55 protein-coding genes, 2 tRNA genes and 2 pseudogenes are annotated in these 55,371 nt (G+C 61.0%); 29 read left to right on the forward strand and 30 right to left on the reverse strand.

The window, feature by feature from the left end; all coding sequences use genetic code 11:
- The first annotated feature begins 502 nt into the window (after positions 1-502).
- Positions 503-1,207, forward strand: coding sequence for a hypothetical protein (locus JQ611_RS31515; RefSeq protein ID WP_249133610.1), 705 nt, complete (start codon positions 503-505; stop codon positions 1,205-1,207).
- On the opposite strand, the gene JQ611_RS31520 is transcribed toward JQ611_RS31515, so the two are convergent.
- The 4 genes from JQ611_RS31520 to JQ611_RS31535 form a co-directional block, all read right to left on the reverse strand.
- Positions 1,208-2,044, reverse strand: a complete 837-nt coding sequence (locus JQ611_RS31520; protein WP_212467639.1) for a tetratricopeptide repeat protein — start codon at positions 2,042-2,044, stop codon at positions 1,208-1,210.
- Between the two features lie 78 nt (positions 2,045-2,122).
- The gene (locus tag JQ611_RS31525) at positions 2,123-3,211 is read right to left on the reverse strand and encodes a recombinase family protein (RefSeq protein ID WP_212467640.1); all 1,089 of its coding nucleotides are present in this window, start codon (positions 3,209-3,211) and stop codon (positions 2,123-2,125) included.
- Between the two features lie 345 nt (positions 3,212-3,556).
- A tRNA-Arg gene (locus tag JQ611_RS31530) sits at positions 3,557-3,633 on the reverse strand.
- Between the two features lie 53 nt (positions 3,634-3,686).
- Complete coding sequence (locus JQ611_RS31535) at positions 3,687-3,941, reverse strand: hypothetical protein (protein ID WP_212266138.1); 255 nt, start codon at positions 3,939-3,941, stop codon at positions 3,687-3,689.
- Between the two features lie 233 nt (positions 3,942-4,174).
- On the opposite strand from JQ611_RS31535, the gene JQ611_RS31540 reads away from it, so the two are divergent.
- Positions 4,175-4,621, forward strand: a complete 447-nt coding sequence (locus JQ611_RS31540) for a hypothetical protein (RefSeq protein WP_212266139.1) — start codon at positions 4,175-4,177, stop codon at positions 4,619-4,621.
- Between the two features lie 40 nt (positions 4,622-4,661).
- Here JQ611_RS31540 and JQ611_RS31545 read toward each other — a convergent pair.
- Positions 4,662-4,838: pseudogene (locus JQ611_RS31545) on the reverse strand (S-(hydroxymethyl)glutathione dehydrogenase); the annotation flags it as partial.
- A 63-nt stretch (positions 4,839-4,901) separates the two neighbouring features.
- Here JQ611_RS31545 and JQ611_RS31550 point away from each other — a divergent pair.
- Positions 4,902-5,777: a DMT family transporter gene (locus JQ611_RS31550; protein ID WP_212467641.1), complete on the forward strand. Its 876-nt coding sequence runs from the start codon at positions 4,902-4,904 to the stop codon at positions 5,775-5,777.
- Between the two features lie 103 nt (positions 5,778-5,880).
- Here the strand turns inward: JQ611_RS31550 and JQ611_RS31555 are convergent, their stop codons facing one another.
- Positions 5,881-7,320, reverse strand: a complete 1,440-nt coding sequence (locus tag JQ611_RS31555; protein ID WP_212467642.1) for a deoxyribodipyrimidine photo-lyase — start codon at positions 7,318-7,320, stop codon at positions 5,881-5,883.
- Positions 7,321-7,429: 109 nt separating this feature from the next.
- On the opposite strand from JQ611_RS31555, the gene JQ611_RS31560 reads away from it, so the two are divergent.
- Positions 7,430-9,166, forward strand: a complete 1,737-nt coding sequence (locus JQ611_RS31560) for a methyl-accepting chemotaxis protein (RefSeq protein WP_212467643.1) — start codon at positions 7,430-7,432, stop codon at positions 9,164-9,166.
- 100 nt (positions 9,167-9,266) lie between these two features.
- Here the strand turns inward: JQ611_RS31560 and JQ611_RS31565 are convergent, their stop codons facing one another.
- Positions 9,267-9,929: a peroxiredoxin gene (locus JQ611_RS31565; RefSeq protein WP_212266143.1), complete on the reverse strand. Its 663-nt coding sequence runs from the start codon at positions 9,927-9,929 to the stop codon at positions 9,267-9,269.
- Positions 9,930-10,323: 394 nt separating this feature from the next.
- Between JQ611_RS31565 and JQ611_RS31570 the strand changes: the two genes are divergently transcribed.
- The 4 genes from JQ611_RS31570 to JQ611_RS31585 all read left to right on the forward strand — a co-directional run bounded on the left by JQ611_RS31570 (position 10,324) and on the right by JQ611_RS31585 (position 12,051).
- The gene (locus JQ611_RS31570; RefSeq protein WP_212266144.1) at positions 10,324-10,902 is read left to right on the forward strand and encodes a hypothetical protein; all 579 of its coding nucleotides are present in this window, start codon (positions 10,324-10,326) and stop codon (positions 10,900-10,902) included.
- A gap of 406 nt (positions 10,903-11,308) precedes the next feature.
- Entirely contained in the window at positions 11,309-11,467 is a 159-nt protein-coding gene (locus tag JQ611_RS31575) for a hypothetical protein (protein WP_212467644.1), read from the forward strand.
- Between the two features lie 22 nt (positions 11,468-11,489).
- Positions 11,490-11,726 carry a hypothetical protein gene (locus JQ611_RS31580; RefSeq protein WP_212266146.1) on the forward strand — a complete coding sequence of 79 codons (237 nt, stop codon included), beginning with the start codon at positions 11,490-11,492 and terminating at the stop codon, positions 11,724-11,726.
- A gap of 145 nt (positions 11,727-11,871) precedes the next feature.
- Positions 11,872-12,051, forward strand: a complete 180-nt coding sequence (locus JQ611_RS31585) for a hypothetical protein (RefSeq protein ID WP_192733787.1) — start codon at positions 11,872-11,874, stop codon at positions 12,049-12,051.
- Between the two features lie 917 nt (positions 12,052-12,968).
- Here the strand turns inward: JQ611_RS31585 and JQ611_RS31590 are convergent.
- The 3 genes from JQ611_RS31590 to JQ611_RS31600 all read right to left on the reverse strand — a co-directional run bounded on the left by JQ611_RS31590 (position 12,969) and on the right by JQ611_RS31600 (position 15,894).
- The gene (locus JQ611_RS31590) at positions 12,969-13,346 is read right to left on the reverse strand and encodes a response regulator transcription factor (RefSeq protein ID WP_212266147.1); all 378 of its coding nucleotides are present in this window, start codon (positions 13,344-13,346) and stop codon (positions 12,969-12,971) included.
- 131 nt (positions 13,347-13,477) lie between these two features.
- Complete coding sequence (locus JQ611_RS31595; RefSeq protein ID WP_212266148.1) at positions 13,478-14,143, reverse strand: response regulator transcription factor; 666 nt, start codon at positions 14,141-14,143, stop codon at positions 13,478-13,480.
- Positions 14,140-15,894, reverse strand: a complete 1,755-nt coding sequence (locus tag JQ611_RS31600; protein WP_212266325.1) for a PAS domain S-box protein — start codon at positions 15,892-15,894, stop codon at positions 14,140-14,142. The genes JQ611_RS31595 and JQ611_RS31600 overlap by 4 nt, the downstream gene beginning before the upstream one ends.
- Positions 15,895-16,410: 516 nt before the next feature.
- Between JQ611_RS31600 and JQ611_RS31605 the strand changes: the two genes are divergently transcribed.
- The 3 genes from JQ611_RS31605 (at position 16,411) to JQ611_RS31615 (ending at position 17,830) form a co-directional block, all read left to right on the forward strand.
- Positions 16,411-16,674, forward strand: a complete 264-nt coding sequence (locus JQ611_RS31605) for a hypothetical protein (RefSeq protein WP_212467645.1) — start codon at positions 16,411-16,413, stop codon at positions 16,672-16,674.
- Between the two features lie 165 nt (positions 16,675-16,839).
- Positions 16,840-17,451 (forward strand): NYN domain-containing protein, encoded by a 612-nt coding sequence (locus JQ611_RS31610; protein WP_212266150.1) that lies wholly within the window; start codon positions 16,840-16,842, stop codon positions 17,449-17,451.
- Between the two features lie 124 nt (positions 17,452-17,575).
- Positions 17,576-17,830, forward strand: a complete 255-nt coding sequence (locus tag JQ611_RS31615; RefSeq protein ID WP_212266340.1) for a hypothetical protein — start codon at positions 17,576-17,578, stop codon at positions 17,828-17,830.
- Here the strand turns inward: JQ611_RS31615 and JQ611_RS31620 are convergent.
- Complete coding sequence (locus JQ611_RS31620; protein WP_212266151.1) at positions 17,808-18,665, reverse strand: LysR family transcriptional regulator; 858 nt, start codon at positions 18,663-18,665, stop codon at positions 17,808-17,810. The two genes, JQ611_RS31615 and JQ611_RS31620, sit on opposite strands and share 23 nt — an antisense overlap.
- A 93-nt stretch (positions 18,666-18,758) precedes the next feature.
- Here JQ611_RS31620 and JQ611_RS31625 point away from each other — a divergent pair, with 93 nt between their 5' ends.
- Positions 18,759-19,136, forward strand: coding sequence for a tautomerase family protein (locus JQ611_RS31625; RefSeq protein ID WP_212266152.1), 378 nt, complete (start codon positions 18,759-18,761; stop codon positions 19,134-19,136).
- Positions 19,137-19,162: 26 nt separating this feature from the next.
- Here the strand turns inward: JQ611_RS31625 and JQ611_RS31630 are convergent.
- Positions 19,163-21,002, reverse strand: a pseudogene (locus JQ611_RS31630) (alkaline phosphatase family protein).
- Between the two features lie 190 nt (positions 21,003-21,192).
- On the opposite strand from JQ611_RS31630, the gene JQ611_RS31635 reads away from it, so the two are divergent.
- The 5 genes from JQ611_RS31635 to JQ611_RS31655 all read left to right on the forward strand — a co-directional run bounded on the left by JQ611_RS31635 (position 21,193) and on the right by JQ611_RS31655 (position 26,003).
- Complete coding sequence (locus JQ611_RS31635) at positions 21,193-21,468, forward strand: hypothetical protein (protein ID WP_212467646.1); 276 nt, start codon at positions 21,193-21,195, stop codon at positions 21,466-21,468.
- Between the two features lie 56 nt (positions 21,469-21,524).
- Complete coding sequence (locus JQ611_RS31640; RefSeq protein ID WP_212467647.1) at positions 21,525-21,965, forward strand: PPC domain-containing DNA-binding protein; 441 nt, start codon at positions 21,525-21,527, stop codon at positions 21,963-21,965.
- Between the two features lie 201 nt (positions 21,966-22,166).
- Positions 22,167-22,418: a DUF2798 domain-containing protein gene (locus tag JQ611_RS31645; protein WP_212467648.1), complete on the forward strand. Its 252-nt coding sequence runs from the start codon at positions 22,167-22,169 to the stop codon at positions 22,416-22,418.
- Between the two features lie 267 nt (positions 22,419-22,685).
- On the forward strand, positions 22,686-23,195 hold the full coding sequence (locus JQ611_RS31650) for a hypothetical protein (RefSeq protein ID WP_212467649.1): 510 nt from the start codon (positions 22,686-22,688) through the stop codon (positions 23,193-23,195).
- Between the two features lie 165 nt (positions 23,196-23,360).
- Positions 23,361-26,003: an EAL domain-containing protein gene (locus JQ611_RS31655; protein WP_409411314.1), complete on the forward strand. Its 2,643-nt coding sequence runs from the start codon at positions 23,361-23,363 to the stop codon at positions 26,001-26,003.
- A gap of 16 nt (positions 26,004-26,019) precedes the next feature.
- On the opposite strand, the gene JQ611_RS31660 is transcribed toward JQ611_RS31655, so the two are convergent.
- The 3 genes from JQ611_RS31660 to JQ611_RS31670 all read right to left on the reverse strand — a co-directional run bounded on the left by JQ611_RS31660 (position 26,020) and on the right by JQ611_RS31670 (position 29,934).
- Positions 26,020-28,473 carry a PAS domain-containing sensor histidine kinase gene (locus JQ611_RS31660; protein ID WP_249133611.1) on the reverse strand — a complete coding sequence of 818 codons (2,454 nt, stop codon included), beginning with the start codon at positions 28,471-28,473 and terminating at the stop codon, positions 26,020-26,022.
- A 67-nt stretch (positions 28,474-28,540) separates the two neighbouring features.
- A complete protein-coding gene (locus tag JQ611_RS31665; RefSeq protein ID WP_212467652.1) occupies positions 28,541-29,308 on the reverse strand; it encodes a thermonuclease family protein in 768 nt (255 codons plus the stop codon).
- A gap of 80 nt (positions 29,309-29,388) precedes the next feature.
- Entirely contained in the window at positions 29,389-29,934 is a 546-nt protein-coding gene (locus tag JQ611_RS31670; protein WP_312012296.1) for a phosphohydrolase, read from the reverse strand.
- Positions 29,935-30,102: 168 nt separating this feature from the next.
- Between JQ611_RS31670 and JQ611_RS31675 the strand changes: the two genes are divergently transcribed.
- The 5 genes from JQ611_RS31675 (at position 30,103) to JQ611_RS31695 (ending at position 33,989) form a co-directional block, all read left to right on the forward strand.
- Positions 30,103-30,312 carry a hypothetical protein gene (locus JQ611_RS31675; protein WP_212414455.1) on the forward strand — a complete coding sequence of 70 codons (210 nt, stop codon included), beginning with the start codon at positions 30,103-30,105 and terminating at the stop codon, positions 30,310-30,312.
- A 161-nt stretch (positions 30,313-30,473) separates the two neighbouring features.
- Positions 30,474-32,489, forward strand: coding sequence for an acetyl/propionyl/methylcrotonyl-CoA carboxylase subunit alpha (locus JQ611_RS31680; protein ID WP_212467654.1), 2,016 nt, complete (start codon positions 30,474-30,476; stop codon positions 32,487-32,489).
- A gap of 115 nt (positions 32,490-32,604) precedes the next feature.
- The gene (locus JQ611_RS31685; RefSeq protein ID WP_212467655.1) at positions 32,605-33,483 is read left to right on the forward strand and encodes an oxaloacetate decarboxylase; all 879 of its coding nucleotides are present in this window, start codon (positions 32,605-32,607) and stop codon (positions 33,481-33,483) included.
- Positions 33,484-33,783: an acylphosphatase gene (locus JQ611_RS31690; RefSeq protein ID WP_212467656.1), complete on the forward strand. Its 300-nt coding sequence runs from the start codon at positions 33,484-33,486 to the stop codon at positions 33,781-33,783.
- 65 nt (positions 33,784-33,848) lie between these two features.
- Positions 33,849-33,989 carry a hypothetical protein gene (locus JQ611_RS31695; RefSeq protein ID WP_212467657.1) on the forward strand — a complete coding sequence of 47 codons (141 nt, stop codon included), beginning with the start codon at positions 33,849-33,851 and terminating at the stop codon, positions 33,987-33,989.
- Positions 33,990-34,010: 21 nt separating this feature from the next.
- On the opposite strand, the gene JQ611_RS31700 is transcribed toward JQ611_RS31695, so the two are convergent.
- From JQ611_RS31700 to JQ611_RS31715, 4 genes are all read right to left on the reverse strand, one after another.
- A complete protein-coding gene (locus JQ611_RS31700; RefSeq protein ID WP_212414460.1) occupies positions 34,011-34,832 on the reverse strand; it encodes an RMD1 family protein in 822 nt (273 codons plus the stop codon).
- A gap of 76 nt (positions 34,833-34,908) precedes the next feature.
- Complete coding sequence (locus tag JQ611_RS31705; protein ID WP_212414461.1) at positions 34,909-35,133, reverse strand: zinc-ribbon domain-containing protein; 225 nt, start codon at positions 35,131-35,133, stop codon at positions 34,909-34,911.
- A gap of 190 nt (positions 35,134-35,323) precedes the next feature.
- Positions 35,324-37,276, reverse strand: a complete 1,953-nt coding sequence (locus JQ611_RS31710; protein ID WP_212388068.1) for a diguanylate cyclase domain-containing protein — start codon at positions 37,274-37,276, stop codon at positions 35,324-35,326.
- Positions 37,277-37,448: 172 nt separating this feature from the next.
- The gene (locus JQ611_RS31715) at positions 37,449-38,972 is read right to left on the reverse strand and encodes a PAS domain-containing sensor histidine kinase (RefSeq protein ID WP_212467658.1); all 1,524 of its coding nucleotides are present in this window, start codon (positions 38,970-38,972) and stop codon (positions 37,449-37,451) included.
- A gap of 176 nt (positions 38,973-39,148) precedes the next feature.
- Between JQ611_RS31715 and JQ611_RS31720 the strand changes: the two genes are divergently transcribed.
- Genes JQ611_RS31720 through JQ611_RS31730 form a run of 3 tightly spaced genes read left to right on the forward strand, consistent with a single transcriptional unit; the run spans position 39,149 to position 41,851 of the window.
- Positions 39,149-39,706, forward strand: a complete 558-nt coding sequence (locus tag JQ611_RS31720; RefSeq protein WP_212388073.1) for a GbsR/MarR family transcriptional regulator — start codon at positions 39,149-39,151, stop codon at positions 39,704-39,706.
- 34 nt (positions 39,707-39,740) lie between these two features.
- A complete protein-coding gene (locus JQ611_RS31725) occupies positions 39,741-40,421 on the forward strand; it encodes a DUF4166 domain-containing protein (RefSeq protein ID WP_212266170.1) in 681 nt (226 codons plus the stop codon).
- Positions 40,418-41,851, forward strand: a complete 1,434-nt coding sequence (locus tag JQ611_RS31730; protein ID WP_212266171.1) for a TIGR01777 family oxidoreductase — start codon at positions 40,418-40,420, stop codon at positions 41,849-41,851. Before JQ611_RS31725 ends, JQ611_RS31730 begins: the two co-directional genes overlap by 4 nt.
- A gap of 12 nt (positions 41,852-41,863) precedes the next feature.
- Here the strand turns inward: JQ611_RS31730 and JQ611_RS31735 are convergent, their stop codons facing one another.
- Positions 41,864-42,730, reverse strand: a complete 867-nt coding sequence (locus JQ611_RS31735; RefSeq protein ID WP_212467659.1) for a LysR family transcriptional regulator — start codon at positions 42,728-42,730, stop codon at positions 41,864-41,866.
- A gap of 106 nt (positions 42,731-42,836) precedes the next feature.
- Between JQ611_RS31735 and JQ611_RS31740 the strand changes: the two genes are divergently transcribed.
- The gene (locus JQ611_RS31740; protein ID WP_212467660.1) at positions 42,837-43,265 is read left to right on the forward strand and encodes a 4-oxalocrotonate tautomerase family protein; all 429 of its coding nucleotides are present in this window, start codon (positions 42,837-42,839) and stop codon (positions 43,263-43,265) included.
- A gap of 108 nt (positions 43,266-43,373) precedes the next feature.
- Here JQ611_RS31740 and lipB read toward each other — a convergent pair whose 3' ends face one another.
- Positions 43,374-44,102, reverse strand: a complete 729-nt coding sequence (gene lipB, locus JQ611_RS31745; RefSeq protein ID WP_212266173.1) for a lipoyl(octanoyl) transferase LipB — start codon at positions 44,100-44,102, stop codon at positions 43,374-43,376.
- Positions 44,103-44,176: 74 nt separating this feature from the next.
- On the opposite strand from lipB, the gene JQ611_RS31750 reads away from it, so the two are divergent.
- Both JQ611_RS31750 and JQ611_RS31755 read left to right on the forward strand, forming a co-directional pair.
- Complete coding sequence (locus JQ611_RS31750; protein ID WP_074276133.1) at positions 44,177-44,419, forward strand: FliM/FliN family flagellar motor switch protein; 243 nt, start codon at positions 44,177-44,179, stop codon at positions 44,417-44,419.
- Positions 44,420-44,517: 98 nt separating this feature from the next.
- Positions 44,518-44,602, forward strand: a tRNA-Leu gene (locus JQ611_RS31755).
- 19 nt (positions 44,603-44,621) lie between these two features.
- On the opposite strand, the gene JQ611_RS31760 is transcribed toward JQ611_RS31755, so the two are convergent.
- From JQ611_RS31760 to JQ611_RS31780, 5 genes are all read right to left on the reverse strand, one after another.
- A complete protein-coding gene (locus JQ611_RS31760; RefSeq protein WP_212467661.1) occupies positions 44,622-45,719 on the reverse strand; it encodes a tyrosine-type recombinase/integrase in 1,098 nt (365 codons plus the stop codon).
- Positions 45,719-45,916 carry a hypothetical protein gene (locus tag JQ611_RS31765; RefSeq protein ID WP_212467662.1) on the reverse strand — a complete coding sequence of 66 codons (198 nt, stop codon included), beginning with the start codon at positions 45,914-45,916 and terminating at the stop codon, positions 45,719-45,721. Before JQ611_RS31765 ends, JQ611_RS31760 begins: the two co-directional genes overlap by 1 nt.
- Positions 45,913-47,016: a DUF1376 domain-containing protein gene (locus JQ611_RS31770; protein ID WP_212467663.1), complete on the reverse strand. Its 1,104-nt coding sequence runs from the start codon at positions 47,014-47,016 to the stop codon at positions 45,913-45,915. The genes JQ611_RS31765 and JQ611_RS31770 overlap by 4 nt, the downstream gene beginning before the upstream one ends.
- Before the next feature lie 2 nt (positions 47,017-47,018).
- Positions 47,019-47,285, reverse strand: coding sequence for an AlpA family transcriptional regulator (locus tag JQ611_RS31775; RefSeq protein WP_212467664.1), 267 nt, complete (start codon positions 47,283-47,285; stop codon positions 47,019-47,021).
- Positions 47,286-48,368: 1,083 nt separating this feature from the next.
- Complete coding sequence (locus JQ611_RS31780; RefSeq protein WP_212467665.1) at positions 48,369-48,866, reverse strand: hypothetical protein; 498 nt, start codon at positions 48,864-48,866, stop codon at positions 48,369-48,371.
- A gap of 214 nt (positions 48,867-49,080) precedes the next feature.
- Here JQ611_RS31780 and JQ611_RS31785 point away from each other — a divergent pair, with 214 nt between their 5' ends.
- The gene (locus JQ611_RS31785; RefSeq protein ID WP_212467666.1) at positions 49,081-49,266 is read left to right on the forward strand and encodes a helix-turn-helix domain-containing protein; all 186 of its coding nucleotides are present in this window, start codon (positions 49,081-49,083) and stop codon (positions 49,264-49,266) included.
- 2,104 nt (positions 49,267-51,370) lie between these two features.
- Here JQ611_RS31785 and JQ611_RS31790 read toward each other — a convergent pair.
- From JQ611_RS31790 to JQ611_RS31805, 4 genes are all read right to left on the reverse strand, one after another.
- Entirely contained in the window at positions 51,371-51,838 is a 468-nt protein-coding gene (locus JQ611_RS31790; RefSeq protein WP_212467667.1) for a DMT family transporter, read from the reverse strand.
- A 1,109-nt stretch (positions 51,839-52,947) separates the two neighbouring features.
- Positions 52,948-53,238, reverse strand: coding sequence for a hypothetical protein (locus JQ611_RS31795; RefSeq protein ID WP_212467668.1), 291 nt, complete (start codon positions 53,236-53,238; stop codon positions 52,948-52,950).
- 503 nt (positions 53,239-53,741) lie between these two features.
- Complete coding sequence (locus JQ611_RS31800; protein ID WP_212467669.1) at positions 53,742-53,990, reverse strand: hypothetical protein; 249 nt, start codon at positions 53,988-53,990, stop codon at positions 53,742-53,744.
- 648 nt (positions 53,991-54,638) lie between these two features.
- Complete coding sequence (locus JQ611_RS31805) at positions 54,639-54,872, reverse strand: hypothetical protein (protein ID WP_212467670.1); 234 nt, start codon at positions 54,870-54,872, stop codon at positions 54,639-54,641.
- Positions 54,873-55,371 lie beyond the last annotated feature (499 nt).

Below are 55,371 nucleotides of genomic sequence, written 5' to 3' on the forward strand. Positions count from 1 at the left end.
AGTTTGTTGGCTTGATTGCTCCCGCAGCCCAGGCTGGTATCGCGAAGCCGGCAGCTGTGTACGAGCTGAAGGACCAGGACACCCTCAGCTTGCTGATCCGCGCTCAGCGCAACTGGTAATCCAGTCGTTTGATCAAGTACTAACAGAGCCCCCGGCGGGAAACTGCCGGGGGTTTTGCTTTGGGCCGAGTTCACTGACCTCGTTCGTTGCATGCGGGTCACCCGCGCTTCTTCAGTCGCAGGAACGAGGATCGTTAGCGAAAGGCCGCACGCGGGCTCCCGAGGGAAGCCTTGTGTGCGGCCTTTGTTGTCATTCCCTTGGTCGCCCGGTTTCACCCGGCTGTGCTCGACCATGTTGGCTTATGGTGAGAGCGTTTTCCTCCTCGCCAGTTCGTGAGTTCCACCGATGCTCTTGACAGACAGCGTTTTTCTGGGCCCTTGCTTGACTCCATTTCCGGCGCATAGTGATTTGGCGCGACGAAGCCGGCGACATCGATATTGAAATGAAAAACGAACTCCATCTCAAATTTCGCTGTCCTCGAGAGCTCGAGGGCCATTTGCCCTTGCCAGTGCCGGCGACCCAAGGCGTTCCCGACTGGCTCAAAACGATGCCGGCCACAGCCTTCAGTTCAATCAACATTCGCGAGGAGGAGACGGTAAAGCGGTGCCCACCGTTCATCGATGCGATGACCCATGGTTTCTTGATACCGCTGGTCTGCGATTTAAGGGTCGCAAGCGGCGAAATCACTTGGGACAACGAAATTCCACCAGGCGGAGCACTCGATTTTCCCCGTTCGCCCATCGGATTTCACGATGAGGGTCAGGTCACCGGTACGCCACTGTTTGAAGCCGACCGCTTCGTTATCAAATTCCACAATCTGTGGACCATCGAAGCCCCGGAAGGGTACGGCGTGTTCTTCACCCATCCCGTCAATCGCTTTGATCTGCCCTTCACCACGCTAAGCGGACTGGTCGATTGCGACCGCTATCACGATACCTGGGTGCACTTTCCGGCGCATTGGCATAACCGAGGATTTGAGGGTGTCATCCCAAAAGGCACGCCGATCGCGCAGTGCATCCCTGTCAAACGAGAAAACTGGATCGCGCAAATTTCTTCCTTCACGGAAGAAGAGACGCAGCGGGTTAGCGCATTGCAAAAAAAGATAGGACGAGAGCCCGGATTGTACAGGCGGAATTTCAGAACGTAGCTACTCAGGGCGGTTCTTGCCCAGGAATTTCGCCACCGCACTCGGCCGGAAAAAGAAGCGGCCATGCGAGGAAGCGGAAAGCGCGTAGGCAGCACGGCCGAGCATCTGAGGCCGTCCGCGTATTACGGAACGCAGGGCGGTCTCGCCACCATTGCGCTCCCCCATCTCCAGCAGGCACGCGGCAAGGTTGGCGCGCGCCAACGGATCTTGCGGACGCAGGCCGAGCGCGTGGCGGAAGGCATCGGCAGCTGCCGCGTAGTCGCCGTCAAGGAGCAGTGCCCGTCCGAGTTCTGTCAAGATGTCCGGGCGTCCCGGCGCTGCATCGCGAGCGACAATCAGGATGTCGCGAGCCTTTGCGCGGTCATTGTTCTCAAGTAGCAGGCGCCCCAGATCGACTTTCAAGTCGATGCTTTCAGGAGCCAACGCAAGGGCATCCTCGATGGTCCTGATCGCCTCGTTGAGTTGTCCGGCTTTGGAAAGCTGGCCTGCGAGTTCCTGAAATGCAGGCAAATACGGCGGGCGCCGCGCAGCGGTGCGCTGTAATTGTTCGATCCCATCCGCCGAGCGCCGTGAACCGCACAATACGGCACCAAGCAAGGTTTCGATTTCCGCGTCGCTGTTACGGCGCATCACCCTTTCGAGTGGCCCGATCGCCTCAACGTGACGATCTTGAGCCATCAAGGCATGCGCCAAAACGAGCACCGCGCTCCTGTCGGTGCGGTTCGATTTCAGGATGTCGGTTGCAAGCAGCTTGGCCCGATCGAATTGCTGCATTTGCAGTGCGAGCGAGGCTTGTTGCAGTGCCTGGTCACGGGAATTGTTCTGCCTGCTGTTCACGACGTCGACTCTAAACCACTTCTGCCGAGCGTCCAACAGCAGTCGCGTGAGGCCAAAGGCTATTTCATTCGCCTTCAGTCACTTCGGGGAGCATGTCGCTTCGGCAAGCCGTATGAGCTCGACTTGGGAATGCGTGTCTGTTTTCTTAAATATCTCGCGCAAATGCCAACGAGCGGTAGCCAAAGTAAGGCCCAACTTCTCAGCGGCAAAAGACAGAGTCTCGCCTTCCGCAAGAAGCGCCGTCAGCGTGCCTTGACGCGGGCTGAGACGAAGAGATTTTGAAAGTTCAACCGAATCGAATTTTTGATTTGACCTCTTTTGCGGGAGCGCCAGGTATCCAGTTCGCGACGAATCATCATTGAAAGTCGCCGTAAAACTCCGTTTCGGATGGTTGCGCCGTATCGGCCCACCGAGTCGGCTACTTGGTGGGGGCATCCCTGCCGATGCAATTGTCAGCCTCAAGACGCTGGCTTTTACGATTCGCATAATTTCTGCGCGAGCGTTGTAGATGTCACCATGGGCTCGTTCTTCTATGCCAATCCGCAGATTGACCAACTGCTCGGAGAAGTCCGGGAGAGCCCTATTCTCGTCTAAGAATTCGAAAAACGAACGCTCGAAATCTCCATAAGACCACCCGAATTTAAAACATTCGTCCCGCTCCAGGACGGCTTCGCAGATGAGGCTTTTCGAATTCCCGTTGCTGTGAAATTTCACCGGGCTGTTGCAATAGGCGCACGTAGTAAGCCCGGCAAAGAGGTTCGTGATAAGTCGACCCTTGCGCCCTCGACCGATTGCCAAATTTCGCTGGCGGGCCTCCTGCGCGGCTTGGAATAGACTTTCCTGGATGACGGGTGGGTAATAGCCAGGCTCCGGATATCCAACCGGATGCTCTTTGCCCTCTATAGTTTGCTTCCTTTGATATTCACCGATCGTTGCCCTGCTGCTCAGCATGTTGTGGATCGTCGATTGATCCCAACGCTTCGAAGTCCCAAATGCAGGAACCTTCTTTGAATTCAGCAATTTTGCGATCGTGTAGCCGCCTAAGCCTGCAATGCTCAGCTCGAAGATCTGTCTGACTATTTCGGCCCGTTCGGGGATGTAGACAAACGAAGTTCGGTCTTCAGACAAGCCCAACCAGCCTGGAGCCTTCTTAATTTTCTTTGCCATCCGAGACCTATCGCAACGCGTGCAGTTTACCGGACGGCCGAGAAATACGCGCTGGGAGCGTGGCGAGCGGGGCGCACCGTCCATCAAGACGGCTAGGGGCGATCACCGCCTCACGACACTCAAATCAAGTGACCCATTCGCCAAGTCAAAAGGAGGACATCCGTCACTCTAAGGCTAGAACAAAGTATGAAACGTCATGTTGCGACCGTGTTGCGTGGAGTGATTGGGAAAGGTTGGTAAGCCGTTGATTACGTTAGTATGCCGTTGCGACGTCTTGCAACACCAAAACAGGCAATAGAACGAAGCCATAACGGGCAAAAGTGATTATTCCCCAATCACTTATGATGGCGCACTCGGAGAGATTCGAACTCCCGACCCTCGGAATCGAAATCCGATGCTCTATCCAGCTGAGCTACGAGTGCCTGTAGCCCGCCCGATTATCAGACTTGTCCGGGCAGGGCCAGCAGCGGAACGTTTAGTAACAGGGGTGCCGGCCGCCCTGGCCGATGTAGGCGGCCGCGCCCTGGCGGCAGTGGTTTGTTGAGGGGCCGTCATAATAGGCAAAAGTGCCGGGCTGGGGGCCGGGCCCGTAATTGTGCAGGTAGCTGATCGGGTAGGGCAACGGCCAGTGCTGGCGGTGGTGCCGGTTATGGCGGGCGTCCGCCAGGCTCGGCGCCAGGGCCGCGGCAGCAAAGAGGGCGGCGGCGATTAAAGACTTGGCTTTGGGCATTTTGATTCTCCGGAAAATCCCACTGGAAACTAGACAGTTTTGGCCGGTTCGGGGGGAATTTTACGCAAAACGACAGGAAAAGCTCCGGAAAACTGGCGGAAGCTTGCCTATTTTTGGCCCCTAAAGGATGCTTAACGAAATCCCAACACAGTCCGGCCAAGGTTCTGCGGTGTGGTCTGGACCTCAAGGACCACCTTCCGCTTTGACAAGGCTATCTGGTTCCCAATCGACCCATGCGCATCACGTCCCTTGCCCTGCTGTCCCTCTCGGTTCTGGTCGCGACCCCGGCGCGGGCCGATCTGCACATCACGCGCGACCATGGCGGCTACGTCGAGGAATACAAGACGAAGTACAAGCGGATCCGCGAGCGCAAGGAACGCGTCATCATCGACGGCATCTGCAACTCGGCCTGCACACTGGTGTTCGGCATCGTGCCGATGAACAAGATCTGCGTGACGCCCAAGGCAAGCCTCGGCTTCCACCAGGCCTATTACGACAAGGCCTTCACCTTCGGCATCAAGGTTACGAGCTCCGACGGAACGTCGGACCTGATGTCCTATTATCCGGACACCGTGAAGGACTGGATCCGCCGCAATGGCGGGCTCACCACCGAAATGAAGAAGATCAAGAACGGTGGCGAGCTCTGGAAGATCGTCGATCCCTGTCCGGAAGCGTTTTGAACCGAGCGCAATCGCGCTGGCTGTGTGTCATCACCACTCCCTAAAACGTCACCACGCCACGGATCGATTCCCCGCGCTTCATCAGTTCGAACGCGTTGTTGATTTCGCTCAGCGGCATCACATGCGTGATCATCGGGCCGATCTGGATCTTGCCCTGCATGTACCAGTCGACGATCTTCGGCACGTCGGTGCGGCCGCGCGCGCCGCCGAACGCGGTGCGACGGATCCGCGCGATCAGTCCTTGCCGCATGGCATATGATCGGGCACTACGCTTTCGCAAATGAACCGTGACCTTGAAGATCTTGCCGCGCGGGCGGCGCCGGCGATTTTCGTCGTGCTGTGGAGCACCGGCTTCATCGCCACCAAATACGTCGTCAACAACGCCGATCCGTTGACCTATCTCGCGATCCGGATGGCGCTGGTGGTCGTCTTGATGGCGGTGATTGTCGCGATCGTGCGGCCCCGCTGGCCGGATCGGATCGGCATCTTCCACAGCGCCGTCGCCGGCATTCTGGTGCACGGGTTCTATCTCGGCGGCACCGCGATTGCGATTGCGCATTCGATTCCCGCGGGGCTGTCCGCGCTGATCCCCGGCCTGCAGCCGATCCTGACCTCGACCATCGCCAACCGCTGGCTCGGCGAGCGCGTCACGGCCATTCAATGGGCCGGACTTTTGCTCGGGCTCGCGGGCGTGGTGCTGATCCTGCACAATCGGCCGATGAGCGGCGACGCGGGCTGGGGTTGGCTTGCCTCCGGCGTGTCGCTGGTCAGCATCACGCTGGGCACGCTCTACCAGCGGCGGTACTGCAACGCGATCGACTGGCGCGCGGGCAATCTCGTGCAATACATCGCGGTTACGATCTTCTTCGGGCTCGGGGCATGGCTGTTCGAGAACAATGTGGTGCATTGGACCACGGAGTTCGTGCTCGCGCTGAGTTGGCTGGTCGTGGTGCTGTCGATCGGATCGATCGGTTTGTTGTACTGGCTGATCCGCCGCTCGGCCGCGACGTCGGTGGCGAGCCTGTTCTATCTGGTGCCGGCGGTGACGGCGCTGATGGCCTATGTGCTGTTTGGCGAGCAGCTCGATGGAATCGCGCTTGTCGGCATGACCGCGTGCGCGGCCGCGGTGTTTCTGGTCAACCGGCGCACTGCCTAGAGCCTTTTCCGTTCCGATGGAATCGGAACGGGGCTCTAGATTTTTGATTTGACGCGTTTTCTTGACGCGAACCGGTGTCCACTTCGCTGGAAAACGCTCTAGTTCAGCGATTGCGAATGCTCGCATAGGCCGCGAGCGCGCGTTCACGACCAACCTTGTGCTCGATGATCGGCCGCGGATAGGTTTTGCCGAGTTCGATGCCGGCGCTTGCCAGTTCAAGCGGTGTCGCGGTCCAGGGTTGATGGATCAAATTGTCAGGCAGTTGCTTCAGCTCCGGCACCCAGCGCCTGACGTAGACGCCATCGGGATCGAACTTCTCGCCCTGCAGGATTGGATTGAACACGCGGAAGTAGGGGGCGGCATCGGCGCCGCAGCCGGCGACCCACTGCCAGTTGGCCGGATTGCTGCCGGCATCGGCATCGACAAGCGTGTCCCAGAACCATTGCTCGCCCTCGCGCCAGTCGATCAAGAGATGCTTGACGAGGAACGAGGCCACCACCATCCGCACACGGTTGTGCATCACGCCGGTGTGCCAGAGTTCGCGCATGCCGGCGTCGACAATGGGGTATCCGGTCTGCCCGCGCTGCCACGCGCGCAATGCCTTGGTGTCGTGCTTCCAGGGAAACGCGTCGAACGATGGCTGCAGATTGCGCGTTGCGAGATCCGGCACGTCATAGAGCAGATGACGGCAGAATTCGCGCCAGCCGAGTTCGCTGAGGAACTTATCGATATCGGATGACAGGCGAGGGTGCTCGGCGGCGGCGAATTTTGCGGCGTGCCAGGCCTGACGCGGGCTGATCTCGCCGAAGCGAAGATGCGGCGACAGAAGCGAGGTGCCCTCGCGGTCGGGGCGGTCGCGATCACCGGAATAGCCGGCGATACCGCCGGCGAGGAATGCCTTGAGCCGCGCCTGCGCCGTGGCTTCGCCAGGCCGCCAGTTTTCGCGCAAGCCGCAAGCCCAATCGGGGCGGGTTGGTTCGAGATGCCAGTCTTCCAGCGCATCGCTGGCAATATCGGATTTGCCGTTCAGCTTCTTCGGCGCCGGCAGCGGCTTTGGCGGATCGCCGAGGGATTGCACCCGCCGCCAGAACGGCGTGAACACCCGCAGGCCGCGGTTCTCCTTGTTGCGGATCTGGCTCGGCGCCACCAGCAGGTCGCCGGGAAATCTGTGAGTGGCAACACCACCGAGCGCCGCCGCGACCTGATCCGCCACCCGCTGGTGGGGTGCCTGCGCAATCTCGTTCCAATAGACGGCGCCGGCATCGACCTCGCGCGCAAGGCTGGCAATGACCGTTGAGGCCGACCCTCGGCGCAATACCAGGGACGCGCCCCGATCCCGGAGGCTCTCCTGCAAGGCGCGCAGCGACCGCGCCAGCCACCAGCGGGCAGCACCTCCGAGCGGACGAACGCCCGGCGTCCTCTCGTCGAGCACGAAAATGCATACAACCGGCGCTTGTGTGTTGGCGGCCGCATGCAGGGCGGGATGGTCCGAAAGGCGCAGGTCGTCGCGGTACCAGACGATGGCAGGGCGAGGACTCGTCATGCGCGTATAGATTTCATCAAATTCCCAAGCCTTTGCCTAGGGTTGCATCCATTAATCCGATCGTAAGCAAGAACCGTCAAATTGAGCCCGATTTTGGGGAAAATTGCACATGTCCTTGCCGTCGTTTGGAAAACTCCTGCCGTCGCTGAAGCTTCGTCTCGGCACCAAAGCGGTCATCTCGGCCGTCCTCCTGATCGCGGTGAATACCGCGCTGGTGGTGGGCGCGGCCTATTGGTCGCTCAACTCTGAGTTCGGCGACCGGGCGCTTCGCGACATCGAGGTCAATCTGCGAACGCTGGCGCTGTCCTTTGCCGAGACCTACCCCGACGCCAAGATCACGCTGAAAGACGGCATGGTCGCCAAGGCCGAAGCGGCAAAGATGCCAGAATTCAAGGACCACGCGATCGTCGATCGCTCGGTTGGCTATGTCGGTGGCAACGCGACGCTGTTCGTCTACGACGAGGCCAGCAACCAGTTCGTCCGCCGCTCCACCAACGTGAAGAAGGAAAATGGCGACCGCGCCGTCGGCACCCAGCTTGCACCTGACCATCCCGGACAACCGATCCTGCGTCGCGGCGAGGCCTATAAGGGGCCGGCCACGCTGTTCGGCAAGACGTTCATGACGGCCTATTACCCGATCGCGAATTCGACCGGAAAGGTCATCGGCGTTCTCTATGTCGGAATTCCGATGGCGCAGTTCGAGACCATGCTGTCGCGTGCCATTCAGAACATGGCGATCGCAGCGGCCATTGCAGCGCTTCTGGTGATGTTGCTGACGATGCTGATCGTGCGCCGCGTGACCAAGCCGCTGATCTCGGTCACGGCCTCGCTCACCGCCATCGCCAACGGCAACAGTGACGTCGAGATCGATTGCCACGAGCGCATGGACGAGATCGGCGAGATCGCGCGCACGGTAGCGGTGTTCAAGAACAACTCGCTCGAGCGCCGCCGGCTTCGCGACGAACAGACCGCGGCCGCGGCTGCCGCCGTCGAACAGCGCAAGGCCGAATTGCGCGGGTTCGTCGACGAGTTCCAGACCAGCGTCGGCGGTATCCTCGACAAGGTGCTGAATTCCTCGGGTGAATTCGAGCGCGTGGCCAAGCAACTCACCGAGACCGCGCGGACCACCGCCGGGCTGTCGGGCCAGTCGGCGGGCGCGTCGGAGACCGCCTCCGAGCATGTCCGCACCGCAGCCGTTGCTTCCGATGAACTCTCCAACTCGATTGCCGAGATCACCCGCCGCGTCCAGGAATCGAACGGGATCGCGGCCGACGCCGTCAAGCAGGCCGCGGCCACCGACCAGCGCATCAACGAGCTGTCGGAGGCGGGCGCGCGGATCGGCGACGTGGTGAAGCTGATCACCTCGATCGCCGAGCAGACCAATCTTCTGGCACTCAACGCGACCATCGAGGCCGCCCGCGCCGGCGATGCCGGCCGCGGGTTTGCCGTGGTGGCCCAGGAGGTCAAGAGCCTCGCCGGCCAGACCGCCAAGGCCACTGAGGAGATCTCGAGTCAGATCGGCAGCATGCAGCTTGCGACCGAAGAGTCGGTCAGCGCGATCAAGGCGATTGGCCAGACCATCGAGCGCATCAGCGATATCGCGACCTCGATTTCGGCCGCGGTCGAACAACAGCGCGGTGCGACGGCGAACATCGCCCAGAGCGTCCGGGCCGCCGCGAGCGGGACCGCCGACGTCGCCGTCAACATCCGCAACGCTGCGCAGGGCGCGGGCGAGACCGGCGAGACTTCCAACCGCATGTTTGCCTCGGCGCAGGCGCTGTCGGGCGAGAGCCTGCATCTGAAGGCCGAGGTCGAGAAGTTCCTGGACCGCGTTCGCGCGGCCTGATCGCAATCTGGCTGCTACCAATCTTTTCCTTGACGCCGGTTCTGATGACATCAAAACCGGCGTCATATTTTTTCTGACGCCTTGAAAGCGCGATGAACCGTTACTGTTTCGGCTGCGGCACGATCCGGATGTAGGGCTTCGGCGACTTCCAGCCCTGCGGATAGATCGTCTTGGCCTCGTCGTCGGTGACTGAGCCTGCGATGATGACGTCTTCGCCCTGTTTCCAGTCGGCCGGGGTCGCGACCCGATGCTTGGCCGTCATCTGCAGGGAATCGATCACGCGCAAAATTTCCTGGAAATTGCGGCCCGTGGTCATCGGATAAACCAGCACCAGCTTGATCTTCTTGTCCGGTCCGATGATGAAGACGTTGCGCACGGTCTGGTTATCGGCAGCGGTCCGCGTTGCGGCATCCCCCGAGGTGGAGGCGGGGAGCATGTCGTAGAGTTTTGAGACGTTGAAATCGGTGTCGCCGATCATCGGATAGTTCGGCGCCGCGCCTTGCGTCTCCTTGATGTCCTCGGACCATTTCGAATGCTTGTCGACGGGATCGACGCTGAGCCCCATCAGCTTGACGCCGCGCTTGTCGAATTCAGGCTTCAACTTTGCGAGAGCGCCGAGTTCGGTGGTGCAAACCGGGGTGAAATCCTTCGGATGCGAGAACAACAGCGCCCAATTTGAGCCGATCCAGTCGTGGAATTTGAGTTTGCCCTCGGTGGTCTGGGCTTCGAAGTCCGGGGCGACTGCGCCAATCTGGAGTGCCATGGTACACCTCATCTCATTAAAGTTGCAGGAGAATTTCTGTTGATCTGTATAAGCCCTAGCAGGGTGGAAGTGAACCTCCGGCCAAAAAAGGAGAGATCCTTCTCCGCGAATAGGGAACTCCTAGCACCTTCTTTCGATCTGCGCCCCTGCGACGAAAAATCCACAGCGGCGGTAATCGCCCGGATCGCCCCGATATCGCCTTTTATGGTCCGCAAGACCCCGGTCCCGGTTGCCGGGGACGTTCATCGGTCGTTCAACCGAACCGTGACATCAGTCACAGCGACTAATTGGCAACCATCTAAAAATCTCGGAATGCAAGTTCCGAATCGTTAACCACTCGTTTACGCCGGCATCGCAATGCTGGACCAGAAAAAGAAATTGAGAAGTGCAAGCTATGTCTGCCCCTAGTACTACCAAATCTATTGAAGCGTTCGCCGTTCTCCAGCCTTCCTGCCGCAAGACCGCCGCCCATGCGCTGACCATCGTGCGCGACGGCGTCATCACCGGCGAGGGCCCGACCACCAAGGGCCGTATCCATTTTTCCCGCGCGCTCGATGCCGATGATGCCGCCTGGTGCGCCCGCATCCTGACCGCGACCGCCGTCGAGCATCAGCCGGTCAGCCGCGCCGAAGCCGAGGCGCTGTTCGAAATCAGCGACGCCGCCGCCGAGCGCAGCGACGGCGGCCGTTTCGACGATCTGCTCGCCAAGGCGGTCGCTCATCATGCGGCGTCCGAGTCTGGCCTGCCCGTGCCGCCGCGCACGATTGCCCTGTCGCCGGACACCGACATCGAAAGCTGGGCCCCGGCCAAGGCCGTCAACATCGACACCAAGGTGCTGGAGTGGATTGCCGCCCAGATGCGCGGCAAGCGCCGCTCCAACCACGCGCTGGCGGCGATGGTCGCGACCCTGGTCGGCGCCGCCGCACTGCCGCTCGCGCAGCTGCCGGGCATGCTGGACATGGGGATGATGTAACGTCATTCTTGCATCGTTGAATTCAAAACGGCGGGGATTTTCCCCGCCGTTTTTGTTTGACGGAGCAGGGCGGCTCCGTTTTTGTTTGACGGAGCACGGCGGCTACTAAATCGTCATTGCGAGCCAACGGGTCGCGCGAATGCGCGCCCGATGACAGGCTCCGCGAAGCAATCCATCGCACCACGCAAAGAATGGATTGCTTCGTCGCAAGTGCTCCCTTGCGCAAACGCTTTGCGTTTGTCGCAGGCAATGACGGCACGGCAAACACAGCTCGACATTCTCGCGGGACGTTGTGCCCAAGCCGTTGCCCGAGCCGCCGCTTTCCAGTCCGACCTCGAACGGGCATTGCACCACATCGCGGGCCAGAGGCCTTTAATTCCCGATCCGGCACCCCATATAGAGTCCCATGGCACAATGGAAAGCATCTGTCGCGCGGCAACCACCGAAGACCAAGGCGGAACTGCGGGAGATGCTGACCGACGCGGTCCGCAACACGCAGCCCGGTGCTGACAAAAAGCCGAAACGCTCCCCGAAGGTCGAGAACGATCCGAACAGCTTGGCCTGACAAGTTTCACAGGGAATAGCGTATGCGGCTGGTTGCCAAACCCACCGAACAAGAGATCATCGAGGGGCCGCAAGCGGTATCCTTTCAGATCGCGAACGGGAACTCGCGGCAGCGCTGCCTTCTGCAAACCGATCTTCCGACGCAGGCGCTGGCCCACAAATATCTGCTCACCAATTGGCCCGTTATCGAACGCAGGGCGCGCGAGGCTCTCGCGACCGGAGTCCTTGACGATGGTCAAATCAAACTGGCCATGGTCTAGATTCTTGTTTTGACGCGTTTTCTACGCAGATAAGTCTACGCAATCTGCGTAAGCTTGATTGCTATGCGAACCGGTGTCCACTTCGCTCGAAAACGCTATGGTTCGTTCAACAATCAATGTCGATTTTGGTCAACAGGAAATAGTCATGCTCAAGGATCGCGAGAATATCCTGAATGCGCTTCGCGAGAAGCCGCTCAAGGTCTACGAGATCATGAAACGCGCCAATCTTCCGAATGAGGAAGCCTGCCAGTCGCTGCTTCTGAAAATGCGCGACGAAGGTCTGGTGAAATTCGACATTCACAAGGGACGTTGGCTTGCCGGATGATGGCGGCTCGCCGGATGATGGCGCGGCGCGGACGACAAGTCGCCGCGCCGAAAATCGATGTCGGCTCGAATCTGGATCGCGGCTAATCCTGGCCGCGTGTGTCTCGAATGTCCCGCAAGAGCCAGGCGAGCACAAGAACCGAAGGCGTCCAGGCGAGTAGTGCTCCGATCAACATCGCTTGCGCGCTTGTCATGATGGCTCCTCCGCTTACTCTATCGACAACTTTCACCTCAACGGTTTCGGCTCATCTACGTCCGAGAGGCGGTCTGCAGTCCGGACCTGCCGCATCGCTGGATTATTTTTGGTTTGCGACAGACGGCTCGGGGCATTTGTAGAGCCATCTCCAGTAGGCCTTGTTACGATCCCGCTGACGCTTGCAGTGCTCGCGGCACCTGGACGAGCAGAACTGCCCGAAGCGCCAGCTGAAACGGACCAGCCCGAAGGGGCGGTCGCAGTTCGGATTGTCGCAACGATTTGTCATGATGCGGCCTCCGCGTTCGTTCGCAGGATCAAGCGAATGAATTTTTCCTGGCCTTGGCCGAGGCAAGAACGTCCGCAGTAACGTTCACGCGCCGGATTTCGCAGACATACTATCTTGGGTTCTTCACTGTCGCATTCGGAACAGCGTGGGCCTGTACGCATGGCGACCTCCTCCTGAGGAATTGCCATTCACTGATCGTGGTGTACTGGTTGTCGTGCCGTCGGATTTACCGGAGGGCGACGATGCCTCACTCTCGTTCCGTCCCGCCCCATATACAACTTGTCTAGATGGTTGATCGGCTTATCCCTAGGTATGACCGGCTCGAAACCGTCATTTCGGTGGGATGGAATTGTTGTTTTGGCCCTGTCGCCGGACCGATCGGAATAGCGGCGCCAGATGCCGTGCTAACCCGATCGGATCGGGTCATCGGCTGTTTTTACGCGCCGTGCCCGCGCAGTGCGGCGTCGAGGCAGTTGATCAACGCCTCGCCCGTGAAGGGTTTGGTGAGAAAGCAGCTCGCGCCGGCCTTCAGTGCTTGCATGCGCGCGTTCTCAGTCGCGAAAGCCGTGATGAAAATGAATGGCAGACGGTATCCGTCGGCAACCAAGTGAGCTTGCAGCTCGAGACCGCTCATGACCGGCATTTGAATATCTGCTATCACGCACGAGGTGTCATGCAGATGAGGCGACCGCAGGAACGCCCCGGCCGATTCAAAGGTGTGAACGACGTATCCAAGCGTTCTCACGAGATTGTAGGTCGCGGTGCGAACGGAGCCGTCATCGTCAATGATTGAAATTACGGGTGGGTGGGCCAAAGCGGTGCTTCCTGACGTGCTGGCAGAATGCCTCTTGCTGCAAGCCGCTTGAGGGCAGAGTGCGTCGCAAATCGGGGGCGGAAAATCATACTTAGGTTTGCAGGACGGGGGGATCGCTCAACGACCCGCCGCTATTGCGGCGGTGCCGGGCGCTGTATTTCGAGCGCCTGGGCCATCTTCACCAGCTCGGCCAGCGATTTCGCGGCCATTTTTCTCATGATGTTTCCGCGGTGTATCTTCACGGTGATCTCGGCAATGCCGATTTCGGCCGCGATCTGCTTGTTCATGAGCCCGGTCGTGACCAGCGCCATCACCTCGCGCTCCCGGGCAGTCAAGGTCGCAAACAGCGCGTGCAGGTCGGAGCGGATCTTTGCTTCATTCCGGCTATTTCGATCGCGTTCGATGGCCGCCGTCACGGCATCCAGCATGTCCTGATCGCGGAACGGCTTGGTCAAAAAGTCGACAGCCCCGGCCTTCATGGCCCTGACCGTCATGGGGATGTCGCCGTGGCCCGTCATGAAGACGATGGGAATGTGAATGCCTGCCTTGGCAAGGTCGGCCTGAAAGTCGAGACCGCTCAGTCGAGGCAGTCTGATGTCAAGGATCAGGCAGCTCGCAACGTCCGGAAGCTTGCTCTGCAGAAATTCAGCGCCCGAACCGAACACTTCGACCCGCAAGCCCACCGAGCGGAAAAGATTCCGGAGCGCTTCACGCACCGACACGTCATCGTCGACAACATAGACGATCGGCTCGTCCGGGCCGCCAACGTTGCGAGGCGAGTTTGAGCGGCCGGTCACGGCGTATGGTCCTCTTGATGCATCGGCAGGCTGAACTGAAACGTCGCGCCGGGCCCGACATTGATGGAGGCCGACAGTCGCCCGCCATGGGACTCGACGATTGATCGGCAGATCGACAGGCCCATGCCCATGCCGTCGGATTTGGTGGTGAAGAAGGGAGCGAACAGCCGGTCAGCATTTTGAACGGCTAATCCGACACCGGAGTCTGTCACCGTGACCAGAATCTGGTCGGCGTCCTCCTGGTGCGTCCGGATCGCCAGCTTGCGTGGTCGGTCGGTGACCGGTTGCATCGCTTCAATGGCGTTGATGACGAGGTTGAGGATGACCTGCTGCAGCTGAATCCGATCGCCGAGGACCTGGCCGAGAGCGGGAGCGAGTTCCTTCCGCAGCACGATCCGGTGGCTGAACAGTTCACGATGCAGCAAGGTGACCACCTCATTGACGACCGCATTGATGTCGAGAGGTGCTTTCTGATCGGCGGTCTTGCTTACCAGCCCGCGGACGCGCTGGATCACTTCGCCCGCCCGGTTGCCGTCATCGACAATCGAGCCCAGAGCGCTGCGCGCTTCCTGCAGTTCGGGAGTATCGCGGTCGAGCCAACGCAGCGCGGCCGAGGCGTTGGCGACGACGGCGGCAAGCGGCTGGTTCACTTCATGGGCAATCGACGCGGCCAGCTCCCCGAGCGCCGTCACGCGCGTGACATGCGCCAGTTCAGCCTGTGCCTCGTGCAGTTTCTCCTCGGCTCGCCTTCGTGCCGTGACGTCTGTCGCCGCGCCGACAAATTCGATGCCACCAGATGCATCGGTTACGGCATGCGCGGCTGCATGGACATATTTGACCGAGCCGCCGGGCATCAGCAATCGATATTCGTGATCGAAATCCCTGCCGTCGCGGGACGCCCGGTCGATGGTCTGTTGCGCGCCCGCTCGATCGTCGGGATGAATGCGTTGAATGACCATGTCGAGTGCGACTGAAGGTGCCTTTTCAAAGCCGAATATCCTGAAGGTTTCGTCCGACCAGATAATTTCGCCGGTGGCGACGCGCCAGCCGAAGCTGCCGGTGTGGCTCAATCGCTGTGCTTCGGCCAAATAGTTCCCACTCTGCCGCAAGGCGTTTTCAGCCTCCTTGCGCTCGGTGATGTCCTCGCATGCGATCAGGACGATCAGCCGGTCATCCTGCCGTCGCACGGCTTTCGCGTTTTCACGAACCCACAGCGCCGAACCGTCCTTGCGGACCTTTCGGATCTCCCAACTGTGCGTTTGCCCGATATGCGCCAGACAGATTTCAACGCTTTTTCGCACCGCGTCCCGGTCTGCTTCAAAGAAGACGCCGAGCACCGGTTGTCCCCGCAATTCGCTGACGAGATAGCCGAGCTGGGCGGCGCCAAAAGTGTTCACCGACAGGACGATGCCTTCCGCATCGACCATGAAGTACATGACGGGGTTGTGCTCGAAGACCTCCTTCCACTGCGCCTCGCTCTCGCGCAGGGCTTCTATTGCGCGTTGTTCGGCGCTTGCCCGGCTCTCAAGCGCGGCTTCCATTTGCCTGCGGGTGCTGCCTACCAGGTGCATCACGATCAATGAGGCGAGAAACAGGGCGAAAAGCAGCACGACGGCAATCAGATAGTCGGCAACCTCCGGGGCGGGACCGAGCACGAGCCAGATGCAAGCCGCCGTCAACGATGCCAAAGCCATGCCGCCGAGCAGCGATTGCTCGGCCGAGCGCCGGGATTTTAGTATCTGGTTACGCATGGCATTGGGCCGTCCGGCCCCGCGCCGCGTCGTCAGGTGATCATCACCATCGACGGCAACACGTGACCCCACGAATGAGCCGCATCCTAGCAGCTTTTCCAGGCCCGGAGGTATGGTGCATCGCGATACGCAGGTGGCTCAGAGCGCTTGACGGTCGCGGCCGTTCGTCGCGCCTGCAAGCGCCGGTTGACGATCGCGGAACGCGCAATGTCGACAACTGGATATCGCTGCGGGAGGAGGTGGCACTCCTGGTCCCTCGCAAGGCTCGGGCGGCTGATCCTAAACTTAAGTATGCTCCTCTCACCCAAATGTAACGTGCATATCAACCTCCGTTCAATGGTTCGGCGAGTCTCGGTGACTAGGCTGGCGCGATAGCCGAGCGGCAGCAGGAATCTCGCGCCATCGCTCTTGCTGATTGAACGTTGAACCTCGGCGCCGCTGTCCGGGATAGCCGCATTGTAAACATCGCTTGCGTAACGACCGCCGTCTCGTGCCGCCACAAATTCGGGGATTGAGATGCCAAAGCCAAGCCTGCAATTGATCCACTGCTCGAACGATATTCGACCGGGTGCAAAACGCCGGCAGGACAGCACCAGCTTCCAACCATACGTTATTCCTGGAGGCGCGCGATCCGTGCCGGGCGAGCGTTCATGGGAGGCCGCGCTTGATCTGGTCGATTTTGGCGTTTTGGTTTGCTATGAAAACTATCTTGCCTTCCTTGAGGCGAGTGCGACCATTCTCGGCGGCTCGAAGTGGACTAATCATGAAAAGACCCGCTAGATTGACAAGGCACGCCCGAACCACGCGTGGTGCATCGACGATCCCTTGCTCCGGGGCGTCAACGCCACCCGCGTCGGCCAGCTACGGTGTCCTTCAACTTGTCCGCAGAGCCGAAGCTGGTCACTCTGCTGAGCTGCGCATCTCAAATTGGGGGGCTGGTGCCTGATGTTATCGTCCGACAGGATCGCGCTGTTTATCGATGGCGCCAATCTCTACTCGACCTGCAGAGCGCTTGGTTTCGACGTCGATTACAAGCGTCTGCTCAAGGAATTCCAGAGCCGCGGTACGCTGCTGCGGGCGTTCTATTTCACGACCATTATCGAGGATCAGGAATACACATCGGTCCGCCCCCTGATCGATTGGCTCGACTATAACGGCTACACCGTCGTCACCAAGCTCACCAAGGAGTTCATCGACCCCAGCGGCCGTCGCAAGGTGAAGGGCAGCATGAATATCGAGCTCGCCGTCCATGCGATGGAGCTTGCCGATCATGTCGACCGGATGTTTCTGTTCTCGGGCGACGGCGACTTCCGCTCGCTGCTGGAAGCGGTGCAGCGCCGCGGTGTCCACGTGACCGTCATCTCTACCATTGTCAGCCAGCCGCCGATGGTGGCGGACGACCTGCGGCGTCAGGCGGACGCCTTCATCGATCTTGCCGAATTGAAGCCAGTGCTCGGGCGTGATCCGTCGGAGCGGCCGGTGGCACGTGAGATACGCCAGCAATCGTCGCAATTCCCGTCGCACGCGACGATCAATGGAAATGACCTCAGGTCATGATGCCTTCGGGATGTCGTCCCGCTCATCCGTGCTGTGTTTGTTCCAACGACGAATCCCCGCGCGCAAAAGGGATTCGCGTACCGTCAAGAATTGACGCGATCGCGTCCCGATGCATCATTGTGCGATGTTCGGTTTCTTCAAAGGTTGCCGCCTAGCCCGCATGAGCAGCGGGCGCTTTTGCCTGGTGCGGGATCTCGGCCTCGTCAAGGGCGGCAAGGGCATGCGGCACCATGAGGTGGTGATCGCCTTCAGCGCCCGCGAGCTGCTGAAGTGGCTGCGCCAGCCGTCGGCGAAGCGGCTTGAGCCGGACGCGAGTTCGCGAGCCAGCGTCTTGCCCCATGAACCAGAGGCGTTGGCTAACCTCGGACCACGCTCCTGAAGGCAGCCGAAAGCGCGGCAAGCGCATCGCGCGGCCGGCCGTCCTTGACCCTGGAGTGCAGCAGGACCGGCAAGCGCGGCAGATCGGGAAGCCCGAGCTTGGGCCCGACCTCAACGGCGCCGAATGGCAGCATGCGCGGCGCCAATGCAGCAACGCCGAGCCCGGCCATGACGGCGGCTGCGACCGCCGCAACGCCGCCGCCGACGAAGATTTCCGTCCAGGGCACGTTCGCCGCATCGAGCAGCCGCCCGGCCATCGCACGCACCCCGCAGGGCTCGGCCATCGTGGCAAGCGGCAAGGGCTCGCCCGCGCGATACTGCCAGCCAGGTGCTGCGAACCAGCCGAATTTCTCTTCGGTTATCACTTCCCCGTCGTCCCGCCCGGCCTCGAGGCGGACGATCACCGTATCGAGTTCGCGCCGGTCGAAGCTTTGCAGCAGGTCGCCCGACGACCCGATCCGGATTTCGATCAACAGCTGCGGGTCTTGCGCGTTCATGCGTGCGATCAGCGCCGGGAGCTCCGGCCCCGCAACATGGTCGCTGATGCCGATGGTGAGGCGCTGCCGGGCACCGGCAAATACGGCGAGCGCGCGATCGTGCACCGCCAGCAGTTCGCGGGCGTGTTCGAGAAAGGCTGCGCCCTGCGCCGAAAGCTGCACGTAGCGGGGCGTCCGCTCGATGAGCCGGCAGCCGAACCTCTCTTCGAGCCGCTTCAGCTTCAGGCTGACCGCAGCCTGCGTCGTCCGCATGGCCTCAGCCGCGCGCGTGAAGCTGCCAAGTTCGGCGATGCGGACGAAAGCCTGGACGGCATCCAGGTCGAGGGGGCGTTCGGTCATTTCCAACGATTATAGCTGATATCAGTATCCATAGCATATCAAAATAGTCGGATGGCGTTTAGCTAGGTCAGGACAAAATGGAAAGGATCAGCTGTGCCGCTGCTTCACATCTCACTGCGCGCCGGAAAGCCGGCAGCCTACCGCCAGGCGATTCTCGACAGCCTTTATCGCGCGATGCGCGAAGCGTTGAACGTGCCCGAAGACGACCAGTTCATGACCATCACGGAGCATGACGCAGCGAACTTCCGCTACGGCACCGCCTTTGGCATCGTCCGGAGTGACGATCTCGTGTTTATCCAGATCACCGTGTTCGACACCCGCACCGCGGAACAGAAGAAGGCGCTGTTCCGGCGGATCGCGGATTTGCTTGGCGAGCGCCCCGGCATACGGCCGGAGGACGTGTTCGTGAACGTGCTCGACGCCGCGAAGGAGAATTGGTCCGTCGGCCACGGGCTCGCGCAATTCGCGTGAGGCGCTGCGCGGCTTGGGAGGGCGGACTATCTCGCCGCCGTCTTCTGTTTGCCGCCGTCCACTTCCAGTCCCAGTGTGCGGCCGGGGAAGCCTGCGGCGTCAAAATAGCGCTGGGTGCCGACGCGCTGGAAGTTCAGCACGGTGCGCAAGCCATTCGCTGACGGCCTCGACGTCACGGTGCCGGTATAGGCCTGCGGCGTCGCGCCGTTGGGCATCGCTTCGGTCATGACGCGGCCGATCAGAGTGCCCTTGGGCTTTTGCGTTAGCCCCATGATCTTCGCCGCCGTGGCACCGACATCGGCGTTGCTGACGGGCAGAGCGTCGACATAGCCCGACTTGAAGTCCGGCCCGATCGCCGCTGTGAAGTTCAGGGTATCGCCGCGGGAAAAGCTGCCATGCATGCCCTGGCCCTGGCGCAGGATCGTGTCGGCAATCTGGACCGAGCAATTGGTCGGCTCGTCGCAGCCCGACGACCAGGAGCGGAAATTGACCACGATTTGGGGATGCGGCGTGACGGCCTTGCCCTTGAGGCCGAGCTGCGACATCGGCAACGTGCCCGGGAAGTTCCCGAGTTCGTCATCGACGAAGAGACCGCTGACATAGTCTTGCTCCAGCAGCGCCTTGATGGTGCGGTCGGCGAGCTTGCGTTCCTTGCTGGGAATATAGATCAGGTCCGATCCACCGTTGGTGGCGATCACCAGATCGGGCTTGGTGGGGTCCTTGCCGAGCACGCCGTTGCCGGCCCTGGGGTGGGCGTTACCGGCCACCGGTGCATTCTTGTCGTTGGGGTCGAACAGCGGCAGGTTCAGCGCTTTCGCAAGGTCGATCGCAAGGAAGCCCATGGGGAGGAAGTCCTTGGGCGTGTCGTCATAGGAGATCTTCGCCGACGGGCTGGTCTTGCTCTCCTTGGAGATCGTCGAGAAACCGTGGTCGGAGGAGACGATGATGTTGGTCGAGGCGGTGAGGCCGAGTTCATCCAGCGCCTTGCGCAACTGCGCCAGATTGTTGTCGGCATTCCTGATGCCGGCCATCGAGGTCGGGCCGTTGATCCCGGGCGTGATGGTGTTGAGGCTGTCGCCGGTATTGTGCTGGCTGCCATCGGGGTCGCGCGACCAGAACACCAGCACGAACGGTTTGTTGCGCGCCTTGAACATCGGCAGCACGACCTTGGCGGCGACGTCGGCCATGTAGGCCTGCTGCGCGACGTTGGCTGATGTGGTGCCCGGCGTCCTGGCGTCGCCGGCCTTGCTGTTGTCGCCGCGCGGCGTCGTCACAAGCGGAAGGTTGGCCTTGGTCAAGGCTTCCTTCATCTCGTCGGACAAGGGAAACGCCGTTCTTGCCGCCGGTGGAATCGTCGATCACGATCGTGTTCTTGCCGCGGTCGGTGTGGTCGAACAGCAAGGTCGGGCCGAGCTTGCCGATCGCGGCGGTCGAGAAACCTTTCGCGCGCGCCAGCTTCAGGATGGTTTCCTCGTTGAGGTAGTCGCCGTGGAAATGATCGTCGATGTCGGCGAGCACGGCGTCGTTTTCGATGAAGGGGACGACGGTGTCGCCGGCCGGCACCGAGGAATAGCCGGTATAGATCGTGTTGCTGAAGGTGCCGGTGTCGCCGAGATAATGGCCGCTCGCCATGGCGGAGCTGTTCGCCATCGTGAAGGTCGGAAACAGCGAGTGCGAATTCCTGAAATTGACGCCCTTGTCGCGGATTTCGGCCATCGCGGGCGCGGTCTGCGGCGTCACGATGCGCCCGCGCAGGCCGTCCGGCACGAACAGGATCAAATTGCGCGGCGTGGCGTTTTGCGCCGACGCGGCACTTGCGGTCAGCGTGATCAGACTTGCGGACAGCAATACGAATGTACGGCGCATCAGTCTCTCCCCATCAGAAGCATTCCGGCGATAGCGGTCGCCTCCGTTTAGTTTTGGTCTGCGACAGCATTGTTACACCGGGGCGGAACCGACTCAGGTGGCGATGGAACCCGATTCAGAATGCCGATCTTTGATTGGCTCGGCCGGAAACATTACTGCTTTCAGCCGTTCTCCATGGAAGGAGATTGCCATGAGCACCTTCAGAGAGAAAGCAGAGGCGCAAACCGAGCAGGTGATTGGACAGATGCTCGGCGATGAGTTGCTGGTGAGAGAAGGCCAGTCGCGGTTGCGGGAAGCGGAGAGTGAGGCTGAACCCTCCGAGGATCGGGCCAAAGATCGAGACGAGGGTGCGGATCAGGGCATCATCCGTGACGAGCGCGGACAGGAGCAGCCAAAGGACAAGGCGCGTGCCCAGCAGGTGAGCCGCGTGGATAACGGCGGCGATCCGCCTGGCAAGAAGGCCTAGGCGCTCGCTCGCCGATGAGAGGCCATGCACCGCGCCCCGAAACGCAGGATATCGATATGAAAAACCAGCTTGTTTCCGACAATCCCGGTGGGCGGATCCACGTCGTCATTCTGGATTCCGGCGAAGAAGCGTTTGCGGCGCTGACGCGGTTTGCGAACGAAGCAAAGATGACGGCGGCGTCCGTCACGGCGATCGGCGCCTTCGAAAAGGCCGTCGTCGGCTGGTTCGATTTTGCAACGAAGACCTACAAGAAGATCGAGGTCAATGAACAATGCGAAGTCCTGAGCGCGCTCGGCGACGTCGCCGTTGGCGATGACGGCAAAGCCAGCCTTCACGTCCACATCGTGCTCGGACTGTCCGACGGATCGACGCGGGGCGGCCATTTGCTTGCCGGCACGGTGCGGCCGACACTCGAGGTGGTCCTGACCGAAGTCCCCGCCAGGTTGCGGCGGAAGAAGAGGACGGATCTGGGGATCGCGCTGATCGATGCCGGCTGACGTTGCCTTTTGGAATAATTGTAAGCTCTAGTTCCCCGATTCTTCTTGTCGTGATGGCGCGGCCTGAACTACCTGTCCAGCGCCGCTATCAAGCGCCGTAAGCGTCTCACGTGAGGCAACGCATCACCCGTCATGGTCGGGATAGATGCGCAGTGCCCTTTATCTCGTGATCGACTGACCAGATTTTCCAAAGAGAAGAGCATGTTTGCCATTCGAAAGTTGCCGGCGCGCTTTGCGCCGGTCGTGCTGCCCTTGGTGTTGTCCGTCCTGATGACGTTTGTCGTGTCGATGATTTCGACACTGAGGAGCCTGGGTCCGACGCCGGCCTTCCTCGCGACCTGGCCGGGTGCGTGGGCGATATCCTGGCTGGTCGCGTTTCCGACCCTGCTAGCGGTATTGCCGCTGGTGCGGCGGATCGTGGCGCTGGTGGTTGTTGTGTCCCCACGCAGGTGATCTGAAGGATAGATGCGACGACAGCCGGACACGGCTGTCGTCGTTCCGGCCTTTCTCATTTCCGGCGTGGGCCGTCGGCTAGCTTGACGCGCGGAACACGTCGGCAGGGGCGCTGCGGGTAGGGTGCATTCTCAGGTAGCAGAAATGCGAATCGTCACAAATATTTGCCGCCGGACCCAGGCCGTAAGCAAACGTTTAGCCGAGGCCTATAAAATACCGGTGATCACGTCCTATGTTAACCACCGGTTAATCATGCGCCTCCAGCCGATGAGCTCCGACAAGTCTTGGCGTTCGATCAAGGCGCAATGGAAGAAGGACGCTGAAAGCGTCGGCGAAGACTTTTCCACGTTTTCGAACGGAAGCTACGCGGCGTTCGACGCCCTGACCAAGGATGGCGACAACCCGACGCTGTATTGCCTTTCGGACGGCGAGAAGATTCACGCGGCCTGTCAGGTCAGCCGCCTGATGATGAGCAAATTCCCGACCCCGATCCTGCGCGCGCGCTTTGTCGTGGTCTCGCCGCTCTATGAACTCGGAGTCGCTACCGCAGGCCAATACGCGCAGACCATGGTCGCCCTGTTCTCCGGGATCGTTTGGTTGTCGCGCGACACGCTGTCGGCGGGTCATGTCCGGTTCTTCCTCAAGAGCCCCGGCGATGCGCAGTTCTTCGCGGCGCTGCAGGTCGTGACAGAGCTTTCGCCATTCTCGGCATTCGCGATCGACGGGGCCTTGATCGAGTGCAGTTTGAAAGAGTTGGAAGTTCCGGAAATGGCCTGATCCGGGCGCACGCTTTAACCCCGCAATAACTGATTTTGCTAACGCCCTCTTGGGTTGTCTTCCCGTACAAAAGCGACCGTGGGGGCAGGCAAAATGCCGGGTAGTGCATCGGATAGCGTCATCGCGGGGAGCCTGCGGCGGTCGATCGCCGGCGTGCTGTCCCCGATGCGCCTGGGCGTGGTGCAATGGCTCATTCTGTGCGCCGCGGCGATGGTGATCGCGATCATGCTCGGCACCGGATATTTCGCGCTGCAATTCCGCGAGCGGGCGCTGGAAGTCGCCGAGCGCGAACTCAACAACACCGCGCTGCTGCTGTCGCGTCATTTCGACCAGCAGCTCAGCGATCTCCAGCATGTGCACGACGACGTCCTCAACTATATCCGGGCAGATGGGGTCAACACACCAGACGAATTCGAAAGGAAAATGTCGACCTTGAGCGCGCATGAGATGGTGCGCGCAAGGCTTGCGGCGTTACCGCATGTCGGCGCGCTGAACCTGTTCAACGCCAAGGGCTGGCTGATCAACACTTCCCATATGTGGCCGGTGGGGGACGTGAACATTTCCGACCGGCGCTATTTCCAGGAATTCACGTCGGGAAAGCCGACGCCCGACGTGATCGTCGAACCGGTCGTCAGCAAGGTCACCAAAGTCTGGACCACGGTGTTCGCGCGCAAGATCGTCGGCCGCGATGGCGAGATCATCGGCTTTGCCAGCCGCGGCGTCGAGCCGTCGCATTTCGAGGATTTTGTCGCGTCGCTGGCGCTGGACAGCGATACCGCGATTTCGATGATTCACCGTGACGGCACCATCATCGCCCGCTATCCGAAAGACCCAAAGGTGCTCGGCGTGAACGTCGCCAAGTCGCCGTCGTTTCAGCGGGCGCTCGCGCTGAACGGCAACATCTCGGGACGCTTCACCAGCTCGTCGCAGAATGAGGACAAGGTCGGTGCGGTCCGCTCGCTGATGCATTTTCCGATCCTGATCGTTGCGACCACCAAGACCGAGACCGCGCTGGCCGACTGGCGGGCGCAGACCAAGCTGCAGCTGTGCGCGGCGGCGCTCGCGATCATCGTCGTTGTCGTCATGATCTTCCTGATCGTGCGCCAGTTGCGCAGCCAGCATGCGGCAGCCCAGTACAAGCTGTCGGAAAAGACCCAGCATCTGGACACCGCCATCAACAACATGACCCAGGGTCTGCTGTTGTTCGACGCTTCGGCCCGCCTCGTCGTCTGCAACCAGCAATATATCGACATGTTCGGCATGTCGCCGGATGTCGCCAGGCCCGGTTGCCATCTTCGCGATCTGGTGCTGCATCGCCAGGAGCAGGGAAGCTTTGTCGGCGACGTCGACGCCTATTGCGCAAGATTTCTCAACCCCACGGACGACGGCGCTCGGATCACCGAGACGACGACGCCTGACGGACGCACGATCCAGCTGATCTACCAGCGCTCGCCCGATGGCGGCTGGGCGACCACGCTGGAAGATGTGACGGAGAGGCGGCGCGTCCAGGCGAAGATCCAGCATCTCGCCCATTACGACGCGCTGACCAATCTGCCGAACCGAACGCTGTTCCAGCGCCATGCCGAGGCGCTGCTCGGAGGATCCGAAGCCGCGCAATTCGCAATCCACTACATCGATATCGACGAGTTCAAGCGCATCAACGATTCGCTCGGGCATCTGATCGGCGACGAATTCCTCAAGGGCGTCGCGGATCGCCTGCGCCAGTCGGTCGGGCCCGAAGACTTCATCGCCCGTCTCGGTGGCGATGAGTTCGCCGTCGTTCAGCGTAACGTCACGTGTGATAATGACGTCAGCATTCTGGTCGCGCGGATTTACGATCGGCTGCGCACGCCGTTCGATTGCAACGGCCATCGCCTCTCCAGCGACGCCAGCATCGGCGTCGCAGTCGCGCCGCGTCACGGCTCCGATCTGTTTGCGCTGCTGAAGAGCGCTGATCTGGCGATGTATGCGGCGAAGGCGGCGGGCCGCCGGACCTATCGCTTCTTCGAACCGACCATGGAAAAGCAGGCCAACCATCGCCGCGAGCTCGAGAGCGATATGCGCGCGGCGCTGGTCGATGGCGGGTTCGAACTGCACTACCAGCCGCTGGTCGATTTGCGCAACGACGAGGTCAGGGGCTGCGAAGCGCTGCTGCGCTGGCGGCATCCGCTGCGCGGCATGGTTTCGCCCGCCGATTTCATTCCCGTGGCCGAGGAGACCGGCCTGATCGAGGAGATCGGACAGTGGGTGCTGCGGACCGCCTGCGCCGAAGCGACCACCTGGCCCGCGCATGTGCGCGTCGCCGTCAACGTCTCGCCGGTCCAGTTCCGCTCGCAGTCGCTGTCACTGAAGGTCGCCGCCGTACTCGCCGACACCGGGCTCGATCCGCGCCGGCTGGAGCTTGAGATCACCGAGGCGGTCTTGATCGCGGACGATGACGCCGCGCTTGTGGCGCTAAATCAATTGCGCGCGCTCGGGGTTCACATCGCGCTCGACGATTTCGGAACCGGCTATTCCTCGCTGCAATATCTGCAACGCTTCCCGTTCGACAAGATCAAGATCGACCGCAGCTTCGTCAAGGAAGTCACCTGCAATTCGAGTTCGGCCTCCATCATCAAGGCGGTGGTGAGCATCGCGGCCGACCGCAACATGATCACGACGGCCGAAGGCGTCGAGACCTTGCAGCAGCGCGAAACCGTGCAGAATCTGGGCTGCACCCAGATGCAGGGATACCTGTTCAGCGCGGCGCGCCCGGCGCAGGAAATCCGCGCGCTGCTGGCCGCGTGCCCGGCCGCGGATGCGGCGTAACGGCCGCCGACTGCCGCTACAGCCGCGCGTCTGAAATCGCCTTCCGCAGGATGCGCGATAGCGACTCGACCGAATAGGGTTTCTGGATCAGCTCGAAGCCGCGATGGGCGTTTTCCGCCAGCACGTTGCTGTAACCGCTGGTCAGCACCACAGGCAGGCCCGGATAACGTTCGCGAATGACGCCGGCGAGCTCGACCCCGTTCATGCCGGGCATGATGACGTCGGAGAATACCAGATCGGCGGCAAACTCGTCCTCGGCCAGGATCGCCAGCGCGGTGTCGGCATTGTCGGCGCGGCGCACCATGTAGCCGAGGTCCTCCAACAGCTCGGTGGAGAACTGTCCGACATCGTCATTGTCCTCGACCACGAGAACGCGGTAGCCGCGTCCGCGCGGGCCGGGCTCCTGGCCTGCGGCCGCGGCTTCCGCCGCCTGCGTCGGCACCGCGGCTTGCGGCAGGTAGATGGTGAAGGTGGCGCCCTGTCCGGGCTCGCTGATAACAGCGATATCGCCGCCGGATTGCTTGGCAAAGCCGAAGGCCTGGCTGAGGCCGAGCCCGGTTCCCTTGCCGACTTCCTTGGTGGTGAAGAACGGTTCGAAGATCGCCTCGATGTGCTCGGGGGTGATACCGAGGCCGGTGTCGGTCATGGCGATGGCGACGAAGTCGCCGCTGCGCGCGCTCTGGGCACGCAGGGCAGGGATGGAGTGAGCCTTCCTGACGCTGATCGCGAGCCGGCCTTCGCCCTCCATGGCGTCGCGAGCGTTGACCGCGAGATTGATCAGCGCGGTCTCGAACTGCGCGATATCGGCAATCGCGAAGCAGTCGGGCGCGGAAATATCGACCTCGATCCTGATCCGGGGGCCGACAAGCGGACGAACCAGCTGGGCGACGGCTTCGACCTGGGCGCCGACATCGAACACCTGGGGCTTGAGCGGCTGCCGGCGGGCAAACGCCAGCAATTGCGCGGTCAGTTTCGAGGCGCGTTCCACGGTATCGGAAATCGCATCGATGTAACGCCGGCGCCGCTCATCCGGCAGGTCGCGGCGGCGCAGAAAATCGGTGGCCGAGCGGATGATGGTCAGGAGATTGTTGAAATCGTGCGCGACGCCGCCGGTCAATTGGCCGACCGCTTCCATCTTCTGCGACTGCCGCAGCGCTTCCTCGCCCTTGCGGCGCTCGGTGATATCGATGGCTTCCGGAACCGCACCGATGACCGCGCCGTGCTGGTCGCGCAAGGGGCGCATCGCGAAGTCGAAATAGCGCTCGCCGACCGGCAGATGCAGCCGCATCTCGGTCTTCACCTCGTCGCCTCCCATGACCGCGACGAAGGCATTGCGGACGGCGTCAGGCATACCCTCGGTGGCGCCAAACCACGGCGTTTCCCAGAACGGCTTGCCAATGACGTCGGCGGCGTCGGCGCGAATGCCGTCCAGCGCCGTCTTGTTGGCGTAGAGCACATCGCCATGTGGATTGAGCAGCGCCTGGTACTGATGGCTGGTCTCGAAAATCGCGCGCATCTGGGCTTCGTTGGATTCCAGTTGCGCCGTCCGCTCGGTGATCCGCAGTTCCAGGGTTTCGTTCAGCCTCCGCAGATCGCTTTCGGCCTGCTTGGCGGCGGTGATGTCGTGGGCGACGCCGATGAAGCCGATGTGGTTTCCGGTCGGGTCCCAACGCGGCTGGGATTCCGACCTCAGCCAGCGCCATTCGCCGTCGGCGCGCTTGTAGCGGGCCTCCAGCACGAACGGCTTCAGTGAGGCCTCGCCGGCGACCGATTCCTGCAGGATGCGCGGCAGATCGTCCGGATGCAGCACCTTGCGCCAGTCGAACCCGATCGCCTGCTCGAACGGCAATCCTAGGAAATCGACATAGGCCTGGTTGGCGAAAGAGCGCGTGCGGTCGAGCTTGGTGACCCAGATCGGGACGGGGGCGCTGTCGGCGATCAGGCGGAAGCGCTCCTCGCTTTCGCGCAGCGTTTCCTGGGCCAGCATTTGACCTGACACGTCGAGATCGGCGCCGACCAGGCGCAGCGCGCGACCGTCGCGGCCGCGCTCGATCTTGGCAACGACACGGATCCATCTGATGTCGCCGTCATTCGGCCGGATGATGCGGTATTCGGCCGAATAGTCCTGGCTCTCGCTCCGCAGCACGCCGAACAGATGTTTGATCGTCCGCTCGCGATCTTCGGGGTGGATTCGGCTGACCCAGTCCCCATAGGTCTCGTTGGCCGCCTCAGGCGGCAGCCCGTGAACGAGGAGGTATTCCGGAGAGCGGTGGTTCTTGACGCCGTCGCGAAAATCGATTTCGAGGCCGCCGACACCGGCTATTCGCTGGATCCGCGCCAGCTCCGCCTCGCGTTCCTGCAGCGCGCGATGAGCCCGGTCGCGCTCGCGCGCGATTTCTTCGAGATGTTGACGCAGCCTTTCCGCAGCGGCTGCTTCAGGAAGTGGGTTGGAATGATCAGGAGGAGTCATACGCGCCCGCAAGCCTCTTGCGGCACTCTCACACAAGAGGCGCAAGGTTTGCCAGCATCATTTGCTTTCATTTGCTCTTGGCGGGGGGCCGGCAATTATAGGCTCTGCGGAACCCGCTGGCCTGGGCGTCCTCTTCGGAACAGAACCACCGGTCCGGATTGGTCAGTCCCGGATAGCTGCGGCAGGCCTGCAGATGATAGATGCCGAGATTGCCGGTGACGCGGGCGCGGACCGCGAACTTGCCCTTGATGTTGCAGCCGGACGGCATCACGAAATCCTCGGGGAATAGCGCCTCGCGAATCTGGCGGTCGCGGTCGGCGCGGCATGCGGCGCCGAGCAGCGTGCCGTCCTTCTGGCCGCGGCGGAAATCTTGCGGCGCTGCGAAACAGCCTTTCCAAAGTCCCTGACGGTCGTCTTTGGCGCGGGCCTCGTCGGTCTTGAAACGCCCGGTTGCAGAGGCGTCGATATTCAGGGCGAAGCCCTGGCGGACCAGCAACTGGCTGAGGCTGGTGGGGTCGCCGCCCTCGATCTTGCACACGCCGAGGCGTCGCTTTTTGAAGGTGGGATCGACGCCGAGATCGTCGCAGCGGATCTGGCGGCCGCCGATCAGCTTGACCAGTTGATCGCGCGCCTCGATGCCGCAGGCCCAGCTGTCGGCGTGTTCGTCGATGCAGAGCTGATCGAACGCCGGGGCGTCGATCCCGTCGAGCCGGTAGGTCACGTTGCCCAGTTGAAGCGTGCCGCCATCTCTGACGGTCGCCGTGGCGGCCCAGGTCCGGGACGAGGAAAGTGAGACCAATAACAGCGCAACAATCAGAACAACCCGTGACCGCATGTGTCTCACTTCAAATCTCTTTCGTATCCGCGCGAACCTTCTAGCACATGCCGGCATCCGGAAACCAAGGGCTGTCAGCGTTACGAGGCGTCACCATCCTTCAGCAACTCAATTTCTCTCGCCATATTTGCGCGGGCGCGCTGGTCGTATCGCGTTGCAAAATCGGGGTGGGGGAAGATGATGGGCCTCGCCATGAAGCGCCGGAGGACGTCGGAACGCCCGGACCGGTAGGCGGCATCCGGAACATGGGAAAATTCCTTCCGGATCGACGCGGCATAGGCGTCGTACCGGTCTGGTTCAGCCCCCAATATGCTGAGGTCGATCGAAATCAGGATCGCGCCGAGGCGGTCGCCGGGCGCGACCTGGTGGGACTTTGTGAGGTGGATCAGCCGGCCGACTTGCTCTCGGATATCCGATGACACGGCTTGCTCGGCAAGCAGGGCGCTCTGTTCTTCATTGTCCGATTTCTTAGGGTCGTAAACCGCGTCGTGCCACCAGATGACCTGAACGAGCAGATCACGCTCGGCCGCGGAAAGGTTATCGACGGACGTCAATAGGTCGAGGCAATCCTCGATATGCGCCAAATTGTGATAGTGCCGACCCGGAGCCGAATAGGCGGCGATCAATGCGTCGTTGGACATCCACAAGATGTAATGCAACGGGGACGCGGCGGAAATGGCCGAGGCCGTGCTGCTCCATCCACAAGCGAGTGACATCGCGTCATGCGCCGCGCATATTCATTGACTTCATGAGAACAAAATAGGAACATAGCGCTCCGTCGCGAGATCAACTCCATGCCCCCTTCCTCCCAGCCAGCCACCGAGCCGAATGACGAACTGGAAATGGCGGTGGATCAGGCCATTTCGGCCTGCGGCGGGGATATGCGCGCGACCATCCGCGCACTGATCGTGGCCAACGAATATCTGGAAACCGAGGTCGGCGAACTGATGAAAGCGGTGTCCCACGCCTATACGCGCGGCCGGTTTCACAGCTATTCGGGCTGACTGGCGCCGGCGGCGGCAGCCTTGCGAAGCCGGCTTGAAACTGGACCGTTGCCTCGGTCGATTTTTGCTGTACGACGGGTTTGTTAGCCGCGTCCCCGCATGTCACATTGCGGGTGAGGATCCTGCCCCCAGCCTTAAAATAAAGCTCAAGCAAGAAGCACATGTTCAAACGAATTCTGATCGCAAATCGCGGCGAGATCGCCTGCCGGGTCATCAAGACTGCGCGGCGCATGGGGATCGAAACGGTAGCCGTGTATTCCGAGGCCGACCGTGATGCGGTCCATGTCGAAATGGCCGATGACGCGGTGCTGATCGGCCCGCCGGCCGCGTCCGAGAGTTACCTTGTGATCGAGAAGATCGTCGAGGCCTGCCGCAAGACCGGGGCGCAGGCCGTGCATCCGGGCTACGGCTTCCTGTCCGAGCGCGAATCCTTTCCGCGCGCGCTGGCCGAGGCGGGCGTCGTCTTCATCGGTCCGAACCCCGGCGCCATCGCCGCGATGGGCGACAAGATCGAATCCAAGAAGGCCGCCGCCAAGGCCAAGGTCTCGACGGTGCCGGGACATCTCGGCGTCATCGAGGACGAAAAGCATGCGGTGAAGATCGCCGACGAGATCGGCTATCCCGTGATGATCAAGGCGTCCGCCGGCGGTGGCGGCAAGGGCATGCGCATCGCGCATTCGAAATCCGAAGTTGCCGAAGGCTTCAATCTGGCCAAGGCCGAGGCCAAATCCTCGTTCGGCGACGACCGCGTCTTCATCGAGAAATTCATCGTCGATCCCCGCCACATCGAGATCCAGGTGCTGGGCGACAAGCATGGCAACGTGATCTATCTCGGCGAGCGCGAATGTTCGATCCAGCGCCGCAACCAGAAGGTCATCGAGGAGGCGCCGTCGCCGCTGCTCGACGAGACCACCCGCCGCAAGATGGGCGAGCAGGCGGTCTCATTGGCCAAGGCCGTGAATTATGATTCCGCCGGCACGGTGGAGTTCGTCGCCGGCCAGGACAAGAGCTTCTACTTCCTGGAAATGAATACCCGCCTGCAGGTCGAGCACCCCGTCACCGAACTGATCACCGGCATCGATCTGGTCGAGCAGATGATCCGCTCCGCCGCCGGCGAAAAGCTTGTCATCGCGCAGAAGGACGTCACGCTGACCGGCTGGGCGGTGGAATCGCGCGTCTATGCCGAAGATCCGTTCCGCAATTTCCTGCCCTCGATCGGCCGGCTGGTGAAATACCGCCCGCCCGCGGAAGCGAGCCATGACGGCATCACGGTCCGCAACGACACCGGCGTGCAGGAGGGCGGCGAGATCTCGATCCATTACGATCCGATGATCGCCAAGCTGGTGACGCATGCGCCGTCGCGGGCGGCCGCGATCGAGGCGCAGTCGGCGGCGCTGGATTCGTTTTATATCGACGGCATCCGTCACAACATTCCGTTCCTGTCGGCGCTGATGAGCCATCCGCGCTGGCGCGAGGGTAATTTGTCCACCGGCTTCATTGCCGAGGAGTTCCCGAAGGGATTTGCGGCGCGGCCGCCCGAGGGCGAGATCGCGCGGCGGCTGGCGGCGGTCGGGGCTGCGATCGATCACGTGATCGGCGAACGCAAGCGGCAGATTTCCGGCCAGCTGAACGGCCGGCCGGTACAGCGCGAGCGCCGGCGTGCGGTGTGGCTCGACCGCGCGGAAATCGCGCTCGACGTCGCGCGCGAGGCTGACGGCATCACGGTGCGCTTCATCGGCGCCGACGATCTGCCGGGCAATCCGCATCAACTGGTCTCGAACTGGACGCCGGGCGTGCCGGTCTGGCAGGGCACCATCGACGGCCATTATGTGGCAATGCAGGTGCGCGCGATCCCGAACGGCATCCGCCTGGCGCATCAGGGCTTTGAAGTTCCGGTCAACGTCTTCACCGAGAGCGAGGCGGCGGCCGCCCGGCTGATGCCGGTGACGTCGGCGGCCGATACCGGCAAGAAGCTGCTGTGCCCGATGCCCGGTCTCGTGGTGTCGATCGCGGTTGCCGAAGGGCAGGAGGTCAAGGCCGGCGAAACGCTGGCCGTGGTCGAGGCGATGAAGATGCAGAACGTGCTGCGCGCCGAGCGCGACGGCACCGTGAAGAAGATTCACGCCGCCGCCGGCGCCACGCTCGCGGTCGACGCGCTGATTTTGGAGTTTGCTTAGGCAACACAACCACCGTCATTGCGAGCGCAGCGAAGCAATCCATAGCGCGGCATAAAGAAAGAATGGATTGCTTCGCTGCGCTCGCAATGACGGCGGATAGAACTGAGGTAGCCCAATGGCCTTCCGCCAACGCCGTGAAAAATTGCGTTCCATCCTCAACGGATCGACCTGCATCCGCCCGGGTTCGGTTTACGATCCGGTTTCCGTCCGCATCGCCGAAGACCTGGGCTTCGAACTTGGCATGTTCGGCGGCTCGGTCGCCTCGCTGGCGGTGCTCGGCGATCCCGACATCACGCTGATCACGCTCACCGAACTCGCCGAACAGATGCGCCGGATGTCGCGCGCCGCGGCGTTGCCGGTGCTGGTCGACGCCGACCATGGTTACGGCAATGCGCTCAATGTCCGGCGGACCGTGCAGGAACTGGAGACCGCGGGTGCTGCGGGCCTCACCATCGAGGACACGCTGCTGCCGCAGGCCTTCGGCGTCGCAGAGCCGCAATTGATTCCGCTCGAAGAGGGCGTCGGCAAGATGAAGGCGGCGCTGGACGGGCGCAGCGATCCCGCGCTGGTCATCATGGGCCGCACCGGAACGCGCGGCGGTGGCCCGTCGGCGGCGAGCTTCGAGGAATGCCTGGTGCGCGCCAAGGCCTACAACGCCACCGGCGTCGATGCGCTGTTCTTCACCGGGCTGACGACGCGCCGGGAAGTCGAGGCGGTTGCGGCGGTGACGACGCTGCCGATCGTGCTCGGCAATACCCAGGGCGAACTCGATGATGCGGCCTTTCTCAGCGGTCAGCGGGTGAAGATTGCGCTGCAGGGACACACGCCTTTCGCCGCCGCCACGCAGGCCGTGTACGAAACGTTGAAAGCACTGCGCGAGGGCACCTCGCCGAAGAACCTCAAAGGCCTCGCATCAACTGAGTTGACCGGCCGGGCCATGCGCGAAGCCGATGTGAAGGCGCGCAGCGCCGAATTTCTCGGGCTGAAGAAATAGATGAGCGGCGCGATCCGCCACGTCACCGTTCGGGGCCGGGTACAGGGCGTCGGCTACCGTGCCTGGGTCGCGGACGAGGCGATGACACGTGATGTCGAGGGCTGGGTACGCAATCGCAGGGACGGCAGCGTCGAGGCGCTGTTCGCAGGGCCTGCGGACGTCGTTGCCGACATGATCGCAGCGTGCCGGCGCGGGCCGTCGATGGCGCGGGTCGACGCGGTAAGGGAAGAGGACGCTCATCCCGACGCGCTGAAACTGCTGCGGCCGGGGGAGCGTTTCTCGCTGTTGCCGACGATCTGACATTGGCGCGGATCAAGTTCATTGCCATAGTTGCCACTGGCCGAAACCCGCCAACGAGGTGATCCATGAAGCCGCCAACAACTGAACGCGATTGGAGGTGTATCCATCATTCGCCGATGTTCTGGGTCGGCCTCGTGTTGTGCCTTGCCGCGATCGCGATCTATCTGTGGTCGGATGATCTGTCGTGGCGGCCGGGCCCGCGATAGGGAGTCCGGCCAAGCCCGGCGTCAGTGACCCTTGCCCGTGTAAAGTTGATACAGCGTGATGATGACTTCGAACGCAATCAGCCCGACGATGATGAGTTCGAGGCGCAGGGTTCGGCGCGTGTCGATGATATCGGCAAGGGTGTTGGCCGTCTCCGCGACCACAGCAAGCTTCCGGTTGAGGGCATCGAGGCGCTCCTTGAGCTCGTATTCGTCTTCAAGCCGGGCGTAAAGCCGCTCGAGGTCGGGACGATCCCACAGAGCGTCAGGCTTTTCTCCGATCGCAACGCGGCCGGATACCCTGTGCTGGACCAGAAGGGCGCTTCCGATCAATTGCATGACGCCTTTTCGATCACGCCTAGTTCGTCCGTGATCTGCCAGCTCCTTGGCAAACGGTTCGATGATCTCGAATACCTTCGCCACTTCGCGTTCGTCGTGCGCCAGCACGACGCTCTTGGCCAGCACGTCGGCCACGACAAGAAGCCTTGCCGGCGACATGTCTCGCAACTGTATAGGGCCGCCGGACAGGACCTGATCCTCGGTCTCACCCTCACCGGCGAAGGCGAGAATGGCGGCTTCCTCTTCACGGCGCGCCAGTTTGCCGTCGATTCGGGGTTTCAGTGTTTCCAGGAAGCGGCTTTGTTCTTCCGACGCAAGGCCGATCAGCACCGCCACACCGTAGCGGAACAGAACTGCGACGCCGCTCGTGTCAACCCTGATCGCAAGCGGGATCGCCGAGAGCGCTTCCGTTTCGAAGCCGATCGTATTGATGCGGTCGCCAACATGCAGCGCGTGTGCCGTGACCCGCGTCCCGATTTCAGCGGAAATGAATTCGGGTTTGGTCATCTCGCCGTCTCCTCATGGCCGATGCTGGCCGGCGGAGATTACGCGCGTTCGATGACAGGCGCGATGCGGTGTCAGTCTATGCGGTCGCGCGAATCGGAGAGGGCGGCACATCGATGTGCCGGTACTTGTGTTCCGACGACATCACCAGCCGATAGGCTCTCAGCTTGGGATCCTGCCACATATCGAGAAGCTGGCCGCAGGTCGCGCATTCAACCCGACCCGGCCGTCCAATCGGTAAACTTGATTCAGCGACCTCGTAAGCCGATGTGCAGGATGGGCAGGTGAAATCTGATATTTTCATTGGCGGAACCTGTGGTGTTTCAGCAGAACGATTGTTCTGGATCAATGTGGCACCAGAAGGGTCCAGGCTGACGCGCGCCGCATATAATTTGTGCGCACGCGCTAAATCCGGTCGCTATGGCAGCGGGGCTGATATGCAGAACTAATATGTGGACGGTCTCGTCGAAGACCTTGATCCGCAATCACGCGCGTTAATGCGCCAGCTTCCGTTCGACGGGCGCCAGTTCCGGATCGTGCTGGATCGACCCGGCCTCGACATAGCGCAGGACCGGCGATGAATAGACGAAGCTGCGATTGCGGCCGAGCCGCTTGGCTTCATAAAGCGCGGCGTCGGCTTCTCCGACCAACGCTGCTTCACCAGGCGTCGCGCGTGTCCTGGTGGCAATGCCGGCGCTGATGGTGACGAAGCCACGGTTGGCGGCGGTGTTGGGAAGGCCGAGGGCGCGCACGGTCAGCCGGATCGATTCGGCGACCTTCAATGCATCGTCTTCGGAAATGTTCGGCAGCACGACGGCGAATTCCTCGCCGCCATAGCGCGCGGAGAGGCCCGATGTATTCGAGGTCGCATCGCCGATGGCCCGGGCGACGGCCTGCAGGCAGCGATCGCCGGCCTGGTGTCCGTAGGTGTCGTTGTAACCCTTGAAGTTGTCGATATCGAACAGCAGCACCGAGATCTCTTCGCAGGCTTCGTACTGACGCGCCAGAAAACCATCGAAGGTGCGGCGGTTGGTCAATCCGGTCAGACCGTCGGTGGCCGCGAGCTGGGTCAGGCGGCGGTTGAGCAGGTTCAGCTCATCCTCCATCCGCTTGCGTTCCGTGATATCGCGCAGCACGCCGACAAACTCGGCCTCGGCGGGATTGTCGCGTTCCGATGCCTGCTTGAAGTTGCTTTCGACCCACACGATCGATCCGTCGGCACGGTAGGTCCGGAACTCGGCTGTGCTGATGGCGCCCGACCCGTTCAGCCGCGCGCTCGCGGCCATCAGGCCTTGCTTATCCTCGGGGTGAACCATGTCGAAGCAGGATTTGCCGACGAGGTCCTGCGGGCGAACGCCCAGCATCTGTTCGACAGAGTGGGACACATAACGAAGCGTGCCGCGGCCATTGAGCAGGATAACGACGTCGGCGATATTGTCCGCGAGCAGGCGATAATGCGACTCGCTCTGCCGCAGCGCGCGTTCGGTTTTGATCCGAAAATTGAACTGCGCCGAAAGCAATGCCGCGAGCAGGACGATCATGCAGAGGAGGACCGTTGCCACCAGCGCGTCGGTGCGCAATGCCGTCGACCAGGCTGAGAGCAGCCAGTCCTCGGACATCGCCACCGTGATGATCAGCGGATATTGCGGCGTTCCCTCGTATCCGAAATATTTGACGACGCCATCGAACGGCGAGGTGATCTTGTAATACCCGACCGAGCTCAGCTTGAGGTGTTTCGTAAACAAGTCCGTTTTGGAAAGGTCGGCACTCCTGTTCGAAAGCGGCCAGCGGGACAGGACGGCGCCGTCATTGCGCAGCAGGCTGATTCCGCCGTCGGGGCCGAGCTGGAATGCGCTGTAGAAGCCGCTGAAGTAATCGCTATCGATCGCGGCTGTCAGCACGCCGCCAAAGCTGCCGTCCTGCTTGGTGACACGCTTTGAGAGCAGGATGGTCGGTCGCCCGGTAAGGCGGGATTGAAACATTTCGCTGATACGAAGCGCCTTGCCGGCGGTGTCGCGATGGTAGGCGAAGTACGGCCGGTCGCCATTGTTGTAGCGCGGAGTCTCTGGCAGGGATGAGTAGCGCCAATTGCCGTTGGTATCGAGGACGCCGATTTCGCGTATTTGCGGCAGCGCGGCCACGGTGTCGGCCATGTATTTGTTGAACCGCTCCGGCAGGGGGCTTTGATACATGAGCAGGTCGACCATGCCACCCATCGCGATGTCGGCCGCCTGAATGGTGTGTGCGGCGTGTTCGGCGAGGGAATGGGCGAGGTTCTTGATGTCGGTGGAGCCGCGCGACAGCGCGGCCGACTTGGCCTCGAGCGCCTTCCAGACCACGACGCCCAGAATGCAGGCCGTCATGACCAGCGCAAAGAAGACCACGACCATCCCCGGGGTGATCCGCCGCAGGAGGCCGCTTTGGTTTGCGAGGTGTCGATCGGGCATCTTCCGCCTTGATGGGGGAGCGCCAAATCATTCTGATCGGCAAGCTGAATGCGTGGCCGGAATCTATCGGCCAATAGGTGGCGATGCGGTTAATGAATAGGTCAGGAGAACAACGGAGAAGCCGGCATTTCGGCCGGGATCCCGGTGGAACCCGGACGGCGCGTCCCGCCAGTCACCGCGGCAATTTTGCGATCGCCTGGCTCAACTGATGGATCTCGTAGGGCTTGCGGAGAATGGGAAAATCGCCGCGCACGTTCAAGGCGGCATCGCTATAGCCGGTCGCCAGCAGAATGGGCAGCTGGGGCCGCATCGCCTTGAGGCGGCGCGCCAGGCCGAGGCCGTCCATTTTGCCCGGCATCACGATGTCGGTGAATACGAGGTCGATCCCGTCGCGCTCGATCTCGCGCAGGGCGGCCTCGGCATTCTCTACCCTGCGGACGGTGTAGCCGAGTTGTTCGAGCAGGCTGGTGCTGACAGCGGCGACTTCCGGATTGTCGTCGACCAGCAGCACGGTGCCGCTTCCACTGGATTCGGCAACGCTGACATCGTCAACCGCCAGGCCGCCATGCTGTCGCGGCAGCAGGATCGTGATCTTGGTACCCTTGCCGAGTTCGCTGGCAACCCTGACCGTTCCGCCGGCCTGATGGACGAAACCGTGCACCTGCGAGAGACCCAATCCGGTGCCCTTGCCGATCGGTTTGGTCGTAAAAAAGGGATCGAATATCTTGCTCAGCACGTCAGGCGCGATGCCGGTGCCGGTATCCGTCACGGAGATGGCGACATAGTCGCCGCTATGGGCTTCCTCGCTCAGCCTGGTGTTATCGGCAGCAACCTTGATGATGCCTCCGTCGGACATGGCGTCGCGCGCGTTGATCACAAGATTGACCAGCGCGGTCTCGAGTTCGGCGATATCGACCATGACCGGCCAGACGCTGCGGTCGAGGTCGAATTGCAGTGTCACCGTGCCGCCGACGCCGGTGTGGAGAACATCGCGCACCGCCTTGATTCTTTCGGTGACATCGACCGTTTGCGGATTGACGCTTTGTCGCCTGGCGAATGTCAGCAGCTGGCTCGTCAGTGCGGCGCCGCGCTTTGTCGCCCCGTCGATAGCGGCTAGCGCGCGCTGCATCTTGGGATCGTCGGAGACTCCCTTCCTGAGCGTATGCAGGCTGCCGCTGACGATCATCAGGAGATTGTTGAAATCGTGCGCCACGCCGCCGGTCAGTTGGCCGAGCGCGTCCAGCTTCTGGGATTCCGCCAACTGCGCTTGCATCTGATCGAGCTTGAGCTGGGCCTCACGGCGTTCGGAGATGTCGCGGGTAATCTTGGCAAAGCCGACCAGCCTGCCGTCCTCGTAGATCGGGTCGATGACAACGCTGGCCCAAAAGAAGGTGCCGTCCTTGCGGACGCGCCAGCCGTCCTCCTCATAGCGGCCGGTTTCGCGCGCGATGCGCAACGCGCGCGTCGGCTTGCCATTGGCGCGATCGGTATCGGTGTAAAAAGCGGAGAAGTGCCGGCCCAGGATTTCCTCGGGTGCATAACCCTTGATGCGTTGAGCGCCAATGTTCCAGCTGGTGACGATGCCGGTAGGGTCGAGCATATACAGCGCGTAGTCGGCGACCCCCTCGACCAGAAGCCGGAAACTGCGTTCGCTTTCGAACAGATCCCGCTGCTGTCGTTGGTTTTTTTCAGGCATTTGAATCCCTAACCTAGTGGGCCGAAACGCGCGGGATGCCGGATGGTTCCGGCAATGGACAAGTTTTAGGCACATTTTAGCCGGGGCGCGATCGGGCAGGGCGCGGCTCGCTTTGGCGAAGGCTCGGTCCGATGAAGGGGCTTGACGTCGATCCAGAAATGTCAGATATTTCTGTCATGACAGAAATAACCGAAAAGAAGAAACTCCCGGCCGCCGTCGAGCGGTTCATCCTGCACTGGGGTGACATGGGGGACGAGTGGGGCGTCAACCGCTCGGTCAGCCAGATCCACGGCCTGCTGTACCTCGCCGAGGCGCCGATGACGGCCGAGGATATCGCCGAGACGCTCGGCATGGCCAGGTCCAACGTCTCCAACTCCATCAAGGAGCTGCTGTCCTGGAACCTGATCCGCCGGGTGCCGATCATGGGCGACCGCCGCGATCATTACGAGGCGGAGACCGATATCTGGGAAGTGGCGGCGCGGATCGCGTCTCGCCGCAAGGAGCGCGAGATCGACCCTGCGGTCGATGCGCTGCGCGCCTGCGTTTCCGATGCCGCCGATGATCCGACCATCAGCGCGGTCGCGAGCAAGCGGCTGAGGGAGATGCTGGAATTCACCGAGCTGGTCGACCGTTGGTACATGCAGATGCTGAAAGTGCCGCGGCCGAGATTGGTCGCCCTGATCAAGCTTGGCGAGAAGATCGTCAGCTTCCTGCCGATGGGAAAAACCAAATAGGCAGCGAGTGGCGGGAGAGTAGCAGGAGCGTTCGATGGCGTCAGCAATCAGGATCTCAAGACTTCCAGCGTCCCATCCGCATCACAAGCCTTCCAGCGACATTCTGCTCGACGATAACAGGTTCCATTCGCTGCTGTCCGATGCCGATTGGGGGCGATTGCCGCTGGCGATCTGGCGGCGCTTCTCCAAGCGCCACGTTGATGGTGCAACCGTCGTCTATGTCGGCGAGGTCGAGGAGGCCTATTTCAACAGGATTGGCTGGTGGCTCGCGCAGTTGGCGCGGCTGGTCGGCGGGCCGCTGCCGACCGGGGCCGAGACCGGCGTCCCGATGGTGGTGACGGTGACGGAGGACGCAGCGAGCGGCGGCCAGATCTGGACCCGCATCTGCGCCCGCTCACACGGATTTCCGCAAGTCATTCACTCCTCCAAACGCTTCGCCGGGCCGACCGGGCTCGAGGAATATGTCGGCCACGGCATCAGCATGGCGCTGCGGATCTTCGTCGAGCACGAAGCGCTGGTGTTTCGCAGTGTCGGTTACTCGTTCCAGGTCGGGCCGCTGCGGCTGGCGTTGCCGGATTGGCTGACGCCGGGCGATCTCACCGTAACCCATTCCGATCTCGGCGGCGGCACGTTCCGCTTCACGCTCGATATCGTTCATCCGCGCTTTGGCAGGCTCATTCGTCAGTCCGCCGTGTTCCGGGAGGCCGCGTCATGACATCGTTGCTATGGACCCTGATCGCCATTCAGATCGTGATGGGCGTGTTCGACACGTTCTATCACCATGAGCTGACCGAGCGGCTGGCCTGGCGCCCGTCGCAGCGCTACGAGCTGCAGCTCCACGGCGTGCGCAACATGATGTACGCGTTCCTGTTCCTGGTACTCGGCTGGCTGGAAGTGTACGGCATTTTCGCGATGGCCATCATCGCGGTGCTGGTGGCGGAAGTCATCATCACGCTGATGGATTTCGTCGAGGAGGACATGAGCCGGAAACTGCCGGCGAGCGAGCGCATCAATCACACGCTGCTGGCGATCAATTACGGCGCCATCCTGGTGTTGCTGCTGCCGGTCCTGATCGACTGGGCAATGCAGCCGACCGGGATCAAATCGGCCTATACGGGATGGCTCAGCATGACAGCGGCGGCGGCTGCCGTCGGCGCGGCGCTGTGCGGATTGAGGGATTTTACCGCGGCCCAGCGTCTCGGCCGGATGCACAGCGCGCCTGCGGCTGGCCTCGTGGAGAAACTGCCCGATAGCCAGACCGTGCTCGTCACCGGCGCCACTGGTTTCATCGGCAGCCGGCTGGTCGCGAGCCTGACCGCGTCGGGCCATCAAGTGATTGCGCTGGTCCGCAACCCGGCGAAAGCGGAACTGTCGCCGCCGATCACCCTGATCACCAGCCTCGACCAGATTCCAGCGGATGCCAGAATCGACACCATCGTGAATCTCGCCGGAGAGCCGATCGGCAACGGGCTGTGGACGGAGGCAAAGCGCCGCAAGATCCTCGAATCCCGGATTCAGATGACCAGCGATGTCGTTGATTTGATTGGCCGTCTCGAACGCAAGCCAAAGGTGTTGGTGTCCGGCTCAGCGATCGGCTGGTACGGGCTGTGGCAGGATCAGGTGCTGACCGAGTCCGCCAAATCCCACGCCTGCTTCAGCCATGAATTGTGCGACGCCTGGGAGCGTGCGGCGAGCCCGGCGGCCGAACATGGCGTGCGAGTCGCCCATCTGCGGATTGGCCTCGTCATTGGAACCGATGGCGGCTTCATCACGCGGATGCTGACGCCGTTCGAGTTCGGCCTCGGCGGGCCGCTCGGGTCAGGCAAGCAGTGGATGTCCTGGATCGAGCGCGACGATCTCGTGCGCCTGATCGCCCATGTGATCGCCAGCCCCGGCATCTCAGGGCCGATCAACGCGACGGCGCCGATCCCGGTCACCAATCTGAAGTTCACCGAAGAACTCAGCCGGCGGCTGCATCGGCCGGCGGTGTTCCGGATTCCGGATGCATTGCTGCGCTGGGTCGGCGGCGATTTTGCCAATGAGCTTCTGCTCGGAGGGCAGAGGGTGCTGCCGAACAAGGCGCTGATGAATGGCTTCAAGTTCCGCCACGAAACGCTGCGCAGCGCGTTCGAGGCGATCTTGTAAATGCGGGGATACTCAGGTGCTTGCGCGGGAAACCGTAACCACACTGCGAAACGTCGCCGCCAGCGTCCGCAGCGCGGTGAGTTTGACGGGATCACTGACCTTCGAGTGTAACATTACCTTTGACGTTCCAAGCCTTGGCAGCTTCTGCACCAAACCGATATCGACCAGCCCCGCCGGCGCGATCCTCCGGGCCAGCGGCGCGACCGCAAGCCCAGCCTGGGCAGCTGCGACCACCGCCGTGACGCCGCCTCCGACAAACGCCTCGATCCAGGGGATGCCGGCCTTGTCGAGCGCGCGGACGGCGATCGCGCGGACGCCACAGGGTGGTGCCAGCGTCGCCAGTTGCAGGGCGTCACCGCGCGGCCAGACGAAGCGGGGCGTCGCGAACCAGCCGAACTCGTCCTCGGTCAGTTGCTCGCCGCCGCGGCGGCTGCCTTCCTGCCGCACCACCACGGCGTCGAGTTCGCCGGAATCGTAGGCATCGAGCATCGCCCGCGAAAAGCCGATCGTCACCGCGAGCGACATCTGCGAGGACATCGCATGCAGCCGCTCCAGCAGCGGCACCAGTTCCGCACCCGCGGCGTGATCGCTGATCCCGAGCGACAATTGCTGCCGCGCCGGCTTTTCGCCCGACAGCGCGCGGTCATGCGCCTCCATCAGCACGCGGGCATGGTGCAGGAACGCCGTGCCATCGGCGGTGAGCGTCACCGCGCGCGGCGATCGCTCGACCAGCCGCTTGCCGAGCACGCTTTCCAGCCGCTGCAGCTTCAGGCTGACGGCGGCCTGCGTGGTACCGAGCGCCTCGGCGGCGCGGGTAAAACTCTGCAGCTCGGCGACCAGCAGGAAGGCCTGAACGGTGTCGATATCCAGCGTGCCCATGGCATCATCACTAATCGTTATCATTGTTATGAACAGAGATAAGATACCAAAATGATGCTGATAAGTCTAGGTATGGGGACGCAAACGCACACCAGGGAGAACCATCATGCCGCTCATCACTGTCACCTATTCGAGCTTCCGCAAGGCGCCTTCATTGAAGGCCGAAATCGCCACCGCCGTCAGTGATCTCACTGCGCGAATCCTGCGCAAGGATCCCAGGGTCACAGCGGTGATCGTCCGCGCGGTCGACGCCGCGGACTGGTTCGCCGGCGGAAAGTCGCTGGCCGAACAGAGCCTCGCCAGCTTCTGGCTCGACGTCCATGTCAGCGAGGGCACCAACACCAAGGACGAGAAGGCCGCCTATCTCGCCGCGGTGTTCCAGCGCATGGGCGAACTGCTCGGGCCGCTGCACCACGAGAGCTACACGCATGTCGACGAGGTCAAGGGCGATGCTTACGGCTTTGGCGGGTTGACGCAGGAGCGGCGCTACATCGCCGGCAAGCTCGAGGTGCCGCCACAGCAGGAGGCGGCGTGAACCCATAGCGTTTTCGAGCGAAGTGGGTACCGGTTCGCATAGCAATCAAGTTTACGCAGATTGCGTAGACTTATCTGCGGTAGAAAACGCGTCAAAAATAAAACCGTCTTAGACAGTCGTTTCCGGCAGGCGGGCCTTGGTCGCGCCGAACACGTCCTCAAAGGCCTGCCGGAGCGCGACATCGACGTCTTCCATGGTCACGGGCAGTCCGAGATCGACCAGCGAGGTGACGCCGTATCTGGCATCGGCGACGCCGCAGGGGATGATCGCGGAAAAATGCGACAGCTCCGGCTCGACATTGATGGCGATGCCATGGAACGAGACCCAGCGCCGCAGCCGCACGCCGATCGCCGCGATCTTGTCCTCATGGCCGGGTCCCTTGTCCGGCCTGTTGACCCAGACCCCGACGCGGTCCTCTCGGCGTTCGCCGCGCACGTTGAAGGCGGCCAGCGTGCGGATGATCCATTCCTCCAGGCCGGCGACATAGGCCCGCACGTCCGGCCGCCGCCGCTTCAAATCGAGCATCACATAGGCCACCCGCTGGCCGGGGCCGTGATAGGTGAGCTGGCCGCCGCGCCCGGTCTCATACATTGGAAAGCGCGGGTCCAGGAGATCGCCGGCCTTGCCGCTGGTTCCGGACGTGTAGAGCGGCGGATGTTCCAACAGCCACACCAGCTCGGGCGCTTGCCCGGCCGCGATCGCGGCCGCCCGGGCTTCCATCTCGGCCACGGCGTCGGGGTAGGGGACCGCTTTGGCCGCAATCCGCCATTCGACATCGCTGCCATCAGGGGCTTGCGCGAAGGTCGTCAAATCAAGGCTTTGGCGGTCATTAACCATTGGCTAACCATAACGTGGTCAGGTGAAACCACCCAATTTAGTCCAAGATCTAGTCCAAGTTTGGCGGTTTCGTAGTGGCCACCCTCGATAAAGTCAGCGTCGATCTCATGGTGGTGCTCGGCACCACCACGATGCCCATCCACCAGGTGATGCGGCTTTCCCGCGGCGCCATCATCGAACTGGACGCCACCGAGGCGGACGAGGTCAAGATCCTCGCCAACAACCTTCCGGTGGCTTCCGGCGTGGTCCTGGTCGATCGCAACCGGATCGCGGTCGAAGTCAAGCAAATGCTGCCGAAATTACCGGGTGTTAGGTAGTTATTCGGTCGCAAAACCGCCTTGTCCCTCCATCTCTGATTTGTTACATCGGCGCCGTTGATCCGGCAGGCCTTAAATCCTTCCAGCCGGTATCCCAAGCGCTCGTGGCGGAATTGGTAGACGCGCTGCCTTGAGGTGGCAGTGAGTAAAATCGTGGGGGTTCGAGTCCCTCCGAGCGCACCACCTCAAAAAAATAGCTTTGTTATTGTTGGGTTTTCGGCGCTGCGGCCCGCACCTTGTCACTAGGTGCGGGAATAGATGTTTCCGTTTCGGTCCTCGACAGCTTGTTCATGGCGCCAGCCGACAGCGCGCGACGGTTTGCTGAGCGCGTATAGAGCGACGCCATCTGGCCGCCCGCCCAGCCGAAGATGGCTTCCAGTTCAGCCACAGTTGCTCCGTGGTTGGCTGCGTTGGTCGCGGCAGCCTTGCGCAGGCCATGCGCTGACTTCTGGATCCCAGCGGCTCGGCAAGCGTCCCGGAACAGGTTGCCCAAGCTCTCCTTGGTGAGGGGGTTGCCATTCGCAGTAGCGATAAAGGCCAAGTCCCCGGTCGGGCCGGCGTCGAGCGTTGTCTGAAGCTCGGGTAGGATCGGGATCGTCACCCACATGCCCGTTTTCTCAGTCTGGATCGAAATCACACCGTGGCGGACATGCTGCTTGCCGACCACCGCGGCATCGCCGCGGCGCAGCCCGGTATACAGGAACATGTCGAACATGACCCGCTCGCGCGTCCCACGGGGCCAGCGCCGCTCGAAGGTTGCGATTTCTTGGTCGGTCCAAACCGGGAATCCCGCTGCCTTCGCGCCTTTTGACTTTTTGGCAGCGATACCCTGCGTCGGATCGGTTCTGACGAGATCGGCATCCACTGCCCAGGTGAATAGACCGCGCATGGTGCTCAGGAAGTTCTTGGCCTGGGACGGGGTATCTGCACGACGCTCGCGGCCTTTCAAAATCGCTTTCCGGTCAATTCGCGACAGCGGTTCGCGGCCGGCAGATTTGAGGACGTGAAGCATGATATTTTCGCGCTGCTTGCGCGTCGCCATCGACAAGTCCCGCCAGGCGATCGATTGCCGATAGAGCAGCCACAGCCATTCCAGCGTGCCTCTGGGGGCCTTTTCCGTTGGGTGCGGTTGCTGGTCGGAGACCGCGGCATGATACGCCTGCTGAAACTCCGGCGATCCGAAGTCCGCGTTTATGCGTATTCGGCGACCTTTGTCGGCGCGGACGTACCAGACGGTCTTACCGTGACGGGTGGTCTCGCGGTGAAGGTGTGGCGGGCGGGGGCGGGGCATGATCTCCATCACAGGACTGCCCCGCCGTCGACCTCAAGGTCTTTTTCAACGACATTCGGGAGTTTTCCCCCGCCGCGTGAGGTGCAGAGATGCACATAGATCGTGCCGTCCGGACGAACTTCAACCCCGGCTGCTCCAGCTTGCTTGGCGGCGCGGATCGTTCGCGCAACGTCAGCTTGGGTGATGTGAGCGCGGGTCCGGCTCATTTGGGATCAGCTGCCATCGACGGCGCCCCACGGGGCTGGTCGGTGGCCAGATCGATGCCGTGCTTGGTCAGGATGTCCGGCGGGCAACGACAAGCCGACGACGTCGGCTCGGGACCAAGCTGGATATTCCAGCGGCCAGTGGCGGCGTACATCTTCGCGGCGAAGTCCCAATCCTTGTTGGACGGCATGAACGCGCCGGCCTGCGATTGGGAAACCTCGACGCGCGGCGGCGCCTTGGCGGCTTTCTCGGTTGCTCGACGCTTGAACTCGGCGCACCACAGCGTCCACGTCTTGGACCAGTTCTGCGAGAAGGTGCCGCGCTGGGCGTTGAGCGCCTGGAAGCGCAGCACCTCGCCGGAGATGTCGGTCATCCCGTGATCGCGCGCGACCTCGATGCAGGCTTCGTCGGGGATCCAGTCCTCCGGCAAAGCGGTGCCCAACGGATTATTCGTGACCCTAGCCGAACTAGTTTCTTCAATTGAATTTACAGGTTCTTCCGTTGTCTTCGTCGTACTTTCAGGCCTTTCAGACTTTTTCACCGGCACAGTACTGACCACAACGGCAGTCTTAATTTTATTTGAAGATTTCCCTTCCTCTCCCTTCCTTTCCTTTCCCTTCCCTTGGTGAACGTCACGTTGCATCAGGTGAGGATCGTCGTGATGATCGTCACGGTCAACGTCACGGTGTTCGTCTCGTTTCCGTAACGATGCACGTCGGGTTTCCGTTGCCTTGGCAGTGCGAGCACGATAGGCGCGGCGAGTGCTTTCGGCGTCTAGAGCCTTTTCGGCTACAACGGGGTGGTAAAGGCGGCCGTCATCGCACTCAATGAATCCGTGAAGAGCGCGATCACGCACGACGAGCCAGTCATCGACATTTCGGCCGAAGCCGGCGAGATTGGCTAGGAGGCGGTCGTCGTTAGGAAGTGAGGCAGCTGGTACTTGATGCCAAGCCGCAGCCCATAACAACACTCCTGCTCGGAACTCGTCTCCGGTCGTAACGACGGAAAAAACACTGTCCCTGAGCCGAACGACGTCCAATGCCATATAAGAAAAGTCGCGCAGGTCAAGGTCAGCTGGCGTGAAAGGTGCGGGGCGGGTCATCGTCACCCGCCCTTAGCAATGCGGTGAAGAAATTCGAGAATATCGGCGTGTCGCCAGAATGCCTTACGACCGATCAGGATGTGCTTGGGAAGGATGCCATTCCGCTCCATGCGCCAGAGGGTCATACCGCTGACCGGCATCAACCGCTGCAATTCCTTACGTGTAATCAGACGATATTCGTCGAGCTCATCGTTTTTGGAGGGCCCACATTCTATCACAGCAACTGTCCAGTAGATATGATCTGAGAAGGTCTGTTTTCTTCTGATCAAATCTGGGCTTTGATCGACAAGTATGGATAGGGGCTAAGTACACGCAATTTTTTTTGTGTTTACACCCTATCCGTGCCGATTGAGCCATTGAGTGCGATACGTCCTTACCGTTTCCGCCGAAATGGGCGAACTGCCATCTTTGATTGAGAGCACAGCTTTAATAAAGCGGGCGCCCGGTCCGGCGCGACCATTGCCGAATTTCCGACCGAAAGCTTCTTCATAAACGTGAGGTAAGCCGCATCCGAGAAGCCAAACAATCGGTGAGAGGCGTCGCTGACGTTCCGGGATTGCGGGAGGCTTATTCAACCACATCGAAAAAGCTTCAAGATAAGCAAACGTCTCCTCGAGCCTTTCCTGCGTTCGATAGTCCGTCCATGCGGGGGTGCCAGGCACCGTACGTCGGTTAGGAATCGTCGAGGGTGGTCTTTTGGGGCCGGCTGGATGGTGAATTGGTGGAAGCCCCGCGTGTCCGCCATGCCGCTTGGCAAAGTCATTGCCTGCTCTGACAAGAGCATAAAAAGCGTCCGAACTCGGTTCAGGCAGGGAAACGAGAACCTTTCTCAGCGCGAATCGCAACGTGTGTATAGTTTCGGAGGACTGCTTTTGGCTGCGGATTTTCCGGCCAGAGGTATATATATTGAGCACGTGATTTAGGCTCTGGACAAGGTCGGCAACATCGTACTCATCAAGGTGCGTCGCGCCTGCTTCGTCTACGATTCTGAGTGCCTGTGCATGAGAGACTGCCTGCGGAACTAGCTCAGACAAGGGTCGCCGGGTGGTTTTCGATTTCTTGGGGGGCACGACAAGCGATATCCCGAGGCCATGTGAGTAGGCCTATCTATAACTCACCGATTTAAGGAATCGATATCGACGTTTCAAAGTAATGATCTTCGGCTTTGCTCAAGCCGTGGACCGAAGTCCGCTGTACGTTCTAAAACTAAACAGGTAATCCTAGGCAGAACAGTCGTGTTTCATGTGAATCAAGCTGTTTGAGACACTGTGTGAAACGTTCATGGCACGGTCTTAGTCCAAGGAGTTGTTTTTATAAAAATCGATATCGCTATGGTCTGAGCTCGTTCGGCTTCATCGGCAGCTGGTGGTCGACATGCCACCCCCAAGCCGGGTGGTGAGGCAATTAACCGGAGGGGACGGATCAGGCAGAGATGACTGCCCGGATGACCCCTGCGGCACCTGAACGATGATCGGCCGCTGGGGGCGGGTGGCCTGCCGCTGGGCCGCAGCCATATTTTCTTCAAACTCCCGGCCACTTTGCCGTCGGATCTCCTCTAGGGCGGCCTGATCAGCGGCGAGCTTCTTGCTGACGTCGATGCCGCAGTGCTTCATTTCGAGGTGAAGGAGTCCATAGCGGAGCATACCCCGATCAACTGGGCGAGCGTCCTCGCTGACCAGTTTCTCTACCCGCTTAATCTCCTCGCACACGTCGGCTGTCCAGCCGCCGCGGCTCGTGGCTTGAACGCGCGGCTCATCAACCGGAGTGCCAAATCTCGATAGGTCCTCGGCCGCCCTTGCAGGCGAGAGAAAGAGCAGAGTCAAGGCGACAACGATCGCTAGTCTTCTCATTTCCATTCTCCGGGTTTTCGGATGCTGCACCTTCGTACCGCCCCATCGCGAAGTGTTCACAGCGTTCCAAACAGCAAAGAGGGGCATCCGCGAATTGTGGGCAACGCGCTCGAATGTAACTTAAAAGCGGTCGCCTTAAAAGCGTTATCGAGCCGAAATTGGCTCTGTGAAAAAGACTCACAAAGGGCCACTGCGGGATGTTCTGGCGAGGAATATGCGTCGCCTTCGGGCGGAGCGTGGACTGAGTCAGGAGGCGCTGGCCCACGAGTGCGGAATCAATCGCACCTATCTCAGCGGCGTCGAGCGGTCCGAACGGAATGTCTCGCTCGATAATATCGCTCGGATTGCTCGTGGTCTGAAGGTCAAGGCTTGGACGCTCCTGGACGAGAGCGCCAAGTGAACCTGAGCGGATAGCCGACCAGGTTGCAGTATTATTTAGCTCGCCCCAGGGCGCGTCGAGGCCGACTCAACGCCGACGTAGTATCACGAATTGAGCGGCCGGAGCTGGGTGAGGGCGACTCCCGGTCGCTAGCCCGGATTGCATATAACTGGCTCAGGGTGCACCACAGTGGGTCGTAAGCGGCCTACTTGAGTGGTTTGGCTTCCCCAGCACTACACCAGCACTGAGTAAGGACTGGGGAAGGCGTGGGGTACGCCGGACTTTACCCGGGAGCAAATCACGAGCCGAACAAGCCGCTGTTCGGGGGTGCCTTCTGACCTTTGTTCGGCCGCAGAGGTGCGTCAGTGAGGTTCTCGAGTTTTTCCCGCAAACTTGGCTGCCTATAGAAGGCAAGCAAGCCCTGACCGGCTTCATCTATTCGTGTTGTAGACTTTGGAAGCGTGCGCCGTTCGCATCCGGGGATGATCATCTGCAGCCCAGCCGACGTACGTTCCACTCCAGCCATAGCAGCCCTCCGTTGCCCTGAACTTCATAAATGGGACATCGATTGAAACTTTCCATGCGGCTGCCGACGAAACACGAAAGATTTTGTAGCAGGACGGGCTCGGGAACTTGTTGACTAAAACCCGGGCTGACCTGCCCGGGGTTGGCCGGACGAGCCGCCGTGAATCACATCGGAAGATGGGTTGTTGCTGCGCTGGAGCTCTGGTGTCTCAGTGTCTCATATTCTATTCCACGATATTGTTGCCTGACTCGCATCTGCACGACGCTCAATCCAAGTTGGAAAAGGTGCCCTGCAGCAAAGCGCGAGGACCGCATATCGGTCTCTGATGATCGGCGCAGGTAATGCACTGTCATTGGGAGTTTTGGTCTGGGGCCGATGTTTCCGCTGCCGATGGTGCGCAGGCGGGGGAGTGGGAACCATCCCAGCCTGCACGAATCGATTCGGTGCCGCCAGTCGTGCCCCTCCAAGTCGCGCTGGCGGTGGGCGGCCCTGGCAGCGTTGCGTAAGGCTGGGGCCGTTCTTTAACGGCCGCCCTTCCTTTTTTATTGGCGTCGGCGCCACCATGACGGCTGACGATCAACGCCGCGAAGGTGACAACAACCAGCGCCACCACGGCCAAAGGATGCCGGCCGTTTCTATGTAAGTAATTGATTTATTGGTGACCGGGAGGGACTGAGCTCGGTGCCAGGCGAGCCCGCGGATGGTGCTGTGGCTGGTGTTCGGATCCAGACAGGATAACGGCGCCCACCACGCACCGAACGGCGCGCACATGCCCTGTACCTCGCTGGATCCACGGCGCGAGGACCGCGCAGGACTGGTGACCGCCATCAGCGCGTCGTAGGCAGCCTAGGTTTGGCGCGCAGGCGCTGGCGCCACAGTGTCTCTGTGTAGATTCGCCGAGCCCGACGTCGCGGTGTGGAGCTGTATCGTACCGGTACCGTACCGGTGGGGGAGCGGTCCCGGACCGGTACCGTAGTGGTCCGGGAGGCGTGGGGTACGCCGCACCTTGCCCCATTGGCGAATCCGGTTTGGAGCTAAGAGGGTTGCTGGCAAGATCGAAGTCGCAAAAACCGCACGTGGGGAAGAAAAATACGACGGCTACCGCGTCCAGGTGCACGTCAACGGCGGGTAGTGGGTCAGTTTGATTGTGGCGGCCCAGAGGGCTGGCAAACCAGCGAGTCGGGGCGCATATTCTGGGGGTTAAATTTCCCCGCCCAGGATCAGGGGTCTCTGATCGAGGACGGGGAGAGTCACTTGGAGCTTCCAGCAGCAAGGGGCGCTGCGCATCAAAGCCTAGTTTGGTGGCGGTCCCAGCGAAAGCCTAATGTTTATGCACCCCAAGCGCCCCCGCGACTCCAACTAGCTCGCCAAGTCATCATAGACATTGCGACGGGGCAGGTAACAGAACGCGACCCCGATGCCGGTAAGAATGCCGGGGCGGTGGTTCGCAAGGGCGGAGAGGCCCGCGCGCGCCTGCTCAAGCCTGCCGAGAGAGGCGGGAGATAGCAAAGGCTGCGACTAGATCAGAACCAAATCGCAAGACTGTGGTTAGAGAACAAAGAGGCCGCCAACTGAAGCGGCCTAACTGGGTCATGCCCTTTAGGAGCGAGCTTTAATCAGATTCCCGATTTCTATGATGGCGATTCCGGCCACGATCACAACCAGCCCGATGGCTTTCGTCGTGTCGATTGGCCTTTTCGCCATGCTGAAGAGACCAAATTGGTCAATGACGGCAGACGTGAGAAGTTGGGCAACCAGGATGAACGCGATGAAACTCGCTGCTCCGAGCCGTGGAATGATGATAGTGGCCGATAATCCATAGAAGCCAATAAGTAGGCCCGCTCCATAACCCACAAGGGGCGCTGATCCCAACTCTGCAATGGTGGGATAGCCGTAAATCGGCAGAGTAAATGCCAGCGCAACGAGGGCCGCAACAGCGAACATAATTGCCGTTGCCGCGAACGGATTCCCCACGCTGCGCGCAACGCCGCTGTTCAATACACCGATGAGCGGTATGCCCGCGCCTGCCATAAATGACCAACCCGACAAGATCAAATAAGAACGCACTGATTGGGCTCCCTGTGGTTGTTTGGGCGACATTATCCCTGTTTTGAGGATTGCTTCTAAACGATATCAAATTAGGCCACTGCCAATTTCAAACTAGGCCACTATCCCGGCGGCCAGATCCTTGTCAGAACGCCGTTCCCCGTCATTCTGCCAAAATTTTGTCTCGGCATAACTTTCGCGCAAAAGACGGAATTATTTATCCCCGATTTGACTATTCGCGTTTTCCTGCCCGGCGACTCCGACGAGAGCGCTTCTATTGAGGCGCAACTCTCAGCCGAAGTTCCGCCAATATTGGACATCAACCCATGGTAAAGTTGGGGACGGTAATGTCTTTTGCGCCCTTCGTGATTGCGTTCGAGGGCCAAATCAAAGTTCGTATTTTGAGAAATGGCATCTTACACCGACTGGGGAGTCTAGCGGTCCGGATGCACCCAGACCACGCTACTTCGGCTTCCACCGTTGCTGAGCCGCCCGCTTCGCAATCTCCCCCTGACGCTCCGGCGTCATAGCATCTGCCCTAGCCTTCCCGCCTTTCTTTCCCATCGCTACCGCAGCCGGGTCCTTGCCCTGCTCTTCTGGCGTAGGATCGCGGTCAGGCTTCTGCCCCGTCGCAATGTCTATGATCGACTTGGCGAGCTGGTTGGGGTGTCTAGGGCGTTTTGGGGTCACTTGGTTACATCCGCCTTGCCGGGCCAGTATATCGACTTAGTTGAAATCCAGTGCTGCGCCTCTGCTTCGGTCTCGAAGTCTCCGATATGGGAGTCTGGACCATTCCCCGTCTTAACCGCAACAAACCAACGGCCGCTTTTTATCATCTCCGGTTCAAATTGGGGGTATGTCTCTGTCATGCTCAGAATATGTGACGGAGACGGTCAACATACCAGCCCGGAACCCCGCCACAATCAAACTGACCCACTACCCAACGGCGGGAAGAAGAGGGTCCGCAGCTTCAATCCGAACCACGATCGTGGGTGACTGGGGCAGATTCAGGATGAGATGGTCGGGGGCAGCACCCCCCAGACCAAGGCCGTTTTTGAACCTGGCAAGGGCTACCCGAAGTAAACACTGGAGGGGCCACCTCAGTTGGCGGCGTCTTTCTTCTCGGAGCATCAAAGAAACTCACGAAGCCGCGCGAGTTCAGCGACATGCTCGGACAACAGGATTTCGGTGACCAGGGGAGGCTGCGGCGCTGTCTGAATTTCATACAAATGCCGGGTAGAGTCAGGCTTGGCCATGAACTCACGGATGCAGTCGTCCAGGGTGCCGTCGAGCAGCAAATATGGGCCGGTGCCCTCGGTGCGCCGCTGGTTGTTAAGCGAAGGCCATTTCCGAAGAACAGCTGGTGCATTGAAATTGACGTGGGAGTCAGGTTCAGCCTCACGCGCGTCGTTATCTGTCATTCCCCCTTCGCCTTCAGCCCGCTCTCCGGCACGATCGCAAAACCTCTCTCAATGGCGGCTTTAAACACTGACTTGAGCCCAGGCTCCGCCATGACCTCGTTGGCTGCGCTAAAGGGTGTAATTTCCTGCCAGCGCGACCGCGGCCTTGCGTCAGGAAGTGCGGTCTCCGACATGGCGTAGGCCAAACGCAGTTCTCGGCCATCTGGCAGTCGCTCGACGTATTTTCGAAGTCGGTTCACCTTTTCGCCCTCGACCGCCCAGCAAGCAGCTCAGAGGCAATCTGCCTGGCGAGTTTGACTCCCAGTCGAAGAGCGGCCGCGCGAACGGAATTTGGTGGTCTACCGCTGCGCTTCACCAGCTCATCGAATGACTTTGCGGATGCGGCGATCTCCATGAAGCGGCGCTGCTCTTTGAACGACCAAGGCATTACAGAACCACGGGAAGTTTTGCGAAGGCGGGTGAAAATCCCACTTCCATCTTCAGTTTTGTCATCGCAAGCCGGATCATGCAGCCCAAACCGGACCGCGTTCAATTGCCCATTTCCAGCGCGGGATGCGGCGCCCTATGTGATCGCTGCCCGCAAATCTCTTTTTCTGGTAGGCGAATGTTTCGCGCGCCTGTTGTTCGGCGTAATTCTTGCTAACGCCGGCCTCGACACATGCGGCCTGCGCATCCTTGTCGCCCATGTGGAGGAATATTTGGATGAGCTGGTGCCGCTGCACCGGGCTGACCTTGCGTTTGGGTTGCTTCATCTTTGCGACCTCTGGTTCGGCAGCAGGCCGCGCTCATTCGTAAGCCAGTAAGGCAAGGCAGGAGACAGACCCTTGCTCATGAGTTAAGTGATAACTGATTCGCTGTCTCGTGCCTCGGCTTGGCGGGGTGAAGTCGGGCAAGAGCGCCCGTTTACCAACAGCCATCCTTGGCCCGCAGCATCGCGGGGGGAGGCCGGCTTTCTGGTCTTCACCCAGTTGGGTGATCGGCCGGGCCGATATGATCGATCTACGAGCTTCGACACAGGCCCTCGAGAATCGGATCAGGCCCCGACGGTAGTGTCTCAGTTTGAAATCTCGCTCTTTCGACCCATCTCGCGCTCATATGCGGCTTCAGCAGGGCTCAGAGGAAGTTCATAGTCAGTATATCAGACATCTTGCACGATCATTTGGGGTCGGAAGCAAGTGGTATTGAATCAGAATTAGTAGCGGCTTGCCTCTTGTTTCGGCTAAGAAGACCAAGGCAGCCCCTCGCCACTAACACAGATCCCGCGATCATTAGCCAATGCGGCAACTCAATCAACGACAACAAGTCCATTTATTCCCCCTTCGCCGTCAGCGCGGACCGTAGAGCATCAAGTCGCTTCTGGCGCACTTTGGCTGCGAGCTTACTATAGGTCGCCGCTTGCTCTACGCCGCGCGCGACACTGTTGGAGCTGGCTCCCAAATGATGTTGTCAAGTTCGGGCACAGTTAAAGCGGCCCTTTGACGGTCCTGATAGGCCAAGCGATCGATGAGAAATTGAAGTCGGGCGGGCAAGCCGGTTGCCGTGGGGCGCAAGATGGTGCGTAGCCGCTCCCCAATCTCGTCGCAGATTGCGCGGCTGTGGACGCTGTCGATTTGAACCTGGTTTGAAACCTTCATGGCCGTTCTCGCAGCACTGTCTCTCCTGCGAGGACAATAATCATCAAATTTTAAGGGACCGAACTCACTTCCCTGGGCATTTGAATAGAAGGTGTCACGGGGAATTAACTCTGACGCCCCGCGCTAAGCTCAAGTCTGGCCAACCTGGAATCCATTCCCCCAAGATCCGTTGTTATCGAAGTAGGCCTTCTTTGCGCTTGCGGCATCGGCAAATGTCGAGCCGCTACTGCGATGCTGTTTCCTTATTATTTCATCAAAAGTCACCAGTCGTCCGCTTTCGGCGTGACGCCTTCCGCTCGAACTTCGAGCGACTGAAGGCAGAGCGTCTCGCGCGTGAAAAGAAACCGTAACGTGGCGGCCCTATGCCCCGATGAAGGGCAGCGATAGCGCATCTGAGGGAGGAGGGGTCGCTACCGCATGGCCGTATCTAAGACGGTAGCGATCAGCAGCTCAACTGAACGTAGGTAAACGTCGGGCAAATAAAGGGGTATGGGACCGA

It is taken from the genome of Bradyrhizobium sp. AUGA SZCCT0182, assembly GCF_018130185.1.
GTDB lineage: Bacteria > Pseudomonadota > Alphaproteobacteria > Rhizobiales > Xanthobacteraceae > Bradyrhizobium.

Bases quoted from the DNA above. Each gene is read 5' to 3' on its own strand.
- JQ611_RS31515 (WP_249133610.1), top strand. From the start codon at position 503: ATGAAAAACGAACTCCATCTCAAATTTCGCTGTCCTCGAGAGCTCGAG.
- JQ611_RS31525 (WP_212467640.1), bottom strand. From the start codon at position 3,211: ATGGCAAAGAAAATTAAGAAGGCTCCAGGCTGGTTGGGCTTGTCTGAA.
- JQ611_RS31535 (WP_212266138.1), bottom strand. From the start codon at position 3,941: ATGCCCAAAGCCAAGTCTTTAATCGCCGCCGCCCTCTTTGCTGCCGCG.
- JQ611_RS31540 (WP_212266139.1), top strand. From the start codon at position 4,175: ATGCGCATCACGTCCCTTGCCCTGCTGTCCCTCTCGGTTCTGGTCGCG.
- JQ611_RS31550 (WP_212467641.1), top strand. From the start codon at position 4,902: ATGAACCGTGACCTTGAAGATCTTGCCGCGCGGGCGGCGCCGGCGATT.
- JQ611_RS31555 (WP_212467642.1), bottom strand. From the start codon at position 7,320: ATGACGAGTCCTCGCCCTGCCATCGTCTGGTACCGCGACGACCTGCGC.
- JQ611_RS31560 (WP_212467643.1), top strand. From the start codon at position 7,430: ATGTCCTTGCCGTCGTTTGGAAAACTCCTGCCGTCGCTGAAGCTTCGT.
- JQ611_RS31565 (WP_212266143.1), bottom strand. From the start codon at position 9,929: ATGGCACTCCAGATTGGCGCAGTCGCCCCGGACTTCGAAGCCCAGACC.
- JQ611_RS31570 (WP_212266144.1), top strand. From the start codon at position 10,324: ATGTCTGCCCCTAGTACTACCAAATCTATTGAAGCGTTCGCCGTTCTC.
- JQ611_RS31575 (WP_212467644.1), top strand. From the start codon at position 11,309: ATGGCACAATGGAAAGCATCTGTCGCGCGGCAACCACCGAAGACCAAG.
- JQ611_RS31580 (WP_212266146.1), top strand. From the start codon at position 11,490: ATGCGGCTGGTTGCCAAACCCACCGAACAAGAGATCATCGAGGGGCCG.
- JQ611_RS31585 (WP_192733787.1), top strand. From the start codon at position 11,872: ATGCTCAAGGATCGCGAGAATATCCTGAATGCGCTTCGCGAGAAGCCG.
- JQ611_RS31600 (WP_212266325.1), bottom strand. From the start codon at position 15,894: ATGCGTAACCAGATACTAAAATCCCGGCGCTCGGCCGAGCAATCGCTG.
- JQ611_RS31605 (WP_212467645.1), top strand. From the start codon at position 16,411: ATGCCAAAGCCAAGCCTGCAATTGATCCACTGCTCGAACGATATTCGA.
- JQ611_RS31610 (WP_212266150.1), top strand. From the start codon at position 16,840: ATGTTATCGTCCGACAGGATCGCGCTGTTTATCGATGGCGCCAATCTC.
- JQ611_RS31615 (WP_212266340.1), top strand. From the start codon at position 17,576: ATGTTCGGTTTCTTCAAAGGTTGCCGCCTAGCCCGCATGAGCAGCGGG.
- JQ611_RS31620 (WP_212266151.1), bottom strand. From the start codon at position 18,665: ATGACCGAACGCCCCCTCGACCTGGATGCCGTCCAGGCTTTCGTCCGC.
- JQ611_RS31635 (WP_212467646.1), top strand. From the start codon at position 21,193: ATGAGCACCTTCAGAGAGAAAGCAGAGGCGCAAACCGAGCAGGTGATT.
- JQ611_RS31640 (WP_212467647.1), top strand. From the start codon at position 21,525: ATGAAAAACCAGCTTGTTTCCGACAATCCCGGTGGGCGGATCCACGTC.
- JQ611_RS31645 (WP_212467648.1), top strand. From the start codon at position 22,167: ATGTTTGCCATTCGAAAGTTGCCGGCGCGCTTTGCGCCGGTCGTGCTG.
- JQ611_RS31650 (WP_212467649.1), top strand. From the start codon at position 22,686: ATGAGCTCCGACAAGTCTTGGCGTTCGATCAAGGCGCAATGGAAGAAG.
- JQ611_RS31655 (WP_409411314.1), top strand. From the start codon at position 23,361: ATGCGCCTGGGCGTGGTGCAATGGCTCATTCTGTGCGCCGCGGCGATG.
- JQ611_RS31660 (WP_249133611.1), bottom strand. From the start codon at position 28,473: ATGACTCCTCCTGATCATTCCAACCCACTTCCTGAAGCAGCCGCTGCG.
- JQ611_RS31665 (WP_212467652.1), bottom strand. From the start codon at position 29,308: ATGCGGTCACGGGTTGTTCTGATTGTTGCGCTGTTATTGGTCTCACTT.
- JQ611_RS31675 (WP_212414455.1), top strand. From the start codon at position 30,103: ATGCCCCCTTCCTCCCAGCCAGCCACCGAGCCGAATGACGAACTGGAA.
- JQ611_RS31680 (WP_212467654.1), top strand. From the start codon at position 30,474: ATGTTCAAACGAATTCTGATCGCAAATCGCGGCGAGATCGCCTGCCGG.
- JQ611_RS31685 (WP_212467655.1), top strand. From the start codon at position 32,605: ATGGCCTTCCGCCAACGCCGTGAAAAATTGCGTTCCATCCTCAACGGA.
- JQ611_RS31690 (WP_212467656.1), top strand. From the start codon at position 33,484: ATGAGCGGCGCGATCCGCCACGTCACCGTTCGGGGCCGGGTACAGGGC.
- JQ611_RS31695 (WP_212467657.1), top strand. From the start codon at position 33,849: ATGAAGCCGCCAACAACTGAACGCGATTGGAGGTGTATCCATCATTCG.
- JQ611_RS31700 (WP_212414460.1), bottom strand. From the start codon at position 34,832: ATGACCAAACCCGAATTCATTTCCGCTGAAATCGGGACGCGGGTCACG.
- JQ611_RS31705 (WP_212414461.1), bottom strand. From the start codon at position 35,133: ATGAAAATATCAGATTTCACCTGCCCATCCTGCACATCGGCTTACGAG.
- JQ611_RS31710 (WP_212388068.1), bottom strand. From the start codon at position 37,276: ATGCCCGATCGACACCTCGCAAACCAAAGCGGCCTCCTGCGGCGGATC.
- JQ611_RS31715 (WP_212467658.1), bottom strand. From the start codon at position 38,972: ATGCCTGAAAAAAACCAACGACAGCAGCGGGATCTGTTCGAAAGCGAA.
- JQ611_RS31720 (WP_212388073.1), top strand. From the start codon at position 39,149: ATGACAGAAATAACCGAAAAGAAGAAACTCCCGGCCGCCGTCGAGCGG.
- JQ611_RS31725 (WP_212266170.1), top strand. From the start codon at position 39,741: ATGGCGTCAGCAATCAGGATCTCAAGACTTCCAGCGTCCCATCCGCAT.
- JQ611_RS31730 (WP_212266171.1), top strand. From the start codon at position 40,418: ATGACATCGTTGCTATGGACCCTGATCGCCATTCAGATCGTGATGGGC.
- JQ611_RS31735 (WP_212467659.1), bottom strand. From the start codon at position 42,730: ATGGGCACGCTGGATATCGACACCGTTCAGGCCTTCCTGCTGGTCGCC.
- JQ611_RS31740 (WP_212467660.1), top strand. From the start codon at position 42,837: ATGCCGCTCATCACTGTCACCTATTCGAGCTTCCGCAAGGCGCCTTCA.
- lipB (WP_212266173.1), bottom strand. From the start codon at position 44,102: ATGGTTAATGACCGCCAAAGCCTTGATTTGACGACCTTCGCGCAAGCC.
- JQ611_RS31760 (WP_212467661.1), bottom strand. From the start codon at position 45,719: ATGGAGATCATGCCCCGCCCCCGCCCGCCACACCTTCACCGCGAGACC.
- JQ611_RS31765 (WP_212467662.1), bottom strand. From the start codon at position 45,916: ATGAGCCGGACCCGCGCTCACATCACCCAAGCTGACGTTGCGCGAACG.
- JQ611_RS31770 (WP_212467663.1), bottom strand. From the start codon at position 47,016: ATGACCCGCCCCGCACCTTTCACGCCAGCTGACCTTGACCTGCGCGAC.
- JQ611_RS31780 (WP_212467665.1), bottom strand. From the start codon at position 48,866: ATGAGAAGACTAGCGATCGTTGTCGCCTTGACTCTGCTCTTTCTCTCG.
- JQ611_RS31785 (WP_212467666.1), top strand. From the start codon at position 49,081: ATGCGTCGCCTTCGGGCGGAGCGTGGACTGAGTCAGGAGGCGCTGGCC.
- JQ611_RS31795 (WP_212467668.1), bottom strand. From the start codon at position 53,238: ATGACAGATAACGACGCGCGTGAGGCTGAACCTGACTCCCACGTCAAT.
- JQ611_RS31800 (WP_212467669.1), bottom strand. From the start codon at position 53,990: ATGAAGCAACCCAAACGCAAGGTCAGCCCGGTGCAGCGGCACCAGCTC.
- JQ611_RS31805 (WP_212467670.1), bottom strand. From the start codon at position 54,872: ATGAAGGTTTCAAACCAGGTTCAAATCGACAGCGTCCACAGCCGCGCA.